At 53.0% G+C, this 57,671-nt stretch carries 54 protein-coding genes and 1 tRNA gene (1 of these 55 running past the window's edge); 50 read left to right on the top strand and 5 right to left on the bottom strand.

What is annotated here, in order from left to right; translation table 11 throughout:
• The 18 genes from ACE419_RS10605 to ACE419_RS10520 form a co-directional block, all read left to right on the top strand.
• A protein-coding gene (locus tag ACE419_RS10605; protein ID WP_435721989.1) for an ATPase crosses the window boundary here: on the top strand, positions 1–413 show its 3' portion. Its footprint begins 220 nt before the window's first position; 413 of the gene's 633 nt are visible here — the last part of the coding sequence; its start codon lies beyond the left edge, outside the window; the stop codon is at positions 411–413.
• Between the two features lie 105 nt (positions 414–518).
• A complete protein-coding gene (gene larB / locus ACE419_RS10600) occupies positions 519–1,271 on the top strand; it encodes a nickel pincer cofactor biosynthesis protein LarB (protein ID WP_435721988.1) in 753 nt (250 codons plus the stop codon).
• A gap of 44 nt (positions 1,272–1,315) precedes the next feature.
• On the top strand, positions 1,316–2,551 hold the full coding sequence (gene larC / locus ACE419_RS10595) for a nickel pincer cofactor biosynthesis protein LarC (RefSeq protein ID WP_435721987.1): 1,236 nt from the start codon (positions 1,316–1,318) through the stop codon (positions 2,549–2,551).
• 238 nt (positions 2,552–2,789) lie between these two features.
• Entirely contained in the window at positions 2,790–4,952 is a 2,163-nt protein-coding gene (locus tag ACE419_RS10590) for a PTS sugar transporter subunit IIABC (RefSeq protein ID WP_435721986.1), read from the top strand.
• A gap of 120 nt (positions 4,953–5,072) precedes the next feature.
• Positions 5,073–5,885 carry a PRD domain-containing protein gene (locus ACE419_RS10585; protein WP_435721985.1) on the top strand — a complete coding sequence of 271 codons (813 nt, stop codon included), beginning with the start codon at positions 5,073–5,075 and terminating at the stop codon, positions 5,883–5,885.
• A 115-nt stretch (positions 5,886–6,000) separates the two neighbouring features.
• On the top strand, positions 6,001–6,510 hold the full coding sequence (locus ACE419_RS10580) for a YceD family protein (RefSeq protein ID WP_435721984.1): 510 nt from the start codon (positions 6,001–6,003) through the stop codon (positions 6,508–6,510).
• Between the two features lie 24 nt (positions 6,511–6,534).
• A complete protein-coding gene (gene rpmF / locus ACE419_RS10575) occupies positions 6,535–6,714 on the top strand; it encodes a 50S ribosomal protein L32 (protein ID WP_005842638.1) in 180 nt (59 codons plus the stop codon).
• A gap of 162 nt (positions 6,715–6,876) precedes the next feature.
• Entirely contained in the window at positions 6,877–7,437 is a 561-nt protein-coding gene (gene fapR / locus ACE419_RS10570) for a transcription factor FapR (protein WP_432646678.1), read from the top strand.
• A gap of 14 nt (positions 7,438–7,451) precedes the next feature.
• Positions 7,452–8,480: a phosphate acyltransferase PlsX gene (plsX, locus tag ACE419_RS10565; protein WP_432646679.1), complete on the top strand. Its 1,029-nt coding sequence runs from the start codon at positions 7,452–7,454 to the stop codon at positions 8,478–8,480.
• Entirely contained in the window at positions 8,461–9,465 is a 1,005-nt protein-coding gene (locus ACE419_RS10560; protein ID WP_432646680.1) for a beta-ketoacyl-ACP synthase III, read from the top strand. Before plsX ends, ACE419_RS10560 begins: the two co-directional genes overlap by 20 nt.
• Positions 9,466–9,469: 4 nt before the next feature.
• The gene (fabK, locus tag ACE419_RS10555; RefSeq protein ID WP_432646681.1) at positions 9,470–10,417 is read left to right on the top strand and encodes an enoyl-[acyl-carrier-protein] reductase FabK; all 948 of its coding nucleotides are present in this window, start codon (positions 9,470–9,472) and stop codon (positions 10,415–10,417) included.
• Positions 10,418–10,509: 92 nt separating this feature from the next.
• Positions 10,510–11,454 (top strand): ACP S-malonyltransferase, encoded by a 945-nt coding sequence (gene fabD / locus ACE419_RS10550; RefSeq protein WP_432646682.1) that lies wholly within the window; start codon positions 10,510–10,512, stop codon positions 11,452–11,454.
• Position 11,455: 1 nt separating this feature from the next.
• A complete protein-coding gene (fabG, locus tag ACE419_RS10545; RefSeq protein ID WP_435721983.1) occupies positions 11,456–12,199 on the top strand; it encodes a 3-oxoacyl-[acyl-carrier-protein] reductase in 744 nt (247 codons plus the stop codon).
• Positions 12,200–12,239: 40 nt separating this feature from the next.
• Entirely contained in the window at positions 12,240–12,476 is a 237-nt protein-coding gene (locus ACE419_RS10540; RefSeq protein WP_005842646.1) for an acyl carrier protein, read from the top strand.
• Between the two features lie 83 nt (positions 12,477–12,559).
• Complete coding sequence (locus ACE419_RS10535; protein ID WP_432646684.1) at positions 12,560–13,504, top strand: NAD(P)H-dependent flavin oxidoreductase; 945 nt, start codon at positions 12,560–12,562, stop codon at positions 13,502–13,504.
• Positions 13,505–13,568: 64 nt separating this feature from the next.
• Entirely contained in the window at positions 13,569–14,813 is a 1,245-nt protein-coding gene (gene fabF, locus ACE419_RS10530) for a beta-ketoacyl-ACP synthase II (protein ID WP_432646685.1), read from the top strand.
• Between the two features lie 5 nt (positions 14,814–14,818).
• On the top strand, positions 14,819–15,550 hold the full coding sequence (gene rnc / locus ACE419_RS10525) for a ribonuclease III (protein ID WP_435721981.1): 732 nt from the start codon (positions 14,819–14,821) through the stop codon (positions 15,548–15,550).
• 101 nt (positions 15,551–15,651) lie between these two features.
• Positions 15,652–16,467, top strand: a complete 816-nt coding sequence (locus ACE419_RS10520) for an MBL fold metallo-hydrolase (protein ID WP_432646687.1) — start codon at positions 15,652–15,654, stop codon at positions 16,465–16,467.
• A 54-nt stretch (positions 16,468–16,521) separates the two neighbouring features.
• Here the strand turns inward: ACE419_RS10520 and ACE419_RS10515 are convergent, their stop codons facing one another.
• Positions 16,522–16,977, bottom strand: coding sequence for a MarR family winged helix-turn-helix transcriptional regulator (locus ACE419_RS10515; RefSeq protein ID WP_432646688.1), 456 nt, complete (start codon positions 16,975–16,977; stop codon positions 16,522–16,524).
• 224 nt (positions 16,978–17,201) lie between these two features.
• Between ACE419_RS10515 and ACE419_RS10510 the strand changes: the two genes are divergently transcribed.
• From ACE419_RS10510 to guaA, 6 genes are all read left to right on the top strand, one after another.
• Entirely contained in the window at positions 17,202–18,425 is a 1,224-nt protein-coding gene (locus ACE419_RS10510; protein ID WP_435721978.1) for an efflux RND transporter periplasmic adaptor subunit, read from the top strand.
• A gap of 12 nt (positions 18,426–18,437) precedes the next feature.
• The gene (locus ACE419_RS10505; protein ID WP_435721977.1) at positions 18,438–21,629 is read left to right on the top strand and encodes an efflux RND transporter permease subunit; all 3,192 of its coding nucleotides are present in this window, start codon (positions 18,438–18,440) and stop codon (positions 21,627–21,629) included.
• Between the two features lie 150 nt (positions 21,630–21,779).
• Positions 21,780–22,871, top strand: coding sequence for a recombinase RecA (gene recA / locus ACE419_RS10500; protein WP_432646691.1), 1,092 nt, complete (start codon positions 21,780–21,782; stop codon positions 22,869–22,871).
• The gene (locus tag ACE419_RS10495; protein ID WP_435721976.1) at positions 22,868–23,464 is read left to right on the top strand and encodes a regulatory protein RecX; all 597 of its coding nucleotides are present in this window, start codon (positions 22,868–22,870) and stop codon (positions 23,462–23,464) included. The genes recA and ACE419_RS10495 overlap by 4 nt, the downstream gene beginning before the upstream one ends.
• Positions 23,465–23,505: 41 nt before the next feature.
• Positions 23,506–23,979: a DUF805 domain-containing protein gene (locus ACE419_RS10490; RefSeq protein ID WP_432646693.1), complete on the top strand. Its 474-nt coding sequence runs from the start codon at positions 23,506–23,508 to the stop codon at positions 23,977–23,979.
• Between the two features lie 118 nt (positions 23,980–24,097).
• Positions 24,098–25,633, top strand: a complete 1,536-nt coding sequence (gene guaA, locus ACE419_RS10485; RefSeq protein ID WP_435721999.1) for a glutamine-hydrolyzing GMP synthase — start codon at positions 24,098–24,100, stop codon at positions 25,631–25,633.
• Between the two features lie 104 nt (positions 25,634–25,737).
• Here the strand turns inward: guaA and ACE419_RS10480 are convergent, their stop codons facing one another.
• Complete coding sequence (locus tag ACE419_RS10480; protein ID WP_432646694.1) at positions 25,738–26,505, bottom strand: alpha/beta hydrolase family protein; 768 nt, start codon at positions 26,503–26,505, stop codon at positions 25,738–25,740.
• 216 nt (positions 26,506–26,721) lie between these two features.
• On the opposite strand from ACE419_RS10480, the gene ACE419_RS10475 reads away from it, so the two are divergent.
• The 5 genes from ACE419_RS10475 to ACE419_RS10455 all read left to right on the top strand — a co-directional run bounded on the left by ACE419_RS10475 (position 26,722) and on the right by ACE419_RS10455 (position 32,515).
• Positions 26,722–27,324, top strand: coding sequence for a lactate utilization protein (locus tag ACE419_RS10475; protein WP_435721974.1), 603 nt, complete (start codon positions 26,722–26,724; stop codon positions 27,322–27,324).
• Between the two features lie 39 nt (positions 27,325–27,363).
• Positions 27,364–27,732 (top strand): VOC family protein, encoded by a 369-nt coding sequence (locus ACE419_RS10470; protein WP_435721973.1) that lies wholly within the window; start codon positions 27,364–27,366, stop codon positions 27,730–27,732.
• A 140-nt stretch (positions 27,733–27,872) separates the two neighbouring features.
• Positions 27,873–29,642: an ABC transporter ATP-binding protein gene (locus ACE419_RS10465; protein ID WP_435721971.1), complete on the top strand. Its 1,770-nt coding sequence runs from the start codon at positions 27,873–27,875 to the stop codon at positions 29,640–29,642.
• Positions 29,642–31,444, top strand: a complete 1,803-nt coding sequence (locus ACE419_RS10460) for an ABC transporter ATP-binding protein (RefSeq protein WP_435721970.1) — start codon at positions 29,642–29,644, stop codon at positions 31,442–31,444. The genes ACE419_RS10465 and ACE419_RS10460 overlap by 1 nt, the downstream gene beginning before the upstream one ends.
• A gap of 105 nt (positions 31,445–31,549) precedes the next feature.
• A complete protein-coding gene (locus tag ACE419_RS10455; RefSeq protein WP_432646699.1) occupies positions 31,550–32,515 on the top strand; it encodes a DUF2971 domain-containing protein in 966 nt (321 codons plus the stop codon).
• Between the two features lies 1 nt (position 32,516).
• On the opposite strand, the gene ACE419_RS10450 is transcribed toward ACE419_RS10455, so the two are convergent.
• Positions 32,517–33,323, bottom strand: a complete 807-nt coding sequence (locus tag ACE419_RS10450; protein ID WP_435721969.1) for a metallophosphoesterase family protein — start codon at positions 33,321–33,323, stop codon at positions 32,517–32,519.
• A gap of 196 nt (positions 33,324–33,519) precedes the next feature.
• Between ACE419_RS10450 and ACE419_RS10445 the strand changes: the two genes are divergently transcribed.
• The 5 genes from ACE419_RS10445 (at position 33,520) to ACE419_RS10425 (ending at position 37,827) form a co-directional block, all read left to right on the top strand.
• A complete protein-coding gene (locus tag ACE419_RS10445) occupies positions 33,520–34,857 on the top strand; it encodes an NlpC/P60 family protein (RefSeq protein ID WP_435721968.1) in 1,338 nt (445 codons plus the stop codon).
• A 29-nt stretch (positions 34,858–34,886) separates the two neighbouring features.
• Complete coding sequence (locus tag ACE419_RS10440) at positions 34,887–35,516, top strand: cysteine peptidase family C39 domain-containing protein (RefSeq protein ID WP_432646702.1); 630 nt, start codon at positions 34,887–34,889, stop codon at positions 35,514–35,516.
• A 63-nt stretch (positions 35,517–35,579) separates the two neighbouring features.
• Positions 35,580–35,656: transfer RNA gene (locus tag ACE419_RS10435), tRNA-Pro, on the top strand.
• Positions 35,657–35,786: 130 nt separating this feature from the next.
• Entirely contained in the window at positions 35,787–36,068 is a 282-nt protein-coding gene (locus ACE419_RS10430) for a hypothetical protein (RefSeq protein ID WP_432646703.1), read from the top strand.
• A gap of 202 nt (positions 36,069–36,270) precedes the next feature.
• Positions 36,271–37,827, top strand: coding sequence for an ABC-F family ATP-binding cassette domain-containing protein (locus tag ACE419_RS10425; RefSeq protein ID WP_435721967.1), 1,557 nt, complete (start codon positions 36,271–36,273; stop codon positions 37,825–37,827).
• A 70-nt stretch (positions 37,828–37,897) separates the two neighbouring features.
• Here ACE419_RS10425 and ACE419_RS10420 read toward each other — a convergent pair whose 3' ends face one another.
• A complete protein-coding gene (locus ACE419_RS10420) occupies positions 37,898–39,106 on the bottom strand; it encodes a type III PLP-dependent enzyme (RefSeq protein ID WP_432648044.1) in 1,209 nt (402 codons plus the stop codon).
• Positions 39,107–39,376: 270 nt separating this feature from the next.
• The gene (locus ACE419_RS10415; protein WP_432648043.1) at positions 39,377–39,922 is read right to left on the bottom strand and encodes an NADH peroxidase; all 546 of its coding nucleotides are present in this window, start codon (positions 39,920–39,922) and stop codon (positions 39,377–39,379) included.
• Between the two features lie 371 nt (positions 39,923–40,293).
• Between ACE419_RS10415 and tsaE the strand changes: the two genes are divergently transcribed.
• From tsaE to ACE419_RS10335, 16 genes are all read left to right on the top strand, one after another.
• Complete coding sequence (tsaE, locus tag ACE419_RS10410) at positions 40,294–40,776, top strand: tRNA (adenosine(37)-N6)-threonylcarbamoyltransferase complex ATPase subunit type 1 TsaE (protein ID WP_435721966.1); 483 nt, start codon at positions 40,294–40,296, stop codon at positions 40,774–40,776.
• Positions 40,757–41,467 (top strand): tRNA (adenosine(37)-N6)-threonylcarbamoyltransferase complex dimerization subunit type 1 TsaB, encoded by a 711-nt coding sequence (gene tsaB / locus ACE419_RS10405; protein WP_435721965.1) that lies wholly within the window; start codon positions 40,757–40,759, stop codon positions 41,465–41,467. The genes tsaE and tsaB overlap by 20 nt, the downstream gene beginning before the upstream one ends.
• Positions 41,464–41,916, top strand: a complete 453-nt coding sequence (rimI, locus tag ACE419_RS10400) for a ribosomal protein S18-alanine N-acetyltransferase (RefSeq protein WP_435721964.1) — start codon at positions 41,464–41,466, stop codon at positions 41,914–41,916. The genes tsaB and rimI overlap by 4 nt, the downstream gene beginning before the upstream one ends.
• Positions 41,917–42,005: 89 nt before the next feature.
• A complete protein-coding gene (gene tsaD / locus ACE419_RS10395; protein ID WP_435721963.1) occupies positions 42,006–43,028 on the top strand; it encodes a tRNA (adenosine(37)-N6)-threonylcarbamoyltransferase complex transferase subunit TsaD in 1,023 nt (340 codons plus the stop codon).
• Positions 43,029–43,219: 191 nt separating this feature from the next.
• Positions 43,220–44,659, top strand: coding sequence for a sensor histidine kinase (locus ACE419_RS10390; protein ID WP_432647615.1), 1,440 nt, complete (start codon positions 43,220–43,222; stop codon positions 44,657–44,659).
• Positions 44,660–44,729: 70 nt separating this feature from the next.
• Entirely contained in the window at positions 44,730–45,317 is a 588-nt protein-coding gene (locus ACE419_RS10385) for an ANTAR domain-containing response regulator (RefSeq protein WP_432647616.1), read from the top strand.
• A gap of 199 nt (positions 45,318–45,516) precedes the next feature.
• Positions 45,517–47,022, top strand: coding sequence for a chromate transporter (locus ACE419_RS10380; protein ID WP_435721962.1), 1,506 nt, complete (start codon positions 45,517–45,519; stop codon positions 47,020–47,022).
• 39 nt (positions 47,023–47,061) lie between these two features.
• Positions 47,062–48,744: an adenylyl-sulfate reductase subunit alpha gene (locus ACE419_RS10375; RefSeq protein WP_435721998.1), complete on the top strand. Its 1,683-nt coding sequence runs from the start codon at positions 47,062–47,064 to the stop codon at positions 48,742–48,744.
• The gene (locus ACE419_RS10370; protein WP_432647618.1) at positions 48,728–49,051 is read left to right on the top strand and encodes a 4Fe-4S dicluster domain-containing protein; all 324 of its coding nucleotides are present in this window, start codon (positions 48,728–48,730) and stop codon (positions 49,049–49,051) included. Before ACE419_RS10375 ends, ACE419_RS10370 begins: the two co-directional genes overlap by 17 nt.
• 17 nt (positions 49,052–49,068) lie before the next feature.
• Entirely contained in the window at positions 49,069–49,977 is a 909-nt protein-coding gene (gene cysD / locus ACE419_RS10365) for a sulfate adenylyltransferase subunit CysD (protein WP_432647619.1), read from the top strand.
• A 1-nt stretch (position 49,978) separates the two neighbouring features.
• Entirely contained in the window at positions 49,979–51,613 is a 1,635-nt protein-coding gene (locus ACE419_RS10360) for a sulfate adenylyltransferase subunit 1 (RefSeq protein WP_435721961.1), read from the top strand.
• A gap of 183 nt (positions 51,614–51,796) precedes the next feature.
• The gene (groES, locus tag ACE419_RS10355; RefSeq protein ID WP_295633135.1) at positions 51,797–52,081 is read left to right on the top strand and encodes a co-chaperone GroES; all 285 of its coding nucleotides are present in this window, start codon (positions 51,797–51,799) and stop codon (positions 52,079–52,081) included.
• A 17-nt stretch (positions 52,082–52,098) separates the two neighbouring features.
• Positions 52,099–53,727 (top strand): chaperonin GroEL, encoded by a 1,629-nt coding sequence (gene groL / locus ACE419_RS10350; RefSeq protein ID WP_435721960.1) that lies wholly within the window; start codon positions 52,099–52,101, stop codon positions 53,725–53,727.
• 400 nt (positions 53,728–54,127) lie between these two features.
• Positions 54,128–55,957: a glutamine--fructose-6-phosphate transaminase (isomerizing) gene (glmS, locus tag ACE419_RS10345; RefSeq protein ID WP_435721959.1), complete on the top strand. Its 1,830-nt coding sequence runs from the start codon at positions 54,128–54,130 to the stop codon at positions 55,955–55,957.
• Positions 55,958–56,058: 101 nt separating this feature from the next.
• Entirely contained in the window at positions 56,059–56,712 is a 654-nt protein-coding gene (locus tag ACE419_RS10340; RefSeq protein ID WP_435721958.1) for an HAD family hydrolase, read from the top strand.
• Between the two features lie 103 nt (positions 56,713–56,815).
• Complete coding sequence (locus ACE419_RS10335) at positions 56,816–57,259, top strand: hypothetical protein (RefSeq protein ID WP_435721957.1); 444 nt, start codon at positions 56,816–56,818, stop codon at positions 57,257–57,259.
• Positions 57,260–57,671: the final 412 nt, after the last annotated feature.

Below are 57,671 nucleotides of genomic sequence, written 5' to 3'. Positions count from 1 at the left end.
AAGATGCGCAGGCACAGGCGCGTCAGATGGTCGAGCACGATGAAATCGTCCTGCAGGCCAAGCAGCGCGGCAAGGAAATTCTTCAGGAAACGCAGCAGAGGGAACAGGAAATGGTGGAGAAGGCCGAAGCGCGGGCCAAAGAGCTTCAGGACAATGCGGATATCTACGCCAATCAGGTCTTTGAACAGCTCATCGCACATGTCTCCAAAACATTTGAGGGCATACAGCAGGCACAGAATGGCGTGCAGCAGGCTGCCAGCGGAGTTCAGCAGGTTACGAATGGACTGCAGCAGGCCCTGAGTGTCCTGCAGCAGGCGAAGGCAGGACTCAATCAGCCTCAGCCGCAGCCGCAGCAGACACAGCCGGCACCGGCTGAGCCAAAGGAAGAACAGCAGTCAGCCGGGCAGGAATAAAAGCAGGGCCTATGATGAAGCCGTCATCATAGGCCCGTTTTGACGGGAAATGCGGATAAAACCGCAGAGATGAAGAGATGAATGGAAAGGATGTGAAAGGATTCTATGACCGATGCAGAGCTTATGGATATTCTGCAGCAATATAAAGAAGGAAGAATATCTTCGGAGCAGGCTCTTCAAGAGCTGCATAAAGGTTCTTTTGAGGATGTCGGCTTTGCCGAGATCGACCACAGCCGTGAACGCCGTCAGGGCTTTCCGGAGGTCATTTTCGCGGAGGGCAAGACAAAAGAGCAGCTGCTCTTCATTATGAAATCCCTGCAGGAAAACAGTCAGGGAAGCATCATGGCCACGCGTGCCAGCCGCGAGATGTTTGACTTTGTTCATGAAGATATCGCAGAGGCCCGCTATGATGAGATGGCGCGCATCATTTATATCGAACGCCCTGTCAGGCGCGATCCCCATCACACCATCCTGATTCTGACAGCAGGGACGAGCGATATTCCCGTTGCGGAAGAAGCAAGGCTCACGGCTTATCTCTGGGGCAATGCGGTCAAGACCCATTATGACTGCGGTGTGGCCGGCATCCACAGGCTCTTTGCCCATAAAAAGGATATCGATGAAGCCAATGTCATCATCGTCATCGCCGGCATGGAAGGAGCCCTTGCGAGCGTCGTTGGCGGTCTGACAGATAAACCTGTCATTGCCGTACCGACGAGTGTGGGCTATGGTGCGGCTTTTCATGGCGTGACAGCCCTTCTTGCGATGCTCAGCAGCTGCGCAGCGGGAATTTCGGTCGTCAATATTGACAATGGCTTTGGTGCAGGCGTGCTCGCGAGCAAGATCAATCATCTGCGCTGATGATAGGATGTTACTTCGAAGATATGATTTGAGGATATAAGATAATGAAAGCGATTTATCTCGATTGTTTTGCCGGCATCAGCGGCAATATGCTGCTCGGTGCCTTTTTGCAGGCCGGTGTGCCGGAAGCACATCTTCGCGAAGAACTCCGGAAGCTGCCGCTTGGCAATTCTTACGATATGAAAATCCAGACGGTCAAGAAAAATGGCATAGATGCTGTTTATGTAGATGTTGCACTGCTGCAGGGACAGGAGCATCACGAACATCATGAGCATCATGGGCATGAACATCATCATGCCCACCGCACGATGGCCGTCATCCGTCAGATGCTGACGGATTCCACGCTCAAACAGTCCGTCAAGGATAAAAGTCTGGCCATTTTTGAGAAACTGGCTGAGGCAGAGGGCAAGGTGCATGGACGTCCCGCGGATGAAGTGGCTTTTCACGAAGTCGGAGCGGTGGATTCAATCCTTGATATCGTGGGGACGGCCGTCTGTCTCGATTATCTTGGCATTGAGCGTGTATTTGCCTCAAAAGTCAACACGGGCTCGGGATTTGTACACTGCGCGCATGGCCTGATGCCGGTGCCGGCACCGGCCGTAGCGGAACTTTTGCTCGGCTGGCCGACGTATCATGCGGGAGATGCAAGGGAACTGACGACGCCGACAGGAGCTGCTGTACTGCGCAGTCAGGCTGAATATGCTGAAAATCTGCCGGATGGCTTTACCGCGGAACATATTGCTTATGGAGCAGGAACCTGGGACCTTACAATCCCCAATGTGCTGAGACTCTACCTCGGCGATTTTGAGGAGAATGCGGGCCGAAAAGGCACGGATTTTTTTCAGCTTGAAACGAATATCGATGATATGAGCCCGCAGGTTTATGGCTATCTGTACGAAAAATTATTTGCTGCAGGTGCTTTGGATGTCTGGGTGACGCCAATTCTCATGAAAAAGTCGCGTCCGGCACAGAAACTTTCTGTGCTGTGCCGGACTGCAGAAAAAAATTCCTGTATCAATATTCTCATGCGGGAAACGACGAGCATCGGCCTGCGCGTCATCGCTCTCGCGGAACGCCCCGAGGCACAGCGATGCTTCCGGAAGGCCGATACGCCGTATGGTTCTGTTTCCTGCAAACTGGCGTACTGGCAGGGAAAACTCGTCAACGTCAAGCCGGAATATGAGGACTGCTGCCGTCTGGCAAGGGAGAACGGTATTCCGCTTAAAACAGTCGAACGGGCGGCCAGAATGGCTGTGGAAACGATTACATATGATAAATAAGAGCAGCAAAATCGAAAAAAGTACTTTACAACGCGATTTCCCTGCAGTATAATACAACTTGTTGAAACAAGAATATGTTGTAACATAAGGTTCGCGTGTTACTGGATAGGCAGGCATCAGCGAAAAGCAACAAAAATTCACATCTGGCTTTGCTGGATGAATTTTTGTCAATGGCTTTTTGCTGATGCCTTTTTTGTCTGGATAACCGCAGCAACCGAAGAAGGAAAGGACGGTCTTCATGAAAGACGAAATCTTCAGCGTATTGCAGCGCGTTGGCCGCAGCTTCATGCTGCCCGTTGCAGTACTGCCGATTGCCGGTATTTTGCTCGGCATCGGCGCTTCGTTCACGAACCCGACGACAATCAAGACGTATGGGCTTGAGGCCATTTTTGGCGATGGTACGATTCTTGGCGGTCTTTTGACCATCATGGCCAGTGCGGGCAATACGATCTTTGGCAATCTGCCGATTATTTTTGCAGTCGGCGTTGCCATCGGTATGGCTAAGGCTGAGCGTGAGGTCGCGGCTCTTGCTGCCATGATCTCTTTCTTCGTCATGCACAGTGCCTGCAATGCAATGCTCAAGCTTAACGGCCAAATTCTGCCGGACGGCTCGATTGCACCGGGAGTGCTCGAAGGTACAATTGCGAGCTCCTGCGGCATCATGTCGTATCAGATGGGCGTTTTCGGCGGCATCATCGTCGGCATTGGCGTAGCTTATCTGCACAATAAGTTCCATAAAATTGTACTGCCAAACGCCCTGTCGTTTTTCGGCGGTTCGCGCTTTGTGCCGATTATCTCGACCGTTGTTTACCTCTTTGTTGGTATCGCGCTCTTTTTCATCTGGCCGCTTGCTCAGGATGGTATTTTTGCCCTCGGCAGCCTCGTCACGGGCACGGGCTACATCGGCACGCTGATTTTCGGTATCATCAAACGTGCTTTGATTCCGTTTGGCCTGCATCACGTCTTTTATCTGCCGTTCTGGCAGACAGGCGTCGGCGGTTCGATGATGATCGACGGCCAGCTCGTTCAGGGCGGTCAGAATATCTTCTTTGCCCAGCTCGCTTCGCCGAATGTCACGCATTTCAGCGCGGACGCCACGCGTTATTTCTCCGGTGAATTCATTTTCATGATCTTCGGTCTGCCGGGTGCAGCTCTCGCCATGTACCGCTGTGCGAAGCCGTCGAAGAAGACGGCTGCTAAGGGCCTGCTGCTTTCCGCAGCCCTGACCTCGATGCTCACGGGTATCACGGAGCCGATTGAATTTTCCTTCCTGTTCGTGGCACCGGCACTCTTCGGTGTCCAGGTCATTTTGGCCGGCGCAGCTTACATGATTGCGCATATGCTCAACATCGCCGTGGGCCTGACGTTCTCGGGCGGTCTTCTGGACCTCTTCATTTTCGGTATCCTGCAGGGTGAAGCCAAGACGAACTGGATGTACATCATCCCCGTCGGCATCATCTATTTCTTCCTCTATTACTTCATCTTCACTTGGATGATCAAGAAATTCGACTTTAAGACGCCGGGCCGTGAGGACGACGACGAGGAGACGAAACTCTACACAAAGGCCGATTATCAGGCGAAAAAGGGCGCAGGCGGCGCTTCTTCTGCACAGGCCGTCGAAGACGCCAAGAGCTCGATGATTGCGCGCGGTCTCGGCAGCAAGCGCAATATCACGTCCGTTGACTGCTGTGCAACGCGTCTGCGCTGCTCGGTAGCCGATTCTTCGCTCGTCAATGAAAAAATCCTCAAGGCAACGGGTGCCGTAGGCGTCATCATCAAGGGCACGGGCGTTCAGGTCATCTATGGTCCGCAGGTCGCTGTTATCAAGGCCAATCTTGAGACGTATCTTGAGACGGCGCCGGATGTCGAGCCTGAACTCGAGGCTCCTGCCGAAGAAGCAAAACCTGAGGCAAAAACGGAAGAGCCGAAAAAAGAAGCTCCTAAAGCGGCTGCCACGCATATTCTATGCAGTCCGGTAGCCGGCGATGTCCACCCGATTACGGAAGCTCCGGATGAAGCTTTTGCGAGCAAGATGATGGGCGATGGCTTCTTTGTCTATCCGACAGAAGAAAATGTCTATGCACCGGCTGACGGCGAAGTCGTCTTCGTCTTCGATACGAAGCATGCCATCGGCATGAAAGCTGCAGATGGCACGGAATACCTACTGCACATCGGCATTGATACCGTCAATCTCGGCGGCAAGGGCTTTGAGGTCTTTGTCGAAGCTGGTCAGAAAGTCAAAAAGGGCGATAAGCTCATGCATTTCGATGATGCTTATATCAAAGAACATGCGAAGTCCGACGCCTGCCTCGTGATTTTCACGGGCCTGCAGGAAGGCCAGTCCGTGACGATGGCAAAGAATGGCGAAGTCAAGGCTCTTGACGAAGTTGCTAAGTTCTAAGGTTTGGTTCAAACAAAAACTATCGTTATAACTTAATGCGTTAAAAAATCTCCTTATAAGGCTATAGCAAATAACCATCTAAATAGGTTATAATGATAGCATCATATAAGGGGGTTTTTTATGTTTCGCGTCATCAAGCCACTCAATAATAATGGCCTGCTGGCCCTTACGGGGGAAGGGCAGGAGGTCATTCTGCTCGGCAAGGGCATTGGTTTTGGCAGGAAGAGCGGAGAACGCTTGGAAAATATTCCTGCGGCTAAGATTTATCGTCTTGACAACAATGATAAGCGCAGTGCCCTGCAGGCTGTCAATGGTATTGACCCGCATGCTTTGGAACTGGCTGCGGATGTGCTGGAGGAGGCTCGCAACGTCTTTCCGGAAATGACTGATGACATCCTGCTGCCCATGGCAGACCACATTGCCATGGCCCTGGAGCGAAAAAGGCGCGGCATCCGTCTGCCGAATCCCCTGCAGCACGATATTATGGTGATGTTCCCCGATGAATACCGTGTGGCAGAAAAGGGGCTGGCAGCGATACGCCGGGAAAGCGGCGAAGAACTGCCGCCAGAGGAAGCAGGCTATCTTTCCCTGCACATTCATGCCGGCATCAGCGAGCAGAAAGCGGGGGACAGTCTGACGAATATTCGCTTGGCAGCTGCCTGCATTGAACGCATTGAAAAAAATTTGGGCTGTACACTTCGGCGCACCGAACTCAAGTATACGCGTCTGATCAGCCATATCTGCTATATGATTCTGCGCATCCGCGCGCAGGAGAATGTGCCCCTGCAGATGGATGAGTATGTGCGCAAGATGTATCCTAAGTCCTATGAATTAGCTGCAGAGATCTGCGCTTATCTGGGAGAGTATCTCAGGCTGCCTGTGGCACCTGCGGAAATCACGCTGCTGGCCATTCATATCCAGCGTGTCCTTTAAACCCGTTTGTACGTTTTGAAAGGGGAGAGGGACCCTGCGTGGCAAGTAGTTTTCCTTGACAAGACTTGACAAAGGAATGGGCACATCGCTATAATGAATTGAGGTTGATGCTGATATGAAAATAAACATTGCTGAATCGAATGCGGACCTCATGCAGGAGATTCCGTTTGCGTTCACGACGACTGCCGAAGCCATCGGTGCCGTTGCGGACGATTATGCCTTTGTAGGACCTTTGCGTATCGAAGGGCATATCGTCAACACGGGAACCTGCTGGCGCGCGGAAGGCGTCATTCGCTGTACGAAATCTTTTGTATGTGACCGCTGCCTGGCTCCCTGTGAGGAAGCACAGGAACATCCTTTTTCTGAGGAGTTCCGCCGCAGGGGAGATATGGCGGCCGATGAGGATACGAATCTTTTTGATGGCGATCTTATCGATCTCACGGACCTTGTCCGTGACACCGTTCTGGCGGCTCAGCCGCTCAGCAAACTCTGCAAGCCCGACTGCAAAGGGCTCTGTCCTGTATGCGGGGCAGACCTGAACAAAGGGGACTGCGGCTGCGACCGGTTTGTACCGGACCCGCGCATGGCCGCCTTGCAGGAATTATTAGCGAAAAATAAGAAATGAACTCGTAAGGAGGTGTACCCCGAAATGGCAGTACCAAAGCGCAAAACTTCGAAAGCACGCCGTGACCAGCGCCGTGCCAACTGGAAGCTCGAGGCTCCTGGCTTCGTAGCCTGCCCGCAGTGCCATGAACCGAAGATGCCTCATCATGTATGCCCGGAATGCGGCTATTATGATGGCAAAGAGGTTGTTAAGGCAGCTGAATAATCTAAAAGCAATATAAGCAGGACGTATGTCCTGCTTATTCTTTTTTGCGGTCTTGCCCAAGCACTGCGGCAAGACTTGCATTTTTAGTACAAACACCGTATAATAAATCCTGATATAAGGTTGTAATATCAGGTACTAAACTTTTAGAAAGGAGATGAGAGGATGGCACGGGTCAAGAAAAAAGAACGTCAGCAGATTTTGCTGCAGCAAGTCAAGGAAAAGCCGTTCCTGACGGATGAAGAACTCGCACAGAAACTTTCTGTCAGCGTCCAGACGATTCGTCTGGACCGTTTGGAACTTGGCATACCGGAACTTCGCGGACGTATCCGCAAAATGGCGGAGAGCGCCCAGCACAAAGTCAAATCCATAGAAAGCGGTGATGTGGTTGGCGAACTCATCGATCTTGAGCTCGGTCATTCCGGCATCTCCCTGCTGCGCATCACGGATGATATGGTCTTTGCCAAAACAAAGATTGCCAAGGGCTATTATATGTTCTCACAGGCAAATTCCCTGGCGTTGGCCATCATCGATGCCCCGATGGCAGTCACCGGCGTAGCAAATGTTAAATACAAGGTGCCTGTACACGTTGGGGAGAAACTCATTGCTAAGGCGGAAATTGTCAGGGTTCGCGGCAATAAGTATTTTGTCTGGGTCAAGACCCGCAACGATACGCAGGAAGTATTCCGTGCGAAATTCATCATGGTTTCGTGGGGAGAGGAGTGAGGGGGAATTCCGGCATGAAAATTGCAGTAGATGCCATGGGCGGTGACTATGCACCGCTTGAAATTGTTTTTGGTGCGGTTCGCGCCGCTAAAAAATATCATTGTGAAATCGTACTGGTTGGCGACGAGAAAAAAATCCGCGAGGTCCTTTCCAAAGAGAAGGGCTGGGAAAATCTCGGCATTACGATCCAGCATGCTTCACAGGTCATTGAGATGGGGGAACATCCCGCAGATGCCGTAAGGACGAAAAAGGATGCTTCGATTGTAGTGGCGACGCGTCTCGTCAAGGATGGCATTTGTGACGCCGTACTTTCTGCAGGCAGCACCGGGGCGGCCGTGACAGCAGCTCAGCTCATCCTGCGGCGCATCAAGGGCATTGGGCGTCCGACGATTGCTACGCCAATGCCGACGCCAAAGGGCGTCACGCTTCTGCTCGATTCCGGGGCCAATGTGGATTCCAAGCCGGAACATCTCGTACAAAGCGGCATCATGGGCTCGATTTATGCTGAATATGTCTTTAAAATAAAGAACCCGCGCGTCGGACTTCTCAATATCGGCGAGGAAGAGACGAAAGGCAATGAACAGGCGAAGGCGACTTACGCACTGCTCAAAAATATGCATACGATCAATTTCTGCGGCAATGCCGAAGGACGCGATGTGCCGAAGGGAAATTTTGACGTCGTAATTTGTGATGGATTTGTTGGCAATGTTGTGCTAAAATTTGCAGAGGGACTGGCGAAGACAATCCTGAAGCTTATCAAGGAGGCTGTCAAAGGCGGCGGCATTCTTGCCAAGCTTGGCGCCCTGCTGCTGACGCCAACACTCAAGAAGCTCGCCAAGCGTCTTGATGTAACGGAATATGGCGGCGCACCGCTCTTAGGTGTCAATGGCTGCTGCATCATCAGCCATGGTTCGTCCAATGCCAAGTCCATTTGCAGTGCAATCGGTGTGGCAAATGATTATGTCCGGGGGGACGTTTTGTCGCATATCCGTGATACACTTGCGAAGGAGGATATACTGACGCATGATGGAGAAAAGAAATAGCGCTGGTATTCTCGGAACAGGCTGGTATGTGCCGGAGAAAATCATTACCAATGCGGACCTTGAAAAAATGGTCGACACGAATAATGAATGGATTGTAGAGCGCACGGGCATTCATGAGCGCCATGTGGCGGCAGAGGGCCAGCCGGCATCGGATCTGGCAGAACGTGCCGCGCGCATGGCTCTTAAAGATGCTGGCATAAGTTCGTCAGATCTGGATCTTATCATAGTCGCAACGATGACGCCGGACCGTGTCATTCCTGCGGCTGCCTGCATCCTTCAGGACCGTCTTGGCGCCTTGCGGGCAGGGGCTTTTGATTTATCTGCTGCCTGCTCCGGCTTTGCTTATGCGGCCGCGGTGGCCTGCCAGTTCATTGAAACGGGCGCTTACCGCCATGTCCTGGTGGTCGGGGCTGAGGCTTTGTCCAAGGTGATTGACTGGACAGACCGCAGCACCTGCATCCTGTTTGGAGATGGTGCAGGAGCTGCGGTATTCGGTCCTGTGGAAACAGGCCTTGGCCTGCAGGGCTTTGACCTTGGCAGCGACGGTGCCGGCGGCGACCTGCTCGAGATTCCGGCAGGCGGCAGCCTGCAGCCTTTGACGGCTGAAGCGCTCCTGGCACATGAGAACTGCATCCATATGGACGGTCGGGCTGTGTTCCGCTTTGCTGTCAGAATCCTTGGAGAGACGGTAGAAAAATCGCTGGCAAAGGCGGGCTTTTCCAAGAAGGACTTGGATTGGCTCGTACCGCATCAGGCCAATACGCGCATCCTGGATGCGGCAGCTAAGCGCCTGGAACTGCCAGCTGAGAAAATCATCGTCAATATCGAAAAATATGGCAATATGTCAGCGGCGTCCATACCGGTTGCCCTGGCGGAAGCGGCGCATGCGCACCGTTTCAAGAAAGGCGATCTCGTTGCCCTTGCCGGCTTTGGTGCCGGACTTACCTGGGCATCCTGCATCATGAAATGGGCTAAGGAGGACTAATCTGATGTTTGAAAACAATGCAATCTGTAAATTACTCAACATAAAGTATCCGATTTTCCAGGGCGGTATGGCATGGATTGGCACGGCTGAACTTGCTTCGGCTGTTTCGAATGCCGGAGGCCTCGGCATCATTGGTGCCGGTCATATGCCGCCTGAAATTCTGCGCGCTGAAATCCAGAAATGCAAGGGCTGGACGGATAAGCCGTTTGGTGTCAATGTCATGCTCATGAGCCCGTATGTCAAGGAAGTCATGCAGGTCGTACTCGAGGAGAAGGTACCGGTCGTCACGACCGGTGCAGGCAATCCGGGCGAGTATGTGCCGGCTCTTAAAGAGATTGGCACGAAAGTCATTCCTGTCGTTGCCTCTGTGGCTCTCGCAAAACGTCTCGTGCGGGGCGGCGTTGATGCCGTCATCGCAGAGGGCACGGAGTCGGGCGGTCATATCGGTGAAATCACGACGATGGCACTCGTGCCGCAGATTGTCGATGCTGTCGATGTGCCGGTCATTGGCGCTGGCGGCATTGCCGATTCGCGCGGCATGGCAGCGGCTTTTGCCCTCGGCGCACAGGCCGTTCAGATGGGCTCGCGCTTTGTCATGAGCGAGGAATGCATCGCGCATCCGAACTACAAGAAGATGGTCCTCAAGGCCAAAGACCGTTCGACGGTTGTTACGGGCCGTACGCTCGGTCATCCGGCACGCGTGCTCCACAACAAGCTCACGCGCAAATATCAGGAAATGGAAGCAGCAGGGGCACCGGCAGAAGAACTCGAGAAGCTCGGTGTGGGCTCCCTGCACCGTGCTACGCACGAGGGCGATGTCGAGAACGGCTCCGTCATGATCGGCGAGATCTCTGGCATGCTCAATGACATCAAGCCGGTCAAGACGATCATCGAAGATATTGTGAATGGCCTGCCGGGCGTCATCCAGACTATTCAGGACGACTGTAAATAATCTCATATTATAATAGAAATCATTCTGCTATTCTGTAACACAGATGCGTTTGTCAATATATAGAAGAAAAACAATCAGGGGGGTAGTGCAACGTGAATAAACTCGCATTCGTATTTCCAGGTCAGGGTGCTCAGGCTGTTGGCATGGGCAAAGATCTCTTCGACAAATATGATGCTGCCAAAAAAATTTTTGCTGAAGCGGATGAGGCACTCGGCTATTCCATCAAGGATATGTGCTTTGAAGGGCCGGCTGATGACCTGAAGCTCACGGCCAACACGCAGCCGGCAATCCTGACGGTCAGTGTCGTTGTCAATGAGATTCTCAAGGAACATGGCATACAGCCAGATGTTGCCGGCGGTCACAGCCTCGGTGAATATTCGGCTCTTGTCGCAGCTGGTGTCCTTTCGTTCCGCGATGCCGTCGTACTCGTCCATAAACGCGGCCAGTACATGCAGGAGGCAGTGCCTGTAGGTGAGGGCGGCATGGCTGCCATTATCGGTCTTGACGACGAGACGATTGCCGCTGCCTGCGAAAAAGCGGCGAAGGAAGCCGGCGATGTACAGCCGGTTAATTTCAACTGCCCAGGTCAGACGGTCATTGCCGGCACGACAAAGGGCGTTGAGAAGGCTGTAGAGGAACTCAAGGCCGCAGGTGCGAAAAAAGCTGTTGTTCTGCCTGTCTCGGCACCATTCCATTCGACACTGATGAAGCCGGCAGCTGAAAAACTGGCCGCTGAACTTGATCAAGTCGAAATCCGCGATGCTGCTTTCCCTGTCGTTTCAAATTATACGGGCAAACTGGAGACGAGTGCAGAAGAAATCAAGCAGAATCTTGTGGCACAGGCTGACCATCCGGTCCGCTGGATTGCCTGCGTCAATACGATGAAGGAATTTGGCGCCGATACCTTTGTCGAGGCTGGCCCTGGCAGAACGCTCTGCGGTTTCAACCGCCGCATTGACCGCTCGCTCAAGAGCCTCAATGTCGAAAATCTGGAAAGTCTGCAAAAAACGCTTGACTATTTGAAGGAGGTTCGCTAATATGCTTTTAGATGGAAAGGTTGCTCTGGTAACGGGGGCATCGCGCGGCATCGGCCGTGCCATTGCTCTCCGCCTGGCGTCTGAGGGCGCAAAGATTGCCATTAATTTTGCCGGCAATCAGAAGGCCGCTGAGGAAGTCAAGAGCAAGATTGAGGAAAATGGCGGCGAGGCCATCCTCGTGCAGGCCAATGTAGCAGATGCCGCTGCTGTTGAAGCGATGTTTGCCAAGGTCATCGAAGCATTTGGCACGATTGATATTCTCGTCAACAATGCGGGCATCACGCGTGACGGACTGCTTCTGCGCATGAAGGACGAAGATTTTGAAGCTGTCATTGATACGAACCTCAAGGGCGTGTTCTACTGCACGAAGGCAGCAGCCAAGATCATGATGAAGAAGCGCAGCGGCCGCATCGTCAATATGAGCTCGGTTGTCGGACTCATCGGCAATGCCGGACAGACGAACTATGCGGCTTCTAAGGCCGGCGTGCTCGGCTTTTCGAAATCCGCAGCCAAGGAGCTCGCTGCCCGCGGTGTCACGGTCAATATGGTCGCACCGGGCTTTATCGATACGGATATGACGGCTGTCCTGCCGGATAAAGTCAAAGAGGCTATGGTTCAGGAAATCCCGATGAAAAAGATGGGACGTCCGGAAGATGTAGCAAATGCCGTACTTTTCCTCGTATCAGACTGTGCATCTTATATCACCGGTCAGGTCGTTAATGTAGACGGCGGCATGGTTATGTGATATAACTATATAGGATACTAATTTAAGGAGGTGAAACTTCATGTCGACTTTTGAAAAAGTTAGAGATATCGTTGTTGAGCAGCTTGGCGTTGAGCCGGACGAGGTCGCAATCGATTCTACCTTCATCGATGATTTGGGCGCTGATTCCCTGGATATCGTTGAGCTGATCATGGCTTTCGAAGAGGAATTCAACATTGAGATTCCGGATGAGGCTGCTGAGAAGATCAAGACCGTTCAGGATGTAGTTACCTACATTGACCAGCACAAGGACAAATAAGATTGAGCGTCTTACCTTTTGAGAATCCCGTGAAGTTCCTTCGCGGGATTTTCTTAAGAGGTAAAATGATTGGAGGAGTAACATTGAAACTTCCAGAGCTTAAGATTGGCAACAAGATTGCACGCGTACCAATCCAGCAGGGTGGTATGGCAATCCGCTTGTCAACGGCCCGTCTGGCTGCAGCTGTTGCGAACGAGGGCGGTATCGGCCTCATTGCTGCATCAGGTATGAGCCACGACGAACTGCGTTATGAAATCAGGCTCGCACGTTCGCTCACATCTGGTATCATCGGCATCAACATCATGGTTGCAGCCCGTGACTTTGCAGGCATTGTCAAGACGGCCATCGATGAAGGCATCGATCTCGTTGTAGCAGGTGCAGGCTTTTCACGTGATATGTTTGGCCTTGGCAAGGAATCCGGAACTCCGATTGTTCCGATCGTTTCTTCTGTAAAATTAGCGAAAATATCAGAGCGTCTTGGCGCAGCAGCTATTGTACTCGAGGGCAAGGAAGCCGGCGGTCATCTGGGCACGAACACGTCTGTACGTGACCTTATCTCAGATGTCAGCGCGGCTGTCAAAATCCCGGTCATTGCGGCCGGCGGCGTCCTCCATGGCCAGGACATCGTTGATTTGATAAAGATGGGCGCAGCGGGCGTCCAGATGGGTTCGCGTTTTGCCGCTTCTGAGGAATCGAATGCAGCACCGGCCCTTAAGGAATACTATTTGAAATCGAAACCGGAAGATATCGTCGTCATTCACAGTCCTGTCGGCCTGCCGGGCCGTGCTGTGCGCACGCCGTTCTCGGCCAGAGTCCTTGAAGGCCCTGTACCGCCGAAGACCTGCGATGCGTGCCTTAAGGCCTGCAAGCATAATTTCTGCATCATCCGCGCGCTGATTCGCGCACAGCAGGGCGATGTGGAAACGGGACTTGTCTTCACGGGGGAATATATGCCTCGCATCGACAAGATTATGTCGGTCCACGAGATTTTTGAGCAACTCAAGAAAGAAGCAGAAGCTGCGAACTGATTTTCAAGTGCCGCTAAGGCGGCCTTGGGAAAGTACAAAAGTACATTAGAGGGGAGTCATTGTTTTGAGTAAACGCGTAGTAATTACGGGCCTGGGGGCCATCACCCCAATCGGTATCGGTAAGGACGCATTCTGGGAAGGCCTGATGGAAGGCAAAAACGGTATTGGTATGATCACCCGTTTCGATGCGTCGGAATACCATGCCAAGATTGCCGGTGAGGTCAAGGATTTCGATCCGACGGCGTACATCGACAAAAAAGAGTCCAAACGCATGGACCGCTATGCCCAGTTCGCTGTGGCAGCAGCCAAGATGGCCATCGAGGATGCGAAGCTCGACCTGGAAAAGGAAGACTGCGACCGCATCGGCACGTATATCGGCGCCGGCATTGGCGGCATCGAGACGATGCATGCTCAGTATAAGAAACTCTTCGAAAAGGGACCAAACCGCATCAGCCCCTTCTTCATCCCGATGATGATTGCGAACCTCGCAGCCGGTCAGGTGGCCATCACCTTTAAACTTCATGGCCCTTCCTCCTGCGTGGTCACGGCCTGTGCAACGGGCACGAACTGCATCGGCGATGCGTTCCGCGTGATTCAGGAAGGCAAGGCTGACGTCATGGTAGCAGGCGGCACGGAAGCGGCCATCAGTCAGGCTGCCGTTGCCGGCTTTGCTGCCATGAAGGCACTCTGCATGGACCACAACGACGACCCGGCTCATGCTTCGCGTCCGTTCGATAAGAACCGCAGCGGCTTTGTTATGGGCGAAGGCGCCGGCCTCGTCATCCTCGAGAGCCTCGAGCATGCCAAGGCACGCGGTGCTCATATCTATGCTGAACTCGTCGGCTACGGTGCAAACTCCGATGCTTATCATATGACGAGCCCGGCTCCGGGCGGCGAGTATCAGGCCAAATGCATGCAGCTGGCCATTGATGACGCCGGCCTGACGCCTGCCGATATCGATTATGTCAATGCCCATGGCACGTCGACGCACCTCAACGATGAAGGCGAATCCCTCGCCATCAAGTCGGTCTGGGGCGAACATGCCAAGGATGTTTCCGTTTCTTCGATCAAGTCGATGACGGGCCATCTTTTAGGTGCTGCCGGCGGCATTGAAGCTGTCGCTACGGCTCTGACGATCGAAAACGACATGATGCCGCCGACGATCAACTACGAGACGCCGGATGAAGGCCTTGACCTCGACTATGTACCGAACAAGGCGCGTGCCAAGAAGGTCCGTGCCGCTATCTCGAACAACTTCGGTTTTGGCGGTCACAATGCCTGCATTGTCATGAAGAAATTCACGGAGTAATCGTCATGGGAACTGTTCTGAAGGAAGGGCGCCGTCAGGAGCTTTTAGAGCTCTCAAAGCGCCTCGGTGTGGAATTCCATGACCTCGGACTCCTCGACCAGGCTTTGACGCATACTTCGTATGCCAATGAAGCAAAGCGGAACACTGCCCATAATGAACGTCTCGAATTTTTAGGAGATGCTGTGCTGGAGCTTGCCTCCAGCACTTATCTTTATGAGCACTTTCCGGAAATGCCCGAAGGGGAACTGACAAAGACGCGCGCGAGCATCGTCTGCTCGATGACGCTGGCGGCGCTCGCTTCAAATCTGCATCTTGGCGATTATCTTCTGCTCGGACGCGGCGAGGAAATGGGCGGCGGCCGCACGCGTCAGACGAATCTTGAAGACGTCTTCGAGGCTGTCATTGGTGCTGTTTATCTCGACCAGGGCTGGGAAACGGCGCAGGCCTATGTCGTGCGCCAGCTCAGCGGCGAATTTGACAAGGCCGAGCATGGTGCCATCCTCAAGGATTACAAGACCATCCTGCAGGAAATTGTCTTTCGCAAGGAAGGGCAGAGCATCGATTATGAGCTCGTCTCCGAGTCGGGCCCCGACCATGCCAAGGAATTCACGTTCCGCGTGTGCGTGACGGGCAAAGTCATGGGCGAAGGCACGGGCCGCAGCAAAAAAGAAGCGGAACAGCATGCCGCGCGCGTGGCTCTTGAGAAGATTGCGCCGCATACAAAAAGAAAACGCTGAAAAAGCCTTTAAATATCGATTATAATAAAGCAGGGGTGCTGACAATGTCGGTGCCCTTGTTTTATAATGAAAGAAGATATATGGATAGGAGGCAGTAAAATATGCGAAAACTTACGATGCTTGGCACAGGCAATGCCATGGTGACGAAATGCTACAATACATGTTTTTTCCTGACACTCGACAACGGCGATTATTTCCTGACGGATGCGGGCGGCGGCAATGGCATCCTGCGGCAGCTCGAGCTCGCGGGCTTTGATTATCAGAAATGCCATCATATGTTTGTGACGCACGGTCACACGGACCATGTACTCGGCGTCATCTGGGTCATGCGCAAGGTCGCGGACCTCATGAACAAGGGCAAGTATCAGGGAGAATTCCACATCTACTGCCACGATGTCGTTAAGGACATGTTGCTGACCATGACGAAAATGACGCTGAAGAAAAAGGATTTTGCGCGCGTGGGCACGAGCATCTTCCTGCATGAAGTCAAGGACGGCTCCATAGTCAATTTTGAGGACCTCCAGCTCACGGCTTTTGACATCCTTTCGACGAAGGCCAAGCAGTTTGGCTATGAACTCCGCTTCAAGGACGGCCTGCGCTTTACCTGCCTCGGCGATGAACCGTACAATGAGCACGATGAAAAATACGCCAAAGGCGCGGACTGGCTGCTGGCCGAAGCGTTCTGCAAATACGGCGACCGCGACAAATTCAAACCGTATGAAAAGAACCATTCGACGGTCAAGGAGGCCAGCGAGCTCGCGGAAAAACTCGGCGTCAAGAATCTCGTCCTCTATCATACGGAAGACAAGAGCATTGCGACACGCAAGCACGATTATACGGCAGAAGCCAAGGAATACTACCACGGCAATGTCTTTGTTCCAGATGACCTCGATGTCATCCCGCTCGATGAAAAGTAAAGCATAATAAAAGGCGCATCCCTTTTTGCAGGATGCGCCTTTTGTAATTGCTGTTCATTTTGACGGAGCGGTGTTCATTTTTTCGACATAGTGATTGAAGTTGACGATGGAGTCGCGCAGCTCATTTTGTTCCTCGGTGCTGAGATTGCTGAGACTGCGCAGAAATTTGCGGCGGACAATTTCATTCTGGTCGTCGATGAGCTTTTCGCCGGCTTTGGTCAATGAGACCAGCGTGCGGCGCCGGTCCTCAGGGTCCGGTCTCTTGCTGATGAAGCCCGCCTGCAGCAGTTTTTCACAGATGTTGCTCATCTGCTGTTTGGATATCAGGAGATTCTTGCCAATTTCTGTTACACTGGCGTTTTTTTCAAGGCGCAGAGTCATGAGCGTGGCAAACTGATTCAGAGGTACAGGGACAGCGAGATTGCGATAAAATTTTCGATGGATGAGCACGAGTGTCTCGATAAAAGAAGCAGAAATTTCCTGTGATGCTTCTGGATTCTCTGGGGACATATTCAATCTCCTTTGGTAACTTGAGTTGCATTTCGGTATGGTATAGAAATTGATGAGGAAATACAAATTAAATTTCTATGAAAGCCTTGTATTATAAGACTGTTTTTCTTGACTTTTACACAAATATACTATACTATAAGATTCTGAAATAGTAAACATTTATTTACTATCAAAGAAGGGAAGTAAGGGTATCCACGGATACCGTAAAGAAGGAGGTTATCTCTTTGTTTTTTGCGAAGAACAAGAAACCGCTGGCAATCATGCTGACGCTTGCGCTGTCGGCTTCGGTGCTGCTCGCCGGCTGCGGCTCAAGCAAACAGCAGGCAGCCTCGAATGCAACGCAGGTCAAAGCCATGAAGGTCCTGCAGCAGGACGCGCCGATTACCAGTGAGTACGCTGGCCAGGTCGTCGGCAAGGACGAGGTCAAAGTACAGTCAAAGGTATCCGGCAAGATTGTCGAGAAGTATTTCCACGGCGGTGAACACGTCGATGCAGGGCAGCCGCTCTACCGCATCGATTCCCGCCAGTACGAGTCGGCCGTCCTGCAGGCTCAGGCAAATCTCGCCCAGTCGCAGGCAACGCTGTCGAATGCCCAGACTGACCTCTACCGCGATCAGGAACTTTTGAATTCCGATGCCATTTCGGAGCAGACCGTTACGACGCAGCAGGCGAATGTCAACGCTTATTCGGCCGCAGCTGCCGCTAATCAGGCTCTCGTGCAGAAGGCACAGCAGGATCTCGATGATACGGTCATCTATGCGCCGATGTCCGGTCAGGTTTCCGTCGATGATGTCGCTGTCGGCACGTTTGCCACGGCCGGCAATACAAACCTCGTGACCATCGGTACAGTGGACCCGGTCTTCGTTCAGTTCAGCATTTCCGAGGCGGAATATCTGAAATTCCGCAATATCCAGCAGATGCAGAGCGGTTCTGACAGAGACCCTCTCGATGTAACGGTCAGACTCTCGGACGGCACGATGTATCCGCTCGATGGCAAAATCGTGCAGGCGGACCGTGCTTTGGCGCAGAATACGGGTACTCTGAGCATCAAAGCCCTGTTCCCAAATCCAAATGGTCTTCTGCTGCCGGGCATGTTCGCCCGCGTTCGGCTGACAGGCGAGACGGTGCCGAATGCCATTCTTGTGCCGCAGCGCGCCGTGCAGCAGCTGCTCGATAAAACGTTTGTCATGGTCGTCGGCGATGACGGCAAGTCGGAGGCTCGTTCCGTTACACTCGGCCAGCAGGTCGGCAGCTACTACATCGTCAAAGATGGCCTTTCTGCGAATGACACGGTTATTGTCGAAGGTCTCTCAAGCCTGACAGAAGGCAAGGACCTCGCTGTGACGATGGTAACGCCTGACGAGATGGGCTTCTCGTTCGAGGAAGATACGACGCCGTACGATACGATGACCAACTCTTCGGATTCGAGCAGCGGCAGCAACAGCTAAGGGGGCGGCGTTTTGTCTAAATTTTTTATTCACCGCCCGATCTTCGCCATCGTTATCTCGCTGATCATTGTCATCGCCGGCGGCATCGCAGCGACACAGCTGCCTATTGCGCAGTACCCGCAGATTTCACCGCCGACCGTCAGTGTCAGCACGACATATACGGGCGCCAGTGCCTCCGTCGTCAATCAGACGGTCGCACAGATTGTCGAGGACCAGGTCAACGGTACGCAGGGCATGGACTACATGTCCTCAAGCTCCGATGATACCGGCCGCTACAGTCTTTCTGTCACATTTGAGACTGGCACGGACGGCGATATGGACTCTGTCAAGGTCCAGAACAACGTCGCTTCGGCTACCAGCCAGCTGCCGTCAGAAGTTCAGCAGGTCGGTCTGACGACGAAGAAATCCACGAATGATATGGCCTATATGATGGCCTTCTACTCACCGGATGGCACGTACGACCGTGCTTTCATGAAGAACTACGCGACGATTTACCTCATCGATAAACTCAAGCGTATCAATGGCGTCGGCAACGTACAGGTTTTCGGTTCGGATTATGCTATGCGCGTCTGGCTCAATCCGGACAAACTCGCTGAACTCAATCTGACGGTTGCGGATGTTTCGGCAGCCATCAAGGAGCAGAACATTCAGGCTCCGGCCGGTACTATCGGTGGCATGCCGGTCAATAACGGTCAGGAAAAACAGATGTCCGGCAAGATTGAAGGCCGTCTGACGACACCGGAAGAATTCGGCAATGTCATCATCAAATCGAATGGTGACGGCCAGTTCGTCCGCCTCAAGGACGTGGCCAAGATTGAAACAGGTCAGCAGTCATCTGCCATTATTTCCAAATTCAAAGGCTATCCGTCCGTTGGTTTCGGCATCAACCTGACGAGTGACGCCAACGCCATGAAGACGGTTGCACAGGTTCGTCAGGTATTCGATGAAGCAAAGACCACGCTGCCGCCGGGAATGGAGATGTCGACGATTTTCGATTCGACGAATTACATCAGCACCTCCATCAAGGAAGTTCTGGAGACGTTTGTCGAAGCATTGCTCCTCGTCGTGTTTGTCATCTTCATTTTCCTGCAGAACTGGCGTGCAACGCTCATACCGCTGCTGGCTGTACCGGTATCTCTTATTGGTACGCTCGGTGCGTTCCTGATTCTCGACTTTTCCATCAATACCCTGACGCTTTTCGCCATGGTTCTGGCCATCGGTCTGGTCGTCGATGATGCGATCGTCGTTATCGAGAACGTCGAGAAACACATGGAAGAGGGGCTGACGCCTGTCGATGCGACGGAACGCGCCATGGACGAGGTTCAGGGCCCTGTGGTCGCCATTGCTGTTGTCCTCTCGGCCGTATTCGTGCCGGTTGCTTTCCTCGGCGGCATGACAGGCGTCCTCTACAGACAGTTCGCCCTGACGATTGCCGTGTCCGTCTGCCTTTCGGCCTTTGTGGCCCTGACGCTGACGCCGGCTCTCTGCGCGATGATGCTCAAGAAGCATACGGAAAAGGACGATGAAGGCGTCCTCGGACGTTTTTTTGTCAAGTTCAACAATTGGTTTGACCGCACGAAGCGCGGTTATGTCGGCGTGGTGGCCAAGTTTATCCGTCATTCGCGCCTGGCCCTTATCTTCCTGCTCATCGTGGCGGGCTGTGCGGGCCTCGTCTATACGAAGCTGCCTGCAACCTTCGTTCCTTCGGAGGACCAGGGCTATATGTTCGCGGCAATTGAAATGCCGGATGGCACTTCGGCCAACCGCACGCAGGCAGTCGTCGACAAAGTCAATACAGCCCTGATGCAGAGCGTCAAGGGGCTGGACAGCACAATGGCCATCACGGGCTTTTCGCCTCTGTCGGGCGGTTCTTCGTCAAGTGCCGGCATGATCGTTGTCGGCATGAAGGACTGGTCGCAGCGTCAGGATATCAGTGAATCCGTCAATGCTGCTGTGCAGACGGCCTTTGGCGTCGGTGCTAAGGTAGCGCCTGAAGCTACGGTCATCGCCATGAACCCGCCGGCTCTGCCGGGCCTCGGTATGACGGGCGGCTGGACACTGCAGCTGCAGGATATGACGGGCCATTCGGAAGAAGAGCTCAACAACCTGACGAAACAGATTGTCGCAGCTGCAAACCAGCGTCCGGAACTCGCCGGCGTCCGCTCGACGTATTCGGCTGGTTCTCCTGTCATGCAGTACGAGGTTGACCGTGAGAAGGTCAAGAACCTAGGCATCCAGCTTTCCGATGTATTCACGGCCATGCAGGTCAACTACGGCGGCTATCAGGTCAATGACTTTAACCGCTTCGGCCGCAGCTACAAGGTCATGCTGCAGGCCGATAACGACTACCGCAGCTCGACCGACGCCATGAAATTCATGTTCGTCAAATCGAGCAAAGGTACGATGGTGCCGCTCGATACGCTCTTAAAGCCGAAATTCACGTCGGGACCGTCGACGATTTCGCGCTTCAACGGCACGCGTTCCATTCAGATTACAGGCCAGCCGGGCAATGGCTATTCGTCCGGTCAGGCCATGAACGCCATCAAGGAAGTCGTCCAGCAGAATGCCGGTACGGGCTTCAACATTGAATGGTCCGGTCAGAGCCGTGAGGAATCGAAGGCTTCGAACTCGACGATGCAGGTCCTTGTCCTGTCGCTCGTCTTTGTCTTCCTCTGCCTCGCTGCTCTCTACGAGAGCTGGAGCGTACCGTTCGCCGTCCTTTTGACGGTACCAACCGGTATTTTCGGTGCCGTTGTTTCGGAGTATGGACTCTCCATCCTCGAGGCTATGGCAGGCCACGCGAATGCGGGCCTGCAGAACAGCATCTATATGCAGATCGGTATCATCGCAATCATCGGTCTGGCGGCGAAGAACGCCATCCTGATTGTCGAATTCGCGAAGGTCCGTGTCGACCGCGGCATGGAGCCGGTCAAGGCTGCCATTGAGGCGGCCGGTCTGCGCCTGCGCCCGATCCTCATGACGTCGTTTGCCTTCATCATTGGCTGCGTGCCGCTGGCTATCGCCACGGGCGCCGGTGCTGCCGCGCGTAACGGCATGGGCGTCGCAGTTGTCGGCGGCATGCTGTTCGCTACGGCCATGGGGATCTTCCTGATCCCGGTCTTCTTCGTCGCGATGGAATGGATTGCCGCGAAACTTGGCCTCGTCAAGCAGCAGCGCAAGAAATCCTCGGCCGATTATATGTAAAAAGAGATTTTCACTATTTACGGTTACAGCCGATACAGAGGGACCGCCTTCCTTGTCAGGGAGGCGGTTCATTTGTTATAATGGCAGTATACTATATGGATCGAATCCGCTAAGCAATATAACAGGATTGTCATGAAAGGAGCGAATTACATGGCAGCAGATAAGAAAGAAGCAGCAAGCAAAAAGGAAGCACTCGAGAATGCGCTGAAGAAAATCGAGAAGGACTTCGGCAAAGGCTCAATCATGCGCCTCGGCGATGCGAAAGCCAACATGGACATCGAAGTCATCCCGACGGGCATTTTGCCTCTTGACATCGCACTTGGCGTCGGCGGTATTCCGCGCGGCCGCATTATCGAAGTCTTCGGTCCGGAATCTTCCGGTAAAACGACGGTCACGCTGCATATGATTGCAGAAGCGCAGAAACAAGGCGGCATCGCGGCGTTCATCGATGCCGAGCATGCCCTTGACCCGGTTTACGCCGCCAAGCTCGGCGTCGACATCGATTCTCTCTTGATTTCGCAGCCGGATACGGGTGAGCAGGCTCTCGACATCGTCGATGCTCTTGTGCGCAGCGGCGCCATTGACATCATCGTCGTCGACTCCGTCGCCGCCCTCGTGCCGAAGGCCGAGATTGAGGGCGATATGGGCGACAACCACGTCGGCCTGCAGGCCCGACTCATGAGTCAGGCCATGCGCAAACTCACGGGCATCATCGCCAAATCGCGCACGGCAGCGATTTTTATCAACCAGATTCGTGAAAAAGTCGGCGTCATGTTCGGCAGCCCGGAGACGACGACAGGCGGCCGCGCTCTGAAGTTCTATTCGTCTGTACGCCTTGACGTGCGCAAGATTGACACGCTCAAGCAGGGACAGGATGTCATCGGCAACCGCACGCGCATCAAGGTCGTCAAGAACAAGGTTGCCCCGCCGTTCCGCACGGCTGAATTTGACATCATGTACGGCGAAGGTGTTTCGCGCCTTTCGAGCATCATCGACATGGGCGTGGACCTCGATATTGTCGACAAGAGCGGTGCCTGGTTCTCCTACAACAACACGCGCCTTGGTCAGGGCAAGGAAAATGCCAAGCAGTCCCTGCGCGAACAGCCGCAGCTGGCCGAAGAAATCGAGGCCAAGATCCGCGCCAAACTCCTTGAAGACCCGGAAGCCGGCGATTCCATCAAACAGGCTGAGGCAGAGGTCAAGAAGGAGCAGGAAGAAGCGGCCGCTGACGGCGAAGCATGATGTACCGCAGCTATCACGCCTCGTCCTCTGAGGATGAGGCGGGCAAAAACTATGGCAGGAAACATCGGCGCACGCGCCGTCAAAAGGACTTCGGAACAGAAAACACGGAACATGCGGAACATAACGTGCGCAGCCCGAAAAAGCCGGTCAAAACGGCTCTGGTCGCAGCCGTCGATATCCTTGCACGTCAGGAGTACAGCGAAGCAAAGCTCCGCGAAAAACTTGCGCGCAAGGGCTATGCGGAAGAAGAAATGGATGCGGCCGTTGCCCGTCTCAAGGAACGTCATTATCTTGACGATGCGGCGGCCTGCCAGCGTCAGTTCGACTTTCTCTATCACGAAAGCCGCAGTTCCCTGCGCCAGATCTGTTTAAAGCTCAGGCAGCGCGGCTTCTCGAAAGAAGATATTGACGCCTGCCGGCCAAAGGATTTCTACGAGCGCGAGAAAGGCGCGGCACTGCGCGTGCTCGCGCTCAAGTTTCCGCGCGGCGGCGAGCGGCAGAAGATGATGGCCAATCTCTATCAGAAGGGCTTTGATTCGAGTGCCGCCAGAGCTGCCATTGCGGAATATCAGGAGCGCTTTGCAGAAGATTGAGCATCGTCTCCTATATAGATAGAATGAAGAGAGGGATTATATTGGGCCTGAAAAATACTCACTTTAATGTAGAAGAACTGCGTGAAAAGTTCTTCAGCTGCCGGGGACGCCTCAACCGCAAACCGTTTATCATGCGTATGCTCGGCGTCATGGTGTTTTTCACCTTTGTCGCCATGCTGTTTTACAGTATCTGCTTCAGCCTGATTGGCAGCAAGATGCTCGCTGACGGTACAGCCGTGCTCGTGTCGGTGATTGAGGTTGTTTCGATTTATACGCTGGTCACGCGCCGTCTGCACGACCTCGGTTATGGCAATGCTCTGGCCATCCTGTACCTCGTGGCCGGTATTCTGCAGCCTTTTCTTTTCAAGGCAGTAGAAGGAATGCCTCAGGACAGTATGGAGTCAGAAGTCGTTCAGGCCATCAATCTGTTTGTCATGCTCTTAATTGTCTGCCTCATGCTGATCCGCGGCAAGCGCGGGGATAATGAGTATGGGGAAGACCCGCTCATGCGTTGAGCATTGCGAACCGTTCCCTTTTTTCGTGCTCTATGCTATAATTTTCTCAGGATATACGTCCTGTTCGTGTTGCTTTAATTAGGAAGGAAGAAAAAAATTGAGCAAGCCTGTAAATGAAATGATTCTCGTACTGGACTTTGGCGGTCAGTACAATCAGCTCATCGCACGCCGTGTGCGTGAAAATCATGTTTACTGCGAAGTTCATCCGCAGTCGCTGTCCCTCGAGAAGATCCGCGAGATGGCGCCGAAAGGCATCATCCTGACGGGCGGTCCGAACAGCGTCTACACGGAAGACGCCGTGACGTGCAGTCCGGAGCTCTTTGAACTCGGCATTCCGGTGCTCGGCATCTGCTACGGTTCGCAGCTCATGGCTCACCTCTTAGGCGGCAAAGTCGAGACGGCACCGACGAGCGAATACGGCAAGACGGAAGTCACGCTCAATGAGGAAGGCAAACAGTCGAAGCTCTTCACAGGTGTCAAGGAAAAGAGCATCTGCTGGATGAGCCATACGGACTACATCGCCAAAGCGCCGGAAGGCTTTACGGTCACGGCCTTCACGCCGGTCTGCCCGGTGGCGGCGATGGAGAATGCAGAGCGCCGTCTCTATGCGACGCAGTTCCATCCGGAAGTCATGCACACGGAACAGGGCAAAGAGATGCTTCATAACTTCGTCTACAAGGTCTGCGCATGCAAGGGCGACTGGAAGATGGATTCCTTCGTCAAGACGACGGTCGAGGAGCTTAAAAAGAAAATCGGCAAGGGCAAGGCCCTCTGCGCGCTTTCGGGCGGTGTCGATTCGTCTGTAGCCGCTGTTCTGCTTTCAAAAGCCATCGGCAAACAGCTGACCTGCGTATTCGTCGACCATGGCCTGCTGCGCAAGGATGAGGGCAATCAGGTTGAGTCCGTCTTTGGTCCTGAGGGTCCGTACGACCTCAATTTCATCCGCGTCAATGCCAAAGACCGTTTCTACGAGAAGCTCAAGGGCGTGACGGAACCGGAGAAGAAGCGCAAGATCATCGGCGAGGAATTCATCCGCGTCTTTGAGGAAGAAGCCAAGAAAATCGGCGCTGTCGATTATCTCGTGCAGGGCACGATTTATCCGGATGTCATCGAGAGCGGCCTCGGCAAGTCGGCCGTCATCAAGAGCCATCACAATGTCGGCGGCCTGCCGGACTATGTCGACTTCAAGGAAATCGTCGAGCCTTTGCGTCTGCTCTTCAAGGATGAGGTACGTGCTGCCGGCCGTGAGCTCGGTCTGCCGGAATACCTCGTCAACCGTCAGCCGTTCCCGGGGCCGGGCCTCGGCATCCGCATCATCGGCGAAGTCACGGCTGAAAAAGTCAAGATTGTACAGGAAGCCGATGCGATTTACCGCGAGGAAGTCGCCAAAGCCGGCGTCAAGAACCTCGGCCAGTACTTCGCAGCACTCACGAACATGCGCAGCGTCGGCGTCATGGGCGACGGCCGTACCTACGATTACGCCATTGCCCTGCGTGCTGTCATGACGAGCGATTTCATGACGGCCGAGAGCGCCCAGCTGCCGTGGGAAGTCCTGCAGAAGACGACGAGCCGCATCGTCAACGAAGTCAAAGGCGTCAACCGCGTGCTCTACGACTGCACGGGCAAACCGCCGGCTACGATTGAATTTGAATAATTTTCGCAGCTGAGAAAATCTGCCTATAAAAAGCCGCAGGGTCCAATTTTGGGACCCTGCGGCTTTTTGCATGACATCCATCTCGATATTAATCTTGTCCATGCTCAATCTTCATGGAAGAATTCAATAATCTTGTGGATGGCCAGAGCCATATGATTCGGATTCTGGAACGGGTGGTTTGCTCCTTCAACGGGAATGAATTCGATGACATTGTCCTCGGCGAATTTCTGCGCATCTTCAATCGGGACCATCTCGTCCTTCGTGCCGTGCAGAATCAGCATGGAGTCGGCGAAGTCAAAATACTCGTGGTCGAGCGGGCAGAAGGATTTGAGGTCGTCGAGGAAGGACTGGTCGATTTTCATCTTGCGTTCAAAGCCAATCTGGATTTCTTTGCCTTTTTTGAGTTTGGCGTGGTCGGCTTCGGGGATGCGGCTGCTCATCGTCTCGTACATGTGGATGGCCGGACAGCGCAGGGCGATGCGGCGGAACGGATTGCCGACTTCGATGAGATAGCGAAGCGTCAGATAGCCGCCTAGGCTTGTCGAATAAATGCAGACGTCCTTGGCCTGCAGTTCTTTTTTGGCGTATTCCGTGACGATGGTCAGATACGTCAGGCACTCGGCAACGGTGAGCTTTTTGCGCGCATCCATGCCATGGCAGGGCCAGTCAAAGGCAATGACGCCCCAGCCCTTGTATTTGGACGTCAGATGTTCGCCGAAATTGACCGTGCCGGCTGTCTCTTTATTGCTGCCAAAACCATGTGTGACGATGGCGATATGCTCGAAGGAACGCGCCGTCTTGTCACTTGCGCTGCAGATCAGCTTGCAGCGGATGCTCAGGCCCTGTTCGTTGATATCAAAATGTTTTTCCATATGGGTATCCCTCAGTTTCTAAAATTTTCAACGCTTCTATTATACGCCGAATCAGGCCGGCTGAAAAGTCAGCCGCAATGGCGGGATGAATGGTTCCCAAAAGGATAGGAAAGGATAAAAAAGTACATACTTGTCTATCTTGGCGAATCTGCTATACTGAAACCATAGGCAGAATATGTGTATATATTAGGAAAGTTTAGGATTGGAGGTGTCCGTATGGATCTTGAGACACTGGCGAAGAATCTGAAGTGGCGCGGCATCGAACTGAAGGTTTTTGCGACGAAAGAGGAAGCTGCAGATTACCTGACACAAGCCATCAAGGGCAAGAGCGTGGGCTTTGGCGGTTCGATGACACTCGAGGCAATGGGGCTTTACGAAAAGCTCAAACCAGCGAATGAAATGTTCTGGCATTGGCGTCAGGACATGCCTGCAGACGAAGCAAAGGCCAAGGCCTATCTGGCCGATATCTATATTACTTCGCTGAATGGCGTGGCTGAGACGGGCGAACTTGTCAACATCGATGGCAGCGGCAATCGCGTGGCAGCAACGCTGACGAAGCATGAAAAAGTTTATTTTGTCATCGGCGAGAACAAGCTCGCTCCGGATTTGCATGCGGCAATCGACCGCGCACGCAACATTGCCAGTCCCCTGAATGCCAAAAGGCTGCATCGCAAGACACCGTGCGCCGTCAAGGCCGACCATTGCTATGACTGCAAAAGCCCTGAGCGCATCTGCCGCAGTCTCAACATCATCTGGGAAAAACCGATGCAGGCCGGGGCGTGTGAACTCGTGCTGATTCGCGAAGCTCTCGGTTATTGAGAGACTATCCTGTCAATAGACAATGGAAAGGAAATAACAATGAAATTCAAATTTGCACATAATAACTTCAATGTACTGAATCTCGACAAGAGCCTTAAGTTCTATGAAGAGGCCCTCGGCTTTAAGCCGGTCCGCAAATTCGAGGGGCCGGGCTTTACGCTCGCGTATCTTTCCGATGGCGGCCAGACGCCGCATGAGCTCGAACTCACGTGGCTCCATGACCGCAAGGAGCCGTACAACCTCGGTGAAAATGAGTTCCATCTTGCCGTGCGCACGGATGACTTTGAGGCAGCTTACAAGAAGCATAAGGAAATGGGCTGTATCTGCTTCGAGAATAAGGATATGGGCATCTACTTTATCAGCGACCCCGATAATTACTGGATTGAGATTCTGCCGCCGGAACTTTGATACCAAACGGATGGAAGTTCTATCCCTGCGAAAAAATCCTGCTGACCTGCATTTTTGCGGGCGGCAGGATTTTTTTATTACTGTTTTTAGCGCCGTGTGCTAAAATACAAATATATCATTTTTATGTTTCGAGGTAGCTTATGCTTCATTATCTTAAGCCTTATTATGGCACGGCAGTGCTTACCATATGTTTTATGATTTCAGAGGTACTCATTGACCTCTATCAGCCGCGCATGATGGCTTCGATTGTCAACGAAGGCATTCTGGGCCTTGGTCGTGGCGGCCTGCCGGACCCTGAGCTTGTGCTTCAAACAGGCCTTTTGATGGTGCTGGTGGTTCTGGTCGGCGGCTTTTGCGGCGTCATGGGGGCGGTCTGCGTCAATCGCTGCGCACAGAATTTTGGCAACGATATCCGCAAGGATTGTTTCCGCCGCATCATGCACTTTTCACTGGAACAGGTTGACTTTTTCCATACGGGGTCCCTGATTACGCGCATCACGAGCGATACGACACAGGTACAGGCAATGGTCAGTTCTGCGCTGCGCAGTGTCGTGCGCAGCACGACTTTCCTGATAGCCGGCACAGCCGCACTTTTGACGCTTGACCTGAACTTTGGCATCATTGCCATGCTGGTCACTCCGGTCGTTTTATTCGAGGTTTCTCTGGTCGTTTGGAAGAGCAATCCGTTATTCCTGCTGCTGCAGCAGAAGCTCGATGCCCTGAACGGCATCATGCAGGAAGATATCAGCGGTGCGCGCGTCATCAAAGGCTATCATCAGGAAAAACGCGAAAGTCAGCGCTTTGGCAGGGCCAATGACGATTTGGCGGCGACGCAGCTGCAAGTGCTGCTGCTCATCGCGTGGCTGATGCCGCTCGTCAATATCGTCCTGAATCTCGCATTGGTCGGCGTCATTTACGTGGGTTCCTTTGATGTCAAAGAAGGCATGATTGGTCCCGGCACGATTATGGCGGCACTGACTTATGTTGTGCAGATTCTAAATGGACTCTTGATATTCGCGATGATTCTGCAGCTTTTTGCACGCGGCCTTACTTCCAAACGCCGTTTGCAGGAAATTTTACAGACAAGACCTGTTCTGGAAGATGGCAGATACCCGCACGGAATTCCTCAAAAGACGGAGAGCTGTTTGGAATTTCACCATGTATCGTTCCGTTATCCTTCGCAGATGGAAAATGTCCTGACGAACATCTCGCTGACTGTCAAGCGGGGAGAGACGCTGGCTATCGTCGGCGCGACGGGTTCGGGCAAGAGCACGCTTATCAAGCTTTTGCCGCGTTTTTACGATGCTTCAGCAGGGCAGATTTTGGTGGATGGAATCGATGTACGCGATTATCCATTAAAGGATTTGCGACAGAAGATGGCCGTGGTCCTGCAGAAAACGGAGCTGTTCTCCCTGAGCATCCGCGACAATATCGCGTGGGGCGAGGATGATGTCTCCTTTGACGAGGTGAAAGAGGCTGCCCATATTGCGCAGGCAGATGGTTTTATTGCGCGGCAGCCGGATGGCTATGATACGGAAGTGGCCGAGGGCGGCATGAGCCTTTCAGGCGGGCAGCGTCAGCGTTTGGCCCTTGCGCGCGCCATCGTCCGTCGGCCGGAAATCCTGATTCTCGATGACAGCACGAGTGCCCTCGATTTGCGCACGGAAGCTGCTTTTTACGAGGCACTTGGCGCTTATACCGAAAAACTCCGTGCCGAAGGCCGCTTCCTGACGAAAATCATCGTGGCCCAGCGTATCGCGACGGCCCGCCGTGCTGACCGGATTGCCGTGCTCGATGGCGGCCGTCTAGCGGCCTTGGGGACACATGCAGAACTCTTAAAGGATTCGGCCGTTTATCGGGAAATCTGTGCTTCGCAGCTCGGCGTGGACGAGAGGGGAGATGAGGCCTGATGGCAGCAAGAAAAAAAGCAGAAGATTATTTTCGCCGTCCCCGTCGTATCGGTGCTCCTGTCGAAAAAGCCGTACATCGCAGGGCGACATTCCTGCGCCTGCTTACATACTTTCATGCGGAGAGACTGCGCTTGCTGCTCCTGACTTTTGTCGTCACGGCCGGTGTCATAGCCGGCGTTGCGGCGCCGATTTTCCAGAGTCAGGCCATTGACGCGATTGCCGAAGCGGCGTATGCATCTCTGCCCCGCATCCTGCTCTCGATGCTTGCAGCCTGTGCCCTGTACGCCGTTATGGTCTTTTTTCAGGGACGCCTGAGCGCCAGACTCAGTCAGAGCATCATCCGCCGCCTGCGCCGCGACCTCTTTGACAAAATCAACACGCTGCCGCTCTCTTATATTGACCGGCACTCCCATGGCGACCTCATGAGCCGTATGACAAATGATGCCGACAATATTGCCAGTGTCATCTCGACCTCGCTCGGCGCCCTGTTTGCCGGTGTGCTGACTTTAGTCGGCACGGCCATCGTCATGCTGTCGTTCAGCGTGCCTTTGACGCTTTTGACCTGTCTGACGGTCGTGGCGACGGTTCTGACGACGAAATTGATTGCCAAGAAGATGAGCAAGTATTTTCTCAACCGTCAGGAACTTTTAGGCAGCCTCAACGGCATGGTGGAGGAAAAAGTCACGGCGGTGCGCACGGTCAAGGCGTATGCGAGGGAAGAGCGCATCATCAAGGAATTCGAGCAGACCGCGGATGCCTTGACAAAAACGGGCATCCGCGCCGAGAGCATCGGCAATTCGATGGGACCTTTGATGAATATGATTTCCAACTGTTCCTTTGTCATCGTTTCGGTTTTCGGTGCTTATTTTGCCCTAAAGGGCTGGATTACGGTCGGCGTCATCTCGGCTTTCATCATCTATTCGAAGCAGTTCACGCGTCCAATCAACGAGATTGCCCAGCTTTACGGGCAGATTGAGACGGCTCTGGCCGGTGCCGAACGCATTTTTGCCGTGCTCGATGAAAAGAGTGAGCCGGAGGGCGGCGCGGAAGTGCCGGTTCGGACTCGCGATGTCATCGAATTTCGCCATGTGAATTTTTCATATGTGCCAGAAAAACGTGTGATTGATGATTTCAATCTGAAGATTGAGGCAGGCAAAAAAATCGCCCTGGTCGGTGCGACGGGCTCCGGCAAGACGACGATTGTCAATCTGCTGATGCGGTTTTACGAAATCGACAGCGGCGAAATTTTGCTCGATGGCAGAGACATCCGCGAATATTCGCTCAGCAGCCTGCGCGGCCTCGTGGGCATTGTTTTGCAGGATACGGTGCTGTTCTCGGATACGGTTCATTATAATCTGGCCTATGCGAAACAAAATGCCTCCACTGAGGAGATTGAACGGGCGGCAAAACTTGCCAATGCCGATGAATTCATTCGCCATCTGCCCAAAGGATATGAGACGGTTTTGACGGGAGCTGGCAGCAGCCTGTCCGAAGGACAGCGGCAGCTTTTGGCCATCGGCCGCGCCTGCCTCGCAAATCCGCGCATCCTGATTCTCGATGAAGCGACATCGAATGTCGATACGCGCACGGAAGCAAAGATTCAGGATGCCATGACGCGCCTGATGCATGACAGGACCTGCCTGATTATCGCACACCGCATTTCGACGATACGCGATGCCGATACAATTATCGTCATGGAGCAGGGACATATCGCCCAGCAGGGCAGCCACGCGGAACTCATAAAAAAAGAAGGCCCATACAGGGACCTTTATTTGACGCAGTTTGCGGGACAGGCTTCGTAACCATCCTGATAAGGCTGCATTTTCGAATCTATGTGCTGTTTGTGCTATAATGTAGGCGTAAGCATCGAACAGATGAATTTTCGGACTCTGAGCAGGGGGTGCGGTATGGATAAGGAAAAAATAGAAGAACTCGGTGAATACCTCAAAATTTTTCAGCCTATTTACGCCAGACGCCTGGAAAAGACGCGGCTCGAGAAGATGCGTTTTGCTTATTACACGAGCGCGAGCACGGGCATCAATATCCTCAAGGGACATGCCCTCTGGATGCGGGCGGCTGCCTGCATGAACGATTACCGCGAAATCGATTACGGCATCCAGTTGCTCAATAAAACGGTGTATGGCTCCGACTACCGCCGCGAGCGCATTTTGCAGCTTGCCAGGCGTCTCGATTGGGGCGAAAATGTGCTCGACTCCATGATGAGCGACCTCAACAACAATGAGCAGCGTTATATTACGCATACGTATCTCGCATGTGTCTCGGAGCACCGGCCGCGCGAACATGGCAAGGGCCGGCTCTCGATGTGGCGCGCCTATGGCCGCAAGACCGGCGTGGCCGTCGTCCTGAAGCCGACAGCCATTTTCGGCCAGCTTGACCCGCTGCCGCTGCGGCTGACACCCGTGGAATACTTGACACAGGCGCAGTTTACAGAGGGCTTCGACTGGATGCTCGACAATATCGAACAGCATCTCGAAGAGCTTCAGACACGGGAACCGGCCAAAGTCCTCGAGTATTTCGTCAATATGCTCATGACGTCCCTGTTTTCCATCAAGAATCCGGGCTTCAACGAAGAGCGCGAATGGCGCTTTGTCTACCATGAGTCGGCCAGCGGGCATCTGCATCACGATATTGTCGTTGTTGACGGCATTCCGCAGATCATCTACAAACTGCCGCTCAAAGGACCAAATGACGATGGTCCGGGCGTGCCGCTCGCCGACGCTCTCGAAGAAATCATCATCGGTCCGAGCCAGTACGCTGAGGTCATCGAGGCCGCTTTTATCCGCATGCTGCAGGAATTCGGCATTCCGGATGCAGCGGACCGCGTGAGCAAGAGCAACATTCCTTTGCGCTGAATTATTCTTTTTCTTGGAACAGATCGTCGTCATCACTCTGCCAGCAGCTCATTTTCCGGACGTTGAGACAGCTGATATGGCCGCCCGGCAGATAGGAGCCGGTGTCGATGTCGATGATGTGATTGCGAAAACTAAGGGGATGGCTGCGGCTGCGGTCGAAGCACTGCACGGGCGTATGGCCGACAATGACCGTCTGTTCGCCGTCGTATTCCTCGTAGAATTCCGCGCGCAGCCAGAGCATATCGTCGACCTGTTCTTCATAGGAAAGTTTTGAGTAAAAACCAGCATGGGTGAACAGGTATGTTTCGCCGACCGCCGCGATATGGTCAAGGGAGAGCACGAAGTGCAGAAGTTCGTGGTAGAGGCTGCAGTCTTTTTCGTAAACCTTTTTGAGGCTCGCAAATGTAGCCTGACCGCCGCTCCTAAGCCAGCCGTGCTGCAGGTCCATGGGCTCGCGAATGCTGTGATTTTGAAAATAATGGCGCATCATGGCTTCGTGGTTGCCCGTCAGCGTGACGACATAGGGAAATTTTTCCTTGAGCTTCATGACCATCTGCAGGACTTCGGCCACCTCGGGTCCGCGGTCGATGTAGTCGCCGAGAAAAATCAGCAGGTCCTGCTGCGGGTCGTAGGGGATGTGCTCAAAGAGCGACTGCAGGCGCGTAAAATTGCCGTGGATATCCCCAACCGCGAGAATCCGGTTAAAATCGCAGTCATCGGGCACGACGACCATGCCGCCCTCGGAGACCAGCTTCTTTTTGCCCTTGAACTGCTGCCGTTTGGCGGCGATTTCCTCTAAAATATTCATAATGCACCTTCTTTGTGCTGAAAAAATCGGAAGTAAAAAACCGTCACTGCCGTATCTATGCGATGATACACGCCGTGACGGCTCGTTTTTATTATAGCAAAAACACTTTGAAACATCCAGAATGACAGCGGGAGCCTTCTGCGCTATAATAGATATTATATATAATAGAAAGAATCGTAAGAAGGGGGAACGTGTCTTGAAGTACGGTCATAAAATCGCGAATAGGGGAATCCCGCTGCTGCTGACCTTGCTGCTGGCTTTTTTCCTGCCTATGGGTATAAAAGCAGCGTCGGCTTCGCCGGAAATCACGGACGAACGGGCGACGGCCGACTATTGGACGCAGAGAAATTCTGCCGGCGACCAAGTGATTTTGTCAAAGGAACAGGTCAAAGAAGTCAATGCAGGGCTTCGCAGCCGCAATGATACGCTGGCCGATTTAGCGGTCCTGCCGGAGACGGTATCTGCTGATGAGGTAAGGCAGCGCATTGAAAATGTGCAGGCCTTGGGTGATTTTGATACGGCTGCCGTGCCGGACCTTTATAAAAACGGCAGCGGCCTGACCTCGTACAGCTATTCCTTTGCGCACAAAAACTGCAATCTTTCTGCCATGCCGGAAACGGCCAATATCCGTTATGGCGTGGTAACGAGACGCGCAAATCTGCGCCTGCTGCCGGAAGCGACGGGCTGGTTCGAAAGTGCCGGTGATACGCATTACGATACACTGCAGGCTACGGCTCTTGACCCTGCCGAGCCGGTTGCCGTGCTGCTCGACAGCTACGATAAGAAATTCTCGTTTGTGCGCACGCGCTTTTATGACGGCTGGCTTGCAAAGTCTGACTTTGCGGAGACGGGCCGCGCCGAATGGGATAAATTTGCAGCGCCCGCTTCGTTTGCCGTCGTCACGGCCAATAAAAAGACCATTGCCAATGCCGATGGCGAGGGACTGCTCTTCCAGATGGGCGCCAAGATTCCGCTGACGGCTGACAAGAAACTGCTGCTGCCCGTAAATGACAACGGTACGCTGCGGACGGAGCAAATCAAGGCTGCTTTTGACGATACCCTGCATGAGGGCTTCCTGCCCTGCACGGAGAACAATTTCGTGCGTCAGGGCTTCCGCTTTTTAGGCGACGTCTACGGCTGGGGCGGCCTTGACGACAGCGTCGACTGCTCCTCGTTTGTCGGGGATGTTTACCGCAGTATGGGCATTGAGCTGCCGCGCGACGCCGACCAGCAGGCCAAATCCATGCCGCGCGTCGTCGACCTTGCCGGCATGAATGAGGATGAACGATTGACAGCGCTTTATGCCTGCCGTCCGGGGACTTTGCTTGCGAACAACACCCATGTCATGATGTATCTCGGTCAGGACGATGCGGGCACGCCGATTGTCCTGCAGTCGATGAGCAGCTGGTTCAGTTTCTCGGGCGGCTATGCCAAACATTATCTGCGCAAAGTCATTGCCTCAACCGCGACCTTTTTAAATGCCAGCGGCACGCCGTACATCAACGGGGTGCGTTATCTTGGCTCGCTGCGCTGAGCTGCAAGAGAAATTAGGAGAGTAAATATATGAAGAGTCCTTTGCGTTATCAGTTTTCGGAGTACGACTGCGGCCCGACGACGATGCTCAACGCAGTCAGTTATCTCTTTGAACGCGAAGAGATTCCGCCCGAGATCATCCGCAACGTCATGCTCTACAGCCTCGACTGCTACAGCAACAAAGGGGAGCCGGGCCGCGCGGGCACGAGCCGCATGGCGATGATGTTCCTGTCAAACTGGCTTGATGGCTTTGGCCATGCGACGAATCTGCCACTTTCGAGCCAGTATCTCTCGGGAAAAGCGGTGTCCATCAGTCAGGAAAGTCTCGTCAACGATGCCCTGCACCGCGGCGGTGTCGCCGTCGTGCGCCTTTTCTACGAAGTCGAGCATTACGCACTTTTGACCGGTGTCGACAAAAACGGCATCTACATGTTTGACCCGTGGTATGTGCCAGAAGGCTCCAAGGAATTTGAAGGCACCGGCATCGAACTGACGCTTGCGCATCCGAAGGAATACAATCGCATCGTGCCGGCTGCCTGCTTCAACCGCGAGACAAACGAGCCCTACGCCCTCGGCCCCGTCGAAGACCGCGAAGCTGTCCTGCTCTTCAACGAACGCACAAAGAAAACCGCACAGGATACCATCGAATACTTCATCTGATATGTGCGATGGATTTTATATCTTTACAATAGACGTGAAATACGCTATAATATTGAGTGTTGTCGGGACGTAGCGCAGTTTGGTAGCGCGCTTCCTTGGGGTGGAAGAGGTCGTGGGTTCAAATCCCGTCGTTCCGACCATTTTTGCAAAATGAGGCTTTCTATGAAAATAGGAAGTCTTTTTTATTACTTCCTATGGTATAATAGTGTTAAAAAGAGCTGTAAGAAAAGCTTCTATGGAAAAAATATGGGAAACCAAGGGGGAGTCGCTATGCGGTCTATGCCGAAGTATTTCAATATGATGGTGCAGACATGGAATTCGGTGTTTTTTATGTTTGTGACGCTCGGGGGAGCGTATCTTGTGTATACGGCGTCGTATCTTTGGGGCATCATCTGTCTGGTGCTGGGCATCGGCGGCGTGTACTTCTGCATGAAGCAGGCACAGGCATGGTCGGAGGTCAAAAAAGAGGACCTGCCGCCGATGGACCGCGAGACTCTCAAGGAGTGGATTGCCGGCAAGCGCAATGCGCCGCAGCCGCCTGAGAAAAAATAATATGCGATGAGGCGGCTGCAATAGAGTCGAAGCAGCCGGCAAAACAGCGGCGGAGCAGACGCTGAACAGCGGCAGGATTTCGCCTTTTCGCGGCGTGTGCTCTATGGTATAATAAAACATCAGATGATTTTTCGAAGAGACTGCACGCGCAGCCTCTTTTTTATGGACAGGCTCTATATTATGGAAGGAAAAGGAGAAATTCATGAGCGTATTGGAGGTTTCGCATCTTTCGCACAGCTATGGCGGGCGGGAGATTTTTGAGGATGTATCGTTTCGCCTTTTAAAAGGCGAGCATGTGGCGCTGGTCGGCGCGAACGGCGAGGGCAAGTCGACCTTTATGTCCATCATCACGGGCAAACTCACGCCGGATGCCGGCACGGTCACTTGGGCGAAGCGCACGAAAGTCGGCTACCTCGACCAGCACGCCGTGCTGCAGCCAGGCATGACGATCCGCGAGACGCTGCGCACGGCTTTTGACCACCTCGTGCAGCTCGAGCAGGAGATGCTCGCGGCTTACGACAAGATGGGCGAGGCAACGCCGGAGGAAATGGACAAACTTATGAAGGATGTCGGCGACATTCAGGATATCCTCGAAGCCGGCAGCTACTACACGATTGACGCGCGCATCGAGGAAGTCGCGGGCGGTCTGGGCCTGCGGGATATTGGCCTTGAGCGCAAAGTCGACGAGCTTTCGGGCGGCCAGCGTACGAAGGTCCTTTTGACAAAACTCCTCTTGGAGAACCCCGAGATTCTGCTGCTCGACGAGCCGACGAATTACCTCGATGCTGAGCACATCGAATGGCTCAAGAATTATCTCATCAACTACGAAAACGCCTTTATCGTCATTTCGCACGATGTGCCGTTCCTCAACGCCGTGACGAATGTCATCTGGCACGTCGACAATCTGCAGCTCACGCGCTACACGGGCAGCTATGAGAAATTCGAGGAAATGGCCGCACTGAAGCGCCGTCAGGAAGAAGCTGCTTACGAGCGCCAGCAGGCCGAAATCAAAAAGGAGCAGGATTTCATCCAGCGCAATAAGGCCCGCGTCGCGACGCGCGGCATGGCGAACAGCCGTCAGAAAAAGCTCGACAAAATGGAAATTCTGACGAAGCGTCAGGAAAAGCCGAAACCGCATTTCCATTTCCAGCAGGACCGCACGCCGTCGCGCTTTGTCATCGAGGCGCAGCGCCTCGTGCTCGGCTACGATTCGGCCCTGACAAAACCCGTCGACATCAAGGTCGAACGCAATAAGAAAATCGCCATCCGCGGCACGAACGGCCTCGGCAAATCGACGCTCTTAAAGACACTCCTTGGCATCATCAAGCCGTTTGCCGGTGAAATTGAACAGGGCGAATTCGTCTCGGTCGGTTATTTTGAGCAGGAAGAAGCCAAGGGCAATATGAATACGGCCCTCGACGAACTCTGGCAGGAATATCCGAGCATGACAAATTTCGAGGTCCGCGCGGCGCTTGCCTCCTGCGGCCTGACGAATGAGCACATTACGACGAAAATGACGGCCCTTTCGGGCGGCGAGGCAGCCAAAGTCCGACTCGCGAAGATCATGCAGAAGCCTGTCAACCTGCTCGTGCTCGACGAGCCGACCAACCACCTCGATGTCGAAGCGAAAAAAGAGCTCAAGCGCGCTCTGCAGGAGTACAAAGGCACCCTGCTGCTCGTCTCGCACGAACCCGACTTTTACGAAGACCTCGTCGATACCGTCTGGAATATCGAGAGCTGGTCGACAAAGATTGTCTGATCCATAAAAAAACAGCCACACTGTCACCATACAATATGAGACAGTGTGGCTGTTTTTTGCTTAGAAGGAATCAGAGCCGGAGAAGACGCTGATTTTCTTCTGTATCGTCGTTTTCATTTGCAGAAAAATCTTGCTGCCGTTTGGCGATGAGGTCGGCCTGTTTTTCCCATATGAGGATGGGGGCTGGCTCAAAACCGTTGAAATGCGTGGCTGAGACGGTCGTGTAGGCACCGATATTGCCGACAAGCACCTTGTCGCCGATGGCGAGCTTCGGTGCGGGGAAGTCGCGGTAGAGCACATCGATGCCGTCGCAGCTCGGCCCCGCAAATGTTGAAGGAATTTTTTTGCCACGGCCGAAGCAGTGCAGCGGGTATTCCCAGTGGTCGAACAGGATGCCCGAAAATACGCCGTAGATGCCCTCGTCGAGAATGTACCATGGCTTATCGCCTCGCATCTTCGTACCGATGACTGAAGTCACGAGATTCATGGCTGTGCCGCAGATGAAGCGGCCCGGCTCCGTCCAGACCTGTGTCTCTGGAAACAGGCGGTCGATTTGGCGGTTGATGGCTTCGAGCATGGCGGCAAGGTCAATATGCAGGCCGTTGGCTGAAGGAATCGGGAAGCCGCCGCCGATATCGAGATCGGTGAGGTGAAGTCCGGAAGCTTCCGCTTCGGTGAAAAGGTGATGGACGAGCAGCAGGGCCTCTTCGTAAGCCGCTGTAGAAAGGGACTGGCTGCCAACGTGGAAACAGATGCCCTTGGCATGGAGTCCTGCGTCTTCTGCCTGCTTTAAGAGGGGCAGTGCCTCAGCAAGCGGTACGCCGAATTTCGTGTTGAGATCGACGAGGGCCTTGCTGTTTTGGACCTGTACGCGCACGAGCACGTCGGCATCCGGCACGTATTTGGCGATTTTGGCAATCTCGCTGGCATCATCGAATGTAAAGCGTTTGACGCCAAGGCGGGCGGCAGCCATAAGGCCGCGCTTATCGTGCACCGGATTTGCATAAATCATGCGTGAACCATCGATGCCTGCCTCATGCAGGATTTCCATTTCACCGGCCGAAGCCACATCGAAATGGGAGCCCATGGAGGCAAGGCGTTTGAGGACATCTGGCTGCGGATTCGCCTTGATGGCATAATAAATGCCGGCGCGCGGCAGGTGCTTGCGCAGGAATGCGTAATTTTCGGCAGCCTTGTCCGTGGACAGCACGAGAAAAGGCGTCTCCTGTCTCCTGCACAGTTCGTTCATTTCATTTTCACTTAAGAGAAAGCTTCTCATAACACAACCCTTCCTGTATGATAGTATAGTTTTGACACCCTGAAAAAAATGGAGCAGGACACAAGGCAAGGCCTCATATCTTGCTCCGTTGCAACATTTCAGGTTAGGGATAGTATAAAACTTTTTTGGCTCGATTGCAATAGAGATGCATAAAAAAGCGAATTGTATACATGAATATACCAAAACACCCTGCGGATGCGCTGCAGGGTGTCCTTTATATGATGTTTAGGAGTTTTGTTCCAGAAATGGGACTTTTTGAAGGATAAGGGATTATTTACCGAAGTAACGGTCGAACAGGCCCTTGAAGCCGCGGCCATGGCGAGCTTCGTCCTTAGCCATCTCATGAACCGTGTCATGAACAGCGTCGAGGCCGAGCTGCTTAGCGAGCGTTGCGAGCTCTTTCTTGCCAGCGCAGGCGCCGTGCTCTGCATCGATACGCATCGTCAGGTTCTTCTTCGTGCTGTCCGTGAGGACTTCGCCGAGGAGTTCAGCGAATTTGGAAGCATGCTCTGCTTCTTCAAAAGCGTAGCGTTTGTAAGCTTCTGCGATTTCCGGATAACCTTCGCGGTCAGCCTGACGGCTCATAGCGAGGTACATGCCGACTTCGGAGCACTCGCCCGTGAAGTTCTGACGCAGACCTTCGATGATGCGCGGATCAACGTCTTTTGCAACGCCGACATGATGCTCATCAGCAAACGTCATCGTGTCGCTCTGCTCAACGAACTTGGAAGCCGGAGCATGGCAGATCGGGCATTCAGCCGGAGCTGCTTCGCCTTCATAAACATAACCGCAAACCGTGCAAACAAACTTTTTCATAATAAAAGCCTCCTAATATATCTTGATATACATACACATCATAGGTGAATCCCGATTGATTTGTTCTTTGTGTCAATCGGTGTAGCTCACTTGCTATGCTTTGATTATACGTCATATGGGATAAAATAGAAATAGCGAAATCTGGCGATTAAGAGGAAATATCTGCTTTATTCTCACTCAATCTCTTAATATCGCCAATTTGCTCATTTTATAAAATAAATTTTCTACGGATAATAATTATCTAAATTATCATGGCGGGCTGGCATGTGGAGGAATTTACCGAATCTGCTCCGTGTGATATAATGATAAATTGAATATGCATGATTTTATGTGTTCATTTTTAACTATATATAGGAGAGATAATACACGAAATGTTTACCTGTACAACGAATTCTCCCGAGGAAACTGCCCATATAGCAGAGCTTGTCGGACAAAAGATCCGGGAGGGAACCGTACTGTGCCTGGAAGGAGACCTTGGCGTCGGCAAGACACTGTTTGTTCAGAGCCTTGCGCGTACTCTGGGGGTAGAGGGAGAGGTCACAAGTCCGACATTCAATCTCATGAATGTATATGAAGGAATATGCCCCATCTATCATTTTGACCTCTATCGTCTGGAATCCGAGGAGGAGCTTGAAGATATTGGCTTCTACGAATATACGGAAGATCCCGAGGGAATCGTCGTCATTGAATGGTCGGATAAGTTTCCGCAGTGTATGCCGGAGGATTATGTCGAGGTCCATATCGAGAAATCGGAGTTTCAGGAGGATGGACGCAGGATTACTTTCGCAAGCGTCGGAGAGCGCTATCAGGAATTCATAAAGGAGTTGGAGTCATTTGTCTATTTTAGCCATTGATACGGCCACGCAGGTTTCGAGTGTGGCTGTGGCTTCTGCTGATAAACTCGCGGCTGAGCTTACGATGCAGGCAAAGCTCACGCATTCGGAAACGCTCATGCCGCATATCGAGAAAGTCCTCGCGATGGCAGGGGGCAAAAAAGAGCAGCTTGAAGGCATTGCCGTCAGCATCGGTCCAGGCTCCTTTACGGGCCTGCGCATCGGACTGGCCGCGGCCAAGGCCATGGCCTATGCCCTGAACCTGCCGATTGTCGGTGTTTCGACATTAAAGGCACTTGCCTATCACTATCCGGTGCCAGGGCTGCGCATCGTCAGCCTGCTCGATGCGCAAAAGGGCAATGCCTACCGTGAAAGCTATGAATGGCAGGACGGGAAGCTGCAGGTCATGCAGTCCGTAGAAGTCCTGCCGCTTGCAGAAATCATCGCGGAATGTGCGGAGTCGGGACGTCCTTGCGTGCTCTTAGGCGATGTTGCGGCAAAACGCGTGCGCGGGAAAATGGAGCTGCCTCAAAATGTCACAGTGGCACCGGCGCATCTCATCATGCCGCGCGCTGCCTGCGTAGCCATGCTTGGTTTGGAAGAATTTGCTGCAGGACACCGTGATAATGTCATGAACATGGAGCCTGTCTACATTCGCCGCAGTGAAGCAGAGGTCCTTTGGGAAAAACGTCATCCGGAGGCAGCCAAATGAAGCCGGTGGGTCTGAGCTTCCGCGAAATGAAGCCCGAGGACGCCGAAGCTGTAGAAACCGTCGAAAAGGCGTGTTTTGCCATTCCGTGGTCGAGAGAATCGTTTTGGCGGGAAGCCGCAAGCGAGAATACCTGTTATTTGCTGGCTCTAGACGGTCAAAAAGTCATCGGCTATGTGGGCTGCTGGATTTCTTTGGAAGAGGCACAGATCACGAATATTGCCATTTTGCCGGCATACCGCGGGCAGAAAGTCGGGACAGAGCTTTTGGGCAGGCTCATTGAGATGGTGAAAAAGCGCGGCGTCACGGCCATGACGCTCGAGGTGCGGCCGTCGAATGCGCCGGCACGCGCCCTTTATGCACATTATGGCTTTCGCGAAGCCGGTGTCCGTAAAAAATACTACCATGATAATGGCGAGGATGCCATCATCATGTGGAATACGAAATTATAAAGAAACGGGCGAAATGGCTTTTGCCAGTTTATGCCAATTTATGTCAGTTTAAGCTAATTTTAGTCAGTTTATGAGGAGAGAGGGATAGCGTGGAAGAAGAAATCCTGACTCTGGGAATCGAGTCGAGCTGCGATGAGACTTCGGCGGCCGTACTGCGCGGCGGCCGCACGATTTTGTCCAATGTCATCTCGACGCAGATTCCGATTCATCAGAAGTTTGGCGGCGTGGTGCCGGAAATCGCTTCGCGCAAACACATCGTCAATATCATGCCGGTCATTGATGAGGCTGTGCGTCAGGCAGGCGTAACGCTCAAAGACATCGACCAGGTCGCCGTGACATATGGTCCGGGCCTTGTGGGAGCTTTGCTGGTCGGCGTTTCAGCAGCGAAGGCACTTGCCTTTGCCCTTGATAAGCCGCTCATCGGGGTCAATCACCTTGAAGGGCATATTTTTGCTAACTTTTTGGCGGAACCAGAGCTTGAGCCGCCATTCATGGCTCTTGTTGTTTCAGGCGGCCATACGGCACTTGTCGACGTGCGCGGTTACGACCGTTTCCATATGATGGGACAGACGCGCGACGATGCGGCAGGCGAAGCTTTTGATAAGATTGCCCGCGTCATGGGACTGCCGTATCCGGGCGGTCCGCGCATTGATGCGCTGGCAAAAGAGGGCAATCCTCTGGCCATTGATTTCCCGCGTGCTCTTGAGGAAAAAGGCAATTACGAGTTCAGCTTCAGTGGCTTGAAATCGGCTGTGCTGAATTACATCAACAGCGAGAAGATGAAGGGGCATGAGCTGCAGAAAGCGGATATTGCCGCTTCGTTCCAGCATTCTGTTGTGGAAGTGCTGGTAGAAAAAGCGTTTGACGCCGTGCAGGAAGCGGGACGTGACACGCTTGTACTCGCCGGCGGCGTGGCGGCGAACAGCGGGCTTGAGGCAAGACTGCGTAAACGTGCCGAAGAAACGGGCATCCGCTTCTTCTATCCGAATCGCATTCTCTGCACGGACAACGCGGCCATGATTGCCTGCCGCGGCTATTATCAGGCCAAACACGGCGATTTCAGCGATTTATACCTCAATGCCGTGCCGGGACTTGGTTTGGAAGAGAAATAACCGTATACAGAATAGAGATTTTGGAATCAATGTGGATTCCCTGTCAAAGGACTGCTGCCTCTGTACAGCAGTCCTTTTTGTCTTTTCGGAAAATATTCTATTACTTGTATCATTTTACGGATAGTACATTACAAATTAAACGTTTTCTGCTATACTATAAAGCAAAAGTGTAAGAGTGAGGTGCGGATAAGATGGATAGTATTACACGGCTCTGCCGTGAGCAGACGAATCTGACCATGCTGCAGATCAGTCTGCTTTCACGCATGTCGATTGTCTTTCCTTTTTTGGCAGATTTGGCACATGGTGAGCTTAAGGTTTATGTCAGAGCAAAGACGCCGAATTCTTTTCTTATTGCAGCGCAGCAGCGGCCACATACGGTTTACCTTCCGGGAAAGCCGGATGAAGCGGGACGTGTGATACGCTCGATTGAGGAACCGCTGATCAAGGAAACATTCCGAACGGGGAAACCCGGCTGCGGCAAGCGCGAATGGAATTATGGCTCCATGATTGATATGTACACGTTTGCCATACACGATGGGGATAAAGTCATCGGTGTACTGAATTTTGAGGTAGACCGTGAAAAATTATCGATTGAAGGGTATCCGCATCTTTTAGAAGCGGCCGTGGCGGTGCTTTACCATGCCCGTCATGTGCTGAATCCCGAGCAGTTCCGCCCGATTACGGCCAGTGACGGCATCATGATCACGGACGCACACAGCCGCATCATCTTTGCCGATGCCGCAGCACAGCGCATTTACCGCGTACTTGGTGTCGGCAGCCTGCGCGGCGGCCACCTTTTTGACCGGCAGATGACGCAGCATGTCACGCGCGAGACCATGGAAACGGAGCGTCCCTGGCAGAAGGAGATCACGGCCGGCGGTCTCATCCTCATCCGCCGCGAAATCGTCATCCGCGAAGGCGGCGAGCTCAAGATGCGCATTGTCATCATTTCAGATGTTACGGAGACGCGGGCCAAAGATAAGGAAATCCGCATCAAGTCCGCGGTCATTCAGGAAATCCATCACCGCGTCAAGAATAATTTGCAGGCTATTGCAAGCCTGCTGCGCATTCAGGCGAGACGCGCAAAGACCAGGGAAGTCAAGGAAGCACTTCAGGAAAGCATTAACCGCATCCTGTCGATTTCTGTTGTCCACGAGTATCTTTCACAGCAAGGCAGTGAGGATATCGATGTGCAGGAGGTCATGGGGCATATCTTCGACCTGGCAGCGCGCAATATGACGGACAAAGATTTCCTCATTCGTACGGAATTCAAGGGCCCGCGCTTGATTCTGCCGTCGAAATGCGCAAGTTCCGTGGCTCTTGTTTTAAACGAACTCGTGCTCAATGCCATGGAGCATGCCTTTGTCGGACGTAAGTCGGGACTCATCGGCCTTGCGGTGCAGGAGGATGCGGACCATTGGCATCTGGACTTTTATGATGACGGTATCGGACTGCCGGCAGATTTTGGCAAACAGCCGCGCAAATCGCTGGGACTCACCATTGTGCAGACTCTGGTCGAAGGGGACCTTGGCGGTACTTTCGTCATCGAGAACGATGAACGCGGAGCCGGACATGGTACGCATGCAAGACTGCGCATCCCAAAAGTACAGCCAAATCCTACGGATGCATAAACTGGAAATACAAATAGATTGATACAGGACAGGAAAATAAGAGGATTGCAGGGGAAAGGCAGGAATACATATGGCACATGAGAAATTACGGATTGTCATTGCGGATAATGAATCCATCATCCGCATGGATTTGCGGGAGATGCTCGAAGAAGCCGGACATGAGGTCGTGGGTGAGGCGATTGATGGGCGCAGGGCGGTGGAACTCACGCGTCAGCATCGTCCGGACCTCGTCATCATGGATATTAAGATGCCGCAGATGGATGGCATCACGGCAGCGCGCAAGATTTCAGAGGAAAAGCTGGCCCCTGTGCTTTTGCTGACCGCATTCAGCCAGCCGGAAATTGTCGAAAAAGCGAAGGATTCGGGCGTACTTGGCTATCTTGTCAAACCCGTGCAGGAAAATAATCTCTTTCCGGCCATTGAAATTGCCATGTCGCGCTGGCGTGAGATGCAGGGCCTCGAGCAGGAACTTGCGGGCCTGCGCGATTCCCTGGCCATGCGCAAGACACTTGACCGCGCCAAGGGCATCCTCATGGCTGCCCATCATCTGTCAGAGCCCGAGGCCTACCGCCGCATCCAGCAGTATGCGATGATGAAGCGGCTGACCGTCAAGGAAGTCGCCGAGGCCATCGTCAAGGCCGCGGGCGGTAAGGTCTGAGAACAGGGAAAAAGAAAATATATATGAGTTTTATCACAAAAAGTTAGTTTACATGTTGACAAACTATGTTTTCTCGTTTATGATAGAACCATATTGGATAGGAACTGACCAACAAATGGAGGTTCCAGGATATGCTAAGGCATGTCTTGGAATCTCCATTTTTATTTGTTTATTTTTCAGGGTATGTGAGGTGAAGGCAGTGGAACATGTTTTAGCAGAAACCGGCAGAAATGAATCCATGCAGCAGGGATATGGGCGTCTTATGCACTTGGCTGCGAGTATGTTCCGCATAGGAGCCATTGGTTTTGGCGGCGGTAACGCGCTGATTCCGGTTATCGAGGAAGAAGTTGTCCGCAGGGGCCGTCTTGTCTCGAAACGCGACTACGAGGAAGATGTCGTAGCAGCCTGCGTTACGCCAGGGGCATTGCCCGTGGAGATTGCTGCCGGCATTGGTCAGCGTTTAGGCGGTTATGCAGGGATGATGCTCGCTGCTTCGATGATGGCGCTGCCGGGGTCCATTCTGACCATCCTGATTCTCGCCGTGCTGTCGGGCGGGCAGGGAGAGGCACTGCTTGGCATCCGCAGCATTTCCATCGGCCTCGGTGCCTTCATCATCAGCCTGCTTCTGCTCTATGTCATCAAGACGTTCCGCCAGGTTCAGACGGAAGGGCAGCGGACTGTGCGCATGATGGGTCTCGTGATGACGGCCGTGTTCCTGCTTTCTTCGGAAAAAAATATTTACGCGCTCTTAGGTGTTGCGCAGAAGCCGATTTTCGGACTTTCGGTCGTGGCAACGCTGGGGCTGGCATTTTTCCTGATTGTCTTTTTGAGCAAAGAGAGGACGCGTGCGAAATATCTGCTGGCATCCTCTCTGATCGTTTCGTTTCTTCTGAGCGGCAGCAGCCTCACGGGCGGACTGCCGTGGATGGCTGAAATACATGTCGGAAGCATTTTCCTGATGGGTCTGCTGGGAGTTTATGGCATCTCGCAAAGTTTTCGCGGCGCTGCGCAGGATGATGCAGCCAGGGACAAGGGGACGCTGCTGCTCGGGAGCCTGAAGGAAGCATTGGTCTGGTTCGGCTTTGCCCTGTTTTTTGCCCTGCCGTCACTGCTGCTCGTGCCGGAGAGCCTTTCTTATCTGATGAATGGCTTTTTGTCCTCGCTGCTCTCTTTTGGCGGCGGCGATGCGTATCTGACGATTGCCGATGGACTGTTCGTCGGCAGTGGCGCCGTAACAGCCGCCGATTTTTATGGTCAGCTCGTACCGGTGGCCAATGCCCTGCCGGGGTCCATCCTTTGCAAGATTTTGACGGGCATCGGTTATTTTGAAGGGATGCGCGCGGGCGGTATGACGGCAGGTCTCCTGCTGACACTTTCTGGTTTTGGCATCAGCGTAGCGGCTTCGGGCCTGCTTTTTGGTTTTGTCGCACGTCTCCTGCGAACGTTCCACGATGTACCGGTTTTCCGTCAGGTGAGTTTCTGGGTACGCCCGATTATCAGCGGCCTGCTGCTTAATGTGGCTCTCTCGATGCTGCGTACGAATCTCGCCGCTGGCGCGGAACTTTCTCTGCCGCAGCTGCCTGTCCTGCTGCTGACGGTCCTTCTCGCTGTCATTTGCCTGCTGGTCCTTTGCAGGCCCAAGGCAGGGCTTGCGGCACCGATGATGTTTTCGGCAGGTGCCGGATTTGTGCTGATGCTGATTTGAAGAAGATGTGGATTTTAGGAGAGATATTACATGAAGGAAATGCATTTAGAGCGGCGCCATCTGGAGACCGATGTGCTGATTATTGGCGGCGGCACGGCTGGATGCTATGCTGCTATCCGGCTTGGCAGGGAAAGGGGCATGCAGGTGCTGATTGCAGAAAAGGCAAATATTGAGCGCAGCGGCTGCCTCGCGGCCGGCGTCAACGCACTCAATGCCTATATTTCAGCAGGTCATACCCCCGAAGATTATGTCGAATACGCGCGTCGGGATGCCGAAGGCATCATCCGCGACGACCTCATGCTGACGATTGCCCGAAATGTCAATGCGGTCACGGAAGACCTTGAAAAGCGCGGCCTCGTAATCCTGAAGGATAAAGACGGGAATTATGTGACGCGCGGCTGGCGTAATGTCAAAATAAACGGCGAGAATATCAAGCCGCTGCTGGCAAAGGGCGTACAGGAACAGGAAAATGCGACGGTGCTCAATCATGTCAACATTACGGACTTGAAGGTAAAAGATGGCAGAGTTTACGGCGCTGTGGGATTTTCCGTGCGCGAAAAGATTGCCTATGATATCGACGCCAAGGCTGTGCTCATCAGCACGGGCGGGGCGGCAGGGCTCTATCGCCCGAATAATCCGGGCTTCTCGCGCCATAAGATGTGGTATCCTCCTTTCAATACGGGCGCGGGCTATGCCATGGGCATCCGCGCAGGCGCCGAGATGACGACGCTTGAGCACCGCTTCGTTGCCCTGCGCTGCAAGGATACGATTGCACCGACCGGCACGATTGCGCAGGGCGTCGGCGCAAAGCAGGTCAACGCCGAAGGCGAAGTCTACGAGACAAAATACGGCCTGACGACACCGCAGCGCATTTACGGCACGGTTGAGGAAAACCGCAAGGGGCGTGGCCCGTGCTACCTCGATACGCGCCATATCACACAGGAGCAGCAAAAAGATCTTTACCATGCCTATCTCAATATGGCACCGGCTCAGACCCTGAAATGGCTCGAAAGCGGCAAAGGCCCGCAGAAAGAACCGGTCGAGGTGGAAGGCACGGAGCCTTACGTCGTCGGCGGCCACACGGCCAGCGGCTTCTGGGTTGATACGAAGCGCGAAACGACGATTGAGGGCCTTTTTGCAGCCGGCGATGTGGCGGGCGGTGCTCCGCAGAAATACGTGACCGGAGCCTTGGCCGAAGGTGAAATCGCCGCTGAGGCCATTGCAGCGTTCTGCCAGCAGACAGAAAAAAATCCGTCTCAAAATACGGGAACTGATGATGCTCATTTATCCGCCTATGATGCTTATCTTGCCAATGAGCAGGGTAATCTGACGACAGAACAGCTTGAAGAGGCCATGCAGAAAGTCATGGATGAGTATGCCGGCGGCATCCATACGGATTACCGCTATAACAAGAGCCGGCTGCAGCTCGCGGATGAAAAAATCCAGCATCTTGAAAGCCTGCTGCCATCACTTGCTTCTATAGATATGTACGGACTCATGAAGATTTACGAGTTGCGCGAACGTCTGACGGTCTGCCGGGCACTCATTACCCATCTGCTGGCACGTCATGAGACGAGGTGGCATACGTTTGGCGAGAACGCCGATTATCCGGAGCAGTCGCCAGAAGGCCTCTGCTACATCAATTCGTGCTTTGAAGACGGAAGCTTCCATATATATAAGAAGCCGCTGGTCAAAGGAGGGCATTATGAGCATACGCATTGATAAGGCGCGCTGCATCGGCTGCGGCCGCTGCACAGAGGCCTGCCCCGGCAATCTCCTGTGCCTGCGGCAGGCGGAAAAAGGGCGCAAAGCTGAAATCCGCGAAGTCCGGGACTGCTGGGGCTGCACGGCCTGCATGAAGGTGTGCCCGGTAAGCGCTATCGGCTATTTTCTTGGCGCGGACCTTGGCGGCAGCGGCAGCACGATGACCATCGAGAAAAAAAGTCACTTTTATCACTGGCATATCAAAAAACCTGGGCAGGATACAATCATCATCACGATTGACCGCCAGAATGCCAATCAATACTGAGTAAGGAGTTCATAGATATGGGAAAATTATCGCATCTCGATGCCTTGGAGGCGGAAGCTATCTATATCATGCGGGAAGTAGCAGCAGAATCGGAAAAACCGGTCATGCTCTATTCCATCGGCAAAGACAGTACCGTCATGATGCATCTGGCACTCAAGGCCTTTTACCCGGAAAAGCCGCCTTTTCCGTTCCTGCACATCAACACGACGTGGAAGTTCCATGAGATGATTGCCTTCCGCGATGCACAGGCGAAAAAATACGGTCTCGACATGATTGAGTACAAGAATGAGGAAGGCCTGAGGGCCGATGTCAATCCGTTTGACTACGGCGCTTCGTATACGGATATCATGAAGACGCAGGCACTCAAGCAGGCTTTGACGAAATACGGCTTTACGGCAGCCTTTGGCGGCGGCCGCCGCGACGAGGAAAAATCGCGTGCGAAGGAACGCGTTTTCTCCTTCCGCAATGCGGCGCAGGCCTGGGACCCGAAGAATCAGCGTCCGGAGATGTGGAAGCTCTACAACTCGCAGATCAACAAGGGCGAGAGCATCCGCGTGTTCCCGCTGTCCAACTGGACGGAGAAAGACATCTGGCAGTACATCCGCCGCGAGAATCTCGAGATCGTCTCGCTGTATTTTGCGAAAGAACGCCCTGTCATCGAGCGCGATGGCAATCTCATCATGATTGATGATGACCGCATCGTCAAAAAACTTGACCTGAAGCCTGAGGATATTCAGCATAAGAAAGTCCGTTTCCGCACGCTCGGCTGCTATCCGCTGACCGGAGCTGTCGAATCGGAAGCCGATACATTAGATGCCATCGTGGAGGAGACGCTCGGCGCCGTAGAATCGGAGCGCACGAGCCGCGTCATCGATCACGAGGGAGCCGGCAGCATGGAACGCCGGAAACGGGAGGGTTATTTCTGATATGAACGATTTACTCAAATTCATTACCTGCGGCAGCGTCGACGACGGCAAATCCACGCTGATTGGTCATCTTTTATACGATGCCAAACTCATCTATGCCGACCAGAAAGAAGCGCTGCTGCTCGATTCCAAAGTTGGCAGCCGCGGCGGCGCCATCGATTATTCGCTGCTGCTTGACGGACTTTTGGCCGAGCGTGAGCAGGGCATCACGATTGACGTGGCCTACCGCTATTTCACGACGGACAACCGCAGTTTCATCTGCGCCGATACGCCGGGGCATGAGGAATACACGCGCAATATGGCCTGCGGCGCTTCGTTTGCGGACCTCGCCATCATCCTCGTCGATGCGACGCAGGGCGTTTTGACGCAGACGCGCCGTCATGCCCGCATCTGTGCGCTCATGGGAACTCGTTATTTCGTCTTTGCCATCAACAAAATGGACCTTGCGGATTATTCAGAAGCACGTTTTGACGAAATTCGCCAGCAGATTGAGGAACTCCAGCAGGAACTTTCGCTGCACGATGTCAGGATCATTCCGGTTTCGGCGACGGAAGGCGACAATGTCACGAAGAAATCCCCGAATATGCCCTGGTATGATGGCCCGACGCTGCTTGAGTATCTTGAGACGGTCGATGTCACGGCCGTGCAGGAAGATGGTTTTTATATGCCCGTACAGCGCGTCTGCCGTCCAAACCATGAATTCCGCGGCTTTCAGGGACAGATTGAGAGCGGCAGCATTGCCGTCGGCGATACCATTACCTCGCAGCCAAGCGGCGAACAGGCCGAAGTCAAAAAGATTTTGGTGGCAGACCGCGACGTGCAGTCGGCCTTTAAGGGACAGCCTGTGACCATTCAGCTGAACCGTGAGGTCGATGTTTCGCGCGGCTGCGTGCTCGAAAAGGGAAGCCATGTCCGTCAGGCCGCGAATTTCAAGGCTGAAATCCTCTGGATGGACGATGTGCCTCTTTCCATCGGCAAGAACTTCATGGTCTTCCTCGGCACGAAGAAGATTCCGGGCATACTGACGAATATCGATTACCGCATCGACATCAACAGCGGCGAGCATGTCAAGGCGGATGGACTCAAGAAGAATGAAATTGCCGTCTGCGAGATTGCCGTGACGGAGCCCATCGTGCTCGATACGTTCAATCATCACCGCACACAGGGCGAGCTCATCCTCATTGACCGCATCAGCAATATGACCGCGGCCTGCGGCGTTGTGCGTGAAATTCCGGATGCCAGTGAAAAACGTCATTTCGCTGCCAATCAGCAGATGCGCAGCGCCCTGAACTGGCAGGCCCCGCTGGCCGTGGCCTTTGAGCCGCAGAATGACGGCCTTTCCCTTGCTGATATCGAAGAAGCCGAGTACTACCTCGTGCGCAATGGCCGTCACACGTATCTTTATCATCCGCAGGCCGGCGAAGATTATGAAAATACCCTGCAGCATCTCCTGCAGGCCGGCCTCGTCGTCCTGCTCGTGCTCGACAAAGGGCAGGAAGTACCGGAAAATGTACGCCGCTTTGCCGAATTTGTGGGAGAAGGTGTCAATGAACTGAATTCCCAGCAGATTGCGGAAAAGATCCTGCATCATTCCATGCTCGATTCGATGATGGCGCCAAATAACTGGATTATTTAAGAAAGAAAATTACATCTTATCAAGGCAGTCAAAATGACTGCCTTTGTTTTTTTGACTTTTTTATGGAATTTATATTGACATTTTGACTTAGAGGGGGTAATATAAAGACTGTAGTTAGCACTCGGGACTAGTGAGTGCTAACACCATAACAAAGTAAATTCATTTTATAGGAGGAAGATACCTATGATTAAGCCATTGGGCGAAAGAGTTGTCATCGAAGTTGCAGAAAGCGATGTAAAGACGGCCAGCGGCATTGTACTGCCGGACACGGCCAAAGAGAAACCGCAGAAGGGCACGGTTGTGGCAGTTGGTACGGGCAAGCTGCTCGATAATGGTGAGCGCGCCGCTATGGAAGTCAAGGTTGGCGATGGCGTCATCTTCTCCAAATATTCGGGTTCCGAAGTCAAGGTTGACGGCAAGGACTATTTGATTGTTCGCGAGAGCGACATTCTGGCAGTTGTGGAATAATTTCGGAGGTAATATAAATGGCAAAGCAGATTCTGTTTGATGAAGAAGCACGCCGCGCACTCGGCCGCGGTGTTGACGCACTGGCAAATGCAGTAAAAGTAACGCTCGGACCTAAGGGCCGCAACGTTGTCCTCGATAAGAAATTCGGCGCTCCGACCATCACGAACGATGGTGTCACGATTGCCCGCGACATCGAGCTCGAGGATCCGTTTGAAAACATGGGCGCACAGCTCGTCAAGGAAGTCGCCACGAAGACGAACGACATCGCCGGCGATGGTACGACGACGGCAACGCTTCTGGCACAGGCCATGATTCATGAAGGCATGAAGAATGTCGCAGCCGGTGCCAACCCGATGATCATCAAGAAGGGCATTGATGAAGCAGTCAAGGCTCTCGTTGAGGAGATCAAGGCTAAAGCTAAGAAAGTCGAAGGCCAGGCTGATATCGCACAGGTCGCTACGATTTCTTCCGCAAACGAAGAGACGGGCCGCCTGATTGCTGAAGCCATGGAAAAAGTCGGCAAAGATGGCGTCATTACGGTTGAGGAATCCAAGACGATGCGCACGAACCTTTCCGTCAAGGAAGGCATGCAGTTCGACCGCGGCTACATCTCCCCGTACCTCGTTACGGATACGGATAAGATGGAAGCAACGCTTGACGACCCGTACATCCTGATTACGGACCGCAAGATTTCGGCTATCAACGACATTCTGCCGATTCTCGAGCAGGTCGTAAAAGCTGGCAAACAGCTCGCCATCATCGCTGAGGATGTTGACGGCGAAGCTCTGACGACGATTGTTGTCAACAAGCTGCGCGGTACGTTCAAGGCTCTGGCTGTCAAGGCTCCGGGCTTCGGCGACCGCCGCAAGGCTATGCTGCAGGATATCGCAACCCTGACGGGCGGCACGGTCATCAGCGAAGAAGTCGGCCGCAAGCTCGACAGCGTTACGCTCGCTGACCTCGGTCAGGCACACAAGATGGTCTCTACGAAGGACGAGACGACGATCATTGGCGGCAAGGGCGACAAAGAAGCCATTGCCGAGCGCGTTGCTCAGATCAAGCAGCAGATTTCCCAGACGACGAGTGATTTCGATAAGGAGAAACTGCAGGAGCGCCTCGCAAAACTCTCCGGCGGTGTTGCTGTCATCGAGATCGGCGCTGCTACGGAAGTCGAGATGAAGGACAAGAAGTACCGCATCGAAGATGCCCTGAACGCTACGCGTGCAGCTGTTGAAGAAGGCATTGTCGCAGGCGGCGGCACGACGTTCCTCGACATCCTGCCGGCACTCGACAAACTCGACGTCGAAGGCGACGAGAAGGTCGGTGTCAATATCGTAAGACGCGCTATCGAAGAACCGGTCCGTCAGATCGCTCAGAACGCAGGCCTTGAAGGTTCTGTCGTTGTCGAGAACGTTAAGAAGGCCGGCACGGGCATCGGCTTCAACGCACTCAAGAACGAGTATGTCGACATGCTCAAGGCTGGTATCGTTGACCCGGCTAAGGTTACGCGTTCTGCCCTGCAGAATGCAGCTTCGATTGCCTCCATGGTCCTCACGACGGAAACGCTCGTTGCGGACAAACCGGAAAAAGAAGCTCCGGCAGCAGCTGGTGCACCGGGCATGGGCGGCATGCCGGGCATGATGTAATCTCTTAAAATCATTACATCTCCTAAACTTAAAAGATTCCCGTTCGGATTTTCCGGACGGGAATTTTTATATGTCCGGATTCTTTGTTTACAAGGGCTGAATGGGGCAAATATTGACACGCAGGCGGTTTTAGGCTAAAATAGCAACGTATCGAAGTCTCGATACAAGAGTATATAATTTCATATTGCAGCGGGATGTTACGGAAAAGAAGCAATTCTTAGCGCTAGTTCCTTTAGGAGAAATAACTCTGGAGGAAGACGAGGAGAAGGTTGTCGAGACGTCAGCGGATGCCTTCCGGCCGTTCCCGGTCGATAGGACCTGATGAAATCAGATGAGCAATTATCTGCACAAAATCAGGCGGGGGAACCTGCTGCATCAAAGTATCAGGAGGTACTTCATTATGTGTGGTATTGTAGGTTATGTCGGCGATAAGCAGGCTGCGGATTTCCTTCTGGAAGGTCTTTCGAAGCTTGAGTACCGCGGCTATGATTCAGCAGGTATCGCTGTCTATGATGGCAAGCGTATCCGCGTGGAAAAGAGTGTAGGCCGCCTGTCTGCACTGCGCGATAAAATCAAAGACGATATGCCGCAGGGCACCATCGGCATTGGCCATACGCGCTGGGCTACACACGGCCGTCCGTCGGACCGCAACGCGCATCCGCATACGGACTGCTCCGGTGATTTCGTCGTTGTTCACAACGGCATCATCGAGAACTATCTCGGCCTTAAGGAAGAGCTCATCGAAAAGGGACATGTCTTTAAGTCGGAGACCGATACGGAAGTCGTTGCGCATCTTCTCGAAGAAGTCTACAATGGTGATTTTGTTTCTTCAGTCCGCGAGGTTCTGCACCGCATCGAGGGTTCCTACTCTCTGGTGTTCATGAGCAAGCGTGAACCGGACAAGCTCATCTGCACGAAGCAGGACAACCCGCTCGTCATTGGCATCGGCGAGGGTGAGAACTTCATCGCGTCGGATATCCCGGCTATTATTGCCCGCACGCGCCGTACGTACATCCTCAACGATGGTGAACTTGCCGTTGTTACCAAGGACTCCATCAAGATCACGAACCGCCGCGGCGAACCTGTGACGAAGAAGGTCTTTGAGGTCAACTGGAATGCGGAAGCTGCTGAAAAAGGCGGCTATGAGCACTTCATGCTCAAAGAAATCAACGAGCAGCCGAAGGCTGTCCGCGACACGATGAGCCAGCGCATTGCCAAGGATGGCAAGTCCATCGTCATGAACGAGCTCAAGTGGGATGCGGATTATCTGAATTCCTTCAATAAAATCTATATCGTTGCCTGCGGTACGGCTTATCATGCCGGCCTTGTCGGCAAGTTCTACATCGAAAAACTGGCCCGTGTCATGGTCGAAGTGGATGTAGCTTCTGAATTCCGCTATCGCAATCCGATTGTCGACGAAAATACACTGTTCATTGTGGTTTCGCAGTCGGGCGAGACAAGCGATACACTGGCTGCTCTCAAAGAGTCGAAGCGCCTTGGGGCAAAGACCCTGGCCTTGACGAATGTCGTCGGCTCCTCGATTGCCCGTGAGGCCGACCAGGTACTGTATACGTGGGCTGGTCCTGAGATTGCCGTTGCTTCGACGAAAGCTTATACGACGCAGCTGATTCTGTTCTTCATGCTGGCCCTTTATATGGCTCAGATTAAGAAAACGCAGACGCCGGATCGCATCGCGGAGCTTATTGCAGAACTCAAGAACATTCCGGCGCAGATCAGCGAGGAACTTTCAGACGTTGACCCGATTAAGACTTTTGCGAAGAAGTACGGCTTCAATGAAGATGTTTTCTACATTGGCCGTCTGCTCGACTACGATGTAGCTCTGGAAGGTGCTCTGAAGCTTAAGGAAATTTCCTATATCCATGCCGAGGCTTATGCCGCCGGTGAGCTCAAGCATGGCACGCTGGCTCTGATTGTCGAGGGTGTGCCCGTCATCGCTCTGGCTACGCAGAAGAGCGTTTACGAGAAGACTCTTTCGAATATCAAGGAAGTCAAGGCCCGCGATGCTGTTGTCATCGGTATTGCCGCAGAAGGCGATACGGAGCTTGAGAAGTATGTCGACCATGTCATCATGGTTCCGGAGACGGATGAACTCCTGATTCCGCTGCTGACGGTCGTTCCTCTGCAGCTTCTCGCTTATTATGCTGCGATCACGCGCGGCTGCGATGTTGATAAACCGCGTAACCTCGCAAAATCGGTCACGGTTGAATAATAAAAGAACAAATTATGAGACCTTCTCCATCCGGAGAAGGTCTTTTTGTGAAAATGAAGAAGAATAGAATAATATAAGAGGCATAGAAAAGAGGATAAAGCATGAAGGCATTTATTTTTGACATGGACGGCGTTATTGCTGATACAGAACCCGTACATATGCAGGCTGAGCAGCACGTACTCAAGAGATTGGGGTTTGAGGTAGATATTGCTTATTTTCAACGCTTTCAGGGCATGACGGACAGTATGCTGTTTGAAGCAGTAAAAAAAGATTATCCGTTCAAGGCGACTGCAGAGCAGGCTGCTAAAGCCAAGGCATATATATTCAATAAAAAGCTCCACGAAGAACACGTCACGCCGATTGAGGGGATTCTGCCGTTTATCCATGAGGTAAACGAATTACGCCAGTCAAAGGGCCTTAAGACGGCCATTGCGAGTTCTTCGAGTGATGATTTTATTGGTTTTGTCGTCGATGACCTCAAAATACGGGATTGCTTTGATATCCTGATGAGCGGCACGAACCTCCCCGAGTCAAAGCCAAATCCGGCCATTTATCTGCAGACAGCCGCCTATCTGCAGGTAGATCCAAGGGAATGTGTCGTCCTCGAGGATGCCGCTAACGGCGCGAAAGCGGCCAAAGCGGCCGGAATGACCTGCATCGGCTTCAATAGTCCGCACAGCCCAAACCAGGACCTGTCTATTTGTGATCATGTCGTAGATAAGATTTCTGAAATTCGTCTTGATGAGCTTTTTTAAATGTAAAACGAAATGCGTCTTAAGCAGGATTATCCGGAGGCTACGAAGAATAAATTCTTTAGCAAATAAATTTTTGAAATTATTAGCTTGAGGAGGCATTTTTATGGCAGAAATGACGAAAAAGGCACAGGCATTTCAGGATTTTCTGGATGAAAAAAATATCAAGGCTTTTGCTGCAGAGACGATCGAGAATGATCCGGAAAAGACAACTGTCTTTCGTTCGCATGTAGAAGTCGATGGTCAGCAGCTGCCGCTGCTCGTTCTGCTTGACCGCAGTATTTTTTCGATGATTCGCGTCCAGGTTTCGCCAAAATGCAAAACAAAGGAAAATGAGCTGGCCGTACTCAAACTGGCCAATGAGCAGAATCTGACATACAAGCCTTTCAAACTCTACTTTGATGGCGAGGGCTCTCTGATTCTTGATATTTGTCTGCTGACACCTGATGATGAAGGCAAAGACATCGGCGATATGATTTATGGTATGTTCAATGTGCTGATCCAGTTCCTCAACGAGAACTATCGCAGTATCATGAAGACCATTTGGTAAGAAACAACGTTCTGCAAGTCTGAAAAGCTGGCTGATATGAAAATCAGCTGGCTTTTTATATTCTTTTTTAAAAAAGTGTTGACAAACCATTTTGTATACTGTATCATAATACAAGTCGCTGAGAGATACGGCAGACACAGACAAACAAACCTTGAGTGGTAAAACTGTGAAAGCCAAAAAGCTTCAAAAAAAGAAGAAAAAACTTCTTGACAAGCTGAGCTCGATGCGATAAGATATAAAAGTCGCTTGAAGCGAGAACGCTTCGAAAGACAAGTTGTTCTTTGAAAACTAAACAATGCAACATGAATCATTTGTGATTCAAGCCAGATGTTATTAAAACATCGATTGATTATGAACATAAGCAATCGGCAATTTCTTTACTGAGCTTCATTTATTTGAGGTTCAGGCCAAA

Source organism: Mitsuokella apri (genome assembly GCF_047974105.1).
Lineage (GTDB): Bacteria > Bacillota > Negativicutes > Selenomonadales > Selenomonadaceae > Mitsuokella.
The sequence above is the reverse complement of the archived record's forward strand: the minus strand, read 5'-3'. Positions and strand labels throughout refer to the sequence as shown.

What these genes read in the sequence shown, in the direction of transcription:
- larB (WP_435721988.1), top strand. Translation starts at nt 519, where the DNA reads ATGACCGATGCAGAGCTTATGGATATTCTGCAGCAATATAAAGAAGGA.
- larC (WP_435721987.1), top strand. Translation starts at nt 1,316, where the DNA reads ATGAAAGCGATTTATCTCGATTGTTTTGCCGGCATCAGCGGCAATATG.
- ACE419_RS10590 (WP_435721986.1), top strand. Translation starts at nt 2,790, where the DNA reads ATGAAAGACGAAATCTTCAGCGTATTGCAGCGCGTTGGCCGCAGCTTC.
- ACE419_RS10585 (WP_435721985.1), top strand. Translation starts at nt 5,073, where the DNA reads ATGTTTCGCGTCATCAAGCCACTCAATAATAATGGCCTGCTGGCCCTT.
- ACE419_RS10580 (WP_435721984.1), top strand. Translation starts at nt 6,001, where the DNA reads ATGAAAATAAACATTGCTGAATCGAATGCGGACCTCATGCAGGAGATT.
- rpmF (WP_005842638.1), top strand. Translation starts at nt 6,535, where the DNA reads ATGGCAGTACCAAAGCGCAAAACTTCGAAAGCACGCCGTGACCAGCGC.
- fapR (WP_432646678.1), top strand. Translation starts at nt 6,877, where the DNA reads ATGGCACGGGTCAAGAAAAAAGAACGTCAGCAGATTTTGCTGCAGCAA.
- plsX (WP_432646679.1), top strand. Translation starts at nt 7,452, where the DNA reads ATGAAAATTGCAGTAGATGCCATGGGCGGTGACTATGCACCGCTTGAA.
- ACE419_RS10560 (WP_432646680.1), top strand. Translation starts at nt 8,461, where the DNA reads ATGATGGAGAAAAGAAATAGCGCTGGTATTCTCGGAACAGGCTGGTAT.
- fabK (WP_432646681.1), top strand. Translation starts at nt 9,470, where the DNA reads ATGTTTGAAAACAATGCAATCTGTAAATTACTCAACATAAAGTATCCG.
- fabG (WP_435721983.1), top strand. Translation starts at nt 11,456, where the DNA reads ATGCTTTTAGATGGAAAGGTTGCTCTGGTAACGGGGGCATCGCGCGGC.
- ACE419_RS10540 (WP_005842646.1), top strand. Translation starts at nt 12,240, where the DNA reads ATGTCGACTTTTGAAAAAGTTAGAGATATCGTTGTTGAGCAGCTTGGC.
- rnc (WP_435721981.1), top strand. Translation starts at nt 14,819, where the DNA reads ATGGGAACTGTTCTGAAGGAAGGGCGCCGTCAGGAGCTTTTAGAGCTC.
- ACE419_RS10520 (WP_432646687.1), top strand. Translation starts at nt 15,652, where the DNA reads ATGCGAAAACTTACGATGCTTGGCACAGGCAATGCCATGGTGACGAAA.
- ACE419_RS10515 (WP_432646688.1), bottom strand. Translation starts at nt 16,977, where the DNA reads ATGTCCCCAGAGAATCCAGAAGCATCACAGGAAATTTCTGCTTCTTTT.
- recA (WP_432646691.1), top strand. Translation starts at nt 21,780, where the DNA reads ATGGCAGCAGATAAGAAAGAAGCAGCAAGCAAAAAGGAAGCACTCGAG.
- ACE419_RS10495 (WP_435721976.1), top strand. Translation starts at nt 22,868, where the DNA reads ATGATGTACCGCAGCTATCACGCCTCGTCCTCTGAGGATGAGGCGGGC.
- guaA (WP_435721999.1), top strand. Translation starts at nt 24,098, where the DNA reads ATGATTCTCGTACTGGACTTTGGCGGTCAGTACAATCAGCTCATCGCA.
- ACE419_RS10480 (WP_432646694.1), bottom strand. Translation starts at nt 26,505, where the DNA reads ATGGAAAAACATTTTGATATCAACGAACAGGGCCTGAGCATCCGCTGC.
- ACE419_RS10475 (WP_435721974.1), top strand. Translation starts at nt 26,722, where the DNA reads ATGGATCTTGAGACACTGGCGAAGAATCTGAAGTGGCGCGGCATCGAA.
- ACE419_RS10470 (WP_435721973.1), top strand. Translation starts at nt 27,364, where the DNA reads ATGAAATTCAAATTTGCACATAATAACTTCAATGTACTGAATCTCGAC.
- ACE419_RS10465 (WP_435721971.1), top strand. Translation starts at nt 27,873, where the DNA reads ATGCTTCATTATCTTAAGCCTTATTATGGCACGGCAGTGCTTACCATA.
- ACE419_RS10460 (WP_435721970.1), top strand. Translation starts at nt 29,642, where the DNA reads ATGGCAGCAAGAAAAAAAGCAGAAGATTATTTTCGCCGTCCCCGTCGT.
- ACE419_RS10455 (WP_432646699.1), top strand. Translation starts at nt 31,550, where the DNA reads ATGGATAAGGAAAAAATAGAAGAACTCGGTGAATACCTCAAAATTTTT.
- ACE419_RS10450 (WP_435721969.1), bottom strand. Translation starts at nt 33,323, where the DNA reads ATGAATATTTTAGAGGAAATCGCCGCCAAACGGCAGCAGTTCAAGGGC.
- ACE419_RS10440 (WP_432646702.1), top strand. Translation starts at nt 34,887, where the DNA reads ATGAAGAGTCCTTTGCGTTATCAGTTTTCGGAGTACGACTGCGGCCCG.
- ACE419_RS10430 (WP_432646703.1), top strand. Translation starts at nt 35,787, where the DNA reads ATGCGGTCTATGCCGAAGTATTTCAATATGATGGTGCAGACATGGAAT.
- ACE419_RS10425 (WP_435721967.1), top strand. Translation starts at nt 36,271, where the DNA reads ATGAGCGTATTGGAGGTTTCGCATCTTTCGCACAGCTATGGCGGGCGG.
- ACE419_RS10420 (WP_432648044.1), bottom strand. Translation starts at nt 39,106, where the DNA reads ATGAGAAGCTTTCTCTTAAGTGAAAATGAAATGAACGAACTGTGCAGG.
- ACE419_RS10415 (WP_432648043.1), bottom strand. Translation starts at nt 39,922, where the DNA reads ATGAAAAAGTTTGTTTGCACGGTTTGCGGTTATGTTTATGAAGGCGAA.
- tsaE (WP_435721966.1), top strand. Translation starts at nt 40,294, where the DNA reads ATGTTTACCTGTACAACGAATTCTCCCGAGGAAACTGCCCATATAGCA.
- rimI (WP_435721964.1), top strand. Translation starts at nt 41,464, where the DNA reads ATGAAGCCGGTGGGTCTGAGCTTCCGCGAAATGAAGCCCGAGGACGCC.
- ACE419_RS10390 (WP_432647615.1), top strand. Translation starts at nt 43,220, where the DNA reads ATGGATAGTATTACACGGCTCTGCCGTGAGCAGACGAATCTGACCATG.
- ACE419_RS10385 (WP_432647616.1), top strand. Translation starts at nt 44,730, where the DNA reads ATGGCACATGAGAAATTACGGATTGTCATTGCGGATAATGAATCCATC.
- ACE419_RS10375 (WP_435721998.1), top strand. Translation starts at nt 47,062, where the DNA reads ATGCATTTAGAGCGGCGCCATCTGGAGACCGATGTGCTGATTATTGGC.
- ACE419_RS10370 (WP_432647618.1), top strand. Translation starts at nt 48,728, where the DNA reads ATGAGCATACGCATTGATAAGGCGCGCTGCATCGGCTGCGGCCGCTGC.
- cysD (WP_432647619.1), top strand. Translation starts at nt 49,069, where the DNA reads ATGGGAAAATTATCGCATCTCGATGCCTTGGAGGCGGAAGCTATCTAT.
- ACE419_RS10360 (WP_435721961.1), top strand. Translation starts at nt 49,979, where the DNA reads ATGAACGATTTACTCAAATTCATTACCTGCGGCAGCGTCGACGACGGC.
- groES (WP_295633135.1), top strand. Translation starts at nt 51,797, where the DNA reads ATGATTAAGCCATTGGGCGAAAGAGTTGTCATCGAAGTTGCAGAAAGC.
- groL (WP_435721960.1), top strand. Translation starts at nt 52,099, where the DNA reads ATGGCAAAGCAGATTCTGTTTGATGAAGAAGCACGCCGCGCACTCGGC.
- glmS (WP_435721959.1), top strand. Translation starts at nt 54,128, where the DNA reads ATGTGTGGTATTGTAGGTTATGTCGGCGATAAGCAGGCTGCGGATTTC.
- ACE419_RS10340 (WP_435721958.1), top strand. Translation starts at nt 56,059, where the DNA reads ATGAAGGCATTTATTTTTGACATGGACGGCGTTATTGCTGATACAGAA.
- ACE419_RS10335 (WP_435721957.1), top strand. Translation starts at nt 56,816, where the DNA reads ATGGCAGAAATGACGAAAAAGGCACAGGCATTTCAGGATTTTCTGGAT.